This is a genomic window from Nonomuraea indica (assembly GCF_002850745.1).
GTDB classification, from domain to species: domain Bacteria; phylum Actinomycetota; class Actinomycetes; order Streptosporangiales; family Streptosporangiaceae; genus Nonomuraea; species Nonomuraea indica.
In genome coordinates, this window is the sequence record NZ_KZ559467.1 from 54,498 (window position 1) to 111,485 (window position 56,988).

The 56,988-nt window shown below is 72.8% G+C and carries 49 protein-coding genes (1 of these 49 cut by a window edge); 20 read left to right on the forward strand and 29 right to left on the reverse strand.

Annotated elements, in window-relative coordinates; translation table 11 throughout:
- Window positions 1-70: 70 nt before the first annotated feature.
- Entirely contained in the window at window positions 71-925 is an 855-nt protein-coding gene (sigJ, locus tag CXR44_RS04395) for an RNA polymerase sigma factor SigJ (RefSeq protein ID WP_219601672.1), read from the forward strand.
- Here the strand turns inward: sigJ and CXR44_RS04400 are convergent.
- Entirely contained in the window at window positions 922-2,670 is a 1,749-nt protein-coding gene (locus CXR44_RS04400; RefSeq protein WP_101783588.1) for a hypothetical protein, read from the reverse strand. The genes sigJ and CXR44_RS04400 overlap by 4 nt on opposite strands.
- A gap of 192 nt (window positions 2,671-2,862) precedes the next feature.
- Window positions 2,863-4,053, reverse strand: coding sequence for a class I SAM-dependent methyltransferase (locus CXR44_RS04405; protein WP_101783589.1), 1,191 nt, complete (start codon window positions 4,051-4,053; stop codon window positions 2,863-2,865).
- A gap of 307 nt (window positions 4,054-4,360) precedes the next feature.
- Here CXR44_RS04405 and groES point away from each other — a divergent pair, with 307 nt between their 5' ends.
- The 4 genes from groES to CXR44_RS04425 all read left to right on the forward strand — a co-directional run bounded on the left by groES (window position 4,361) and on the right by CXR44_RS04425 (window position 7,900).
- Window positions 4,361-4,672, forward strand: a complete 312-nt coding sequence (gene groES / locus CXR44_RS04410) for a co-chaperone GroES (RefSeq protein WP_043623565.1) — start codon at window positions 4,361-4,363, stop codon at window positions 4,670-4,672.
- Window positions 4,673-4,744: 72 nt separating this feature from the next.
- Window positions 4,745-6,364 carry a chaperonin GroEL gene (gene groL / locus CXR44_RS04415; RefSeq protein ID WP_101783590.1) on the forward strand — a complete coding sequence of 540 codons (1,620 nt, stop codon included), beginning with the start codon at window positions 4,745-4,747 and terminating at the stop codon, window positions 6,362-6,364.
- Between the two features lie 511 nt (window positions 6,365-6,875).
- Window positions 6,876-7,511, forward strand: coding sequence for a sigma-70 family RNA polymerase sigma factor (locus tag CXR44_RS04420; protein WP_101784175.1), 636 nt, complete (start codon window positions 6,876-6,878; stop codon window positions 7,509-7,511).
- Window positions 7,508-7,900, forward strand: coding sequence for a hypothetical protein (locus CXR44_RS04425; protein WP_101783591.1), 393 nt, complete (start codon window positions 7,508-7,510; stop codon window positions 7,898-7,900). The genes CXR44_RS04420 and CXR44_RS04425 overlap by 4 nt, the downstream gene beginning before the upstream one ends.
- Here CXR44_RS04425 and CXR44_RS04430 read toward each other — a convergent pair.
- Together CXR44_RS04430 and CXR44_RS04435 are read right to left on the reverse strand one after the other, a co-directional pair.
- Window positions 7,875-8,252: a DUF5319 domain-containing protein gene (locus tag CXR44_RS04430; protein ID WP_101783592.1), complete on the reverse strand. Its 378-nt coding sequence runs from the start codon at window positions 8,250-8,252 to the stop codon at window positions 7,875-7,877. The two genes, CXR44_RS04425 and CXR44_RS04430, sit on opposite strands and share 26 nt — an antisense overlap.
- Before the next feature lie 36 nt (window positions 8,253-8,288).
- Window positions 8,289-9,302, reverse strand: a complete 1,014-nt coding sequence (locus CXR44_RS04435) for a helix-turn-helix transcriptional regulator (protein ID WP_101783593.1) — start codon at window positions 9,300-9,302, stop codon at window positions 8,289-8,291.
- A 418-nt stretch (window positions 9,303-9,720) separates the two neighbouring features.
- Between CXR44_RS04435 and guaB the strand changes: the two genes are divergently transcribed.
- From guaB to CXR44_RS04450, 3 genes are all read left to right on the forward strand, one after another.
- The gene (gene guaB, locus CXR44_RS04440; protein WP_101783594.1) at window positions 9,721-11,202 is read left to right on the forward strand and encodes an IMP dehydrogenase; all 1,482 of its coding nucleotides are present in this window, start codon (window positions 9,721-9,723) and stop codon (window positions 11,200-11,202) included.
- A gap of 3 nt (window positions 11,203-11,205) precedes the next feature.
- A complete protein-coding gene (locus CXR44_RS04445; RefSeq protein WP_180903181.1) occupies window positions 11,206-12,327 on the forward strand; it encodes a GuaB3 family IMP dehydrogenase-related protein in 1,122 nt (373 codons plus the stop codon).
- 301 nt (window positions 12,328-12,628) lie between these two features.
- The gene (locus tag CXR44_RS04450) at window positions 12,629-12,991 is read left to right on the forward strand and encodes an arsenate reductase family protein (RefSeq protein ID WP_101783596.1); all 363 of its coding nucleotides are present in this window, start codon (window positions 12,629-12,631) and stop codon (window positions 12,989-12,991) included.
- Window positions 12,992-13,101: 110 nt separating this feature from the next.
- On the opposite strand, the gene CXR44_RS04455 is transcribed toward CXR44_RS04450, so the two are convergent.
- Window positions 13,102-14,046 (reverse strand): MerR family transcriptional regulator, encoded by a 945-nt coding sequence (locus tag CXR44_RS04455; protein WP_101783597.1) that lies wholly within the window; start codon window positions 14,044-14,046, stop codon window positions 13,102-13,104.
- Between the two features lie 122 nt (window positions 14,047-14,168).
- Between CXR44_RS04455 and CXR44_RS04460 the strand changes: the two genes are divergently transcribed.
- Complete coding sequence (locus CXR44_RS04460) at window positions 14,169-15,161, forward strand: quinone oxidoreductase family protein (RefSeq protein WP_101783598.1); 993 nt, start codon at window positions 14,169-14,171, stop codon at window positions 15,159-15,161.
- A gap of 49 nt (window positions 15,162-15,210) precedes the next feature.
- On the opposite strand, the gene CXR44_RS04465 is transcribed toward CXR44_RS04460, so the two are convergent.
- Genes CXR44_RS04465 through CXR44_RS04480 form a run of 4 tightly spaced genes read right to left on the reverse strand, consistent with a single transcriptional unit; the run spans window position 15,211 to window position 18,978 of the window.
- Complete coding sequence (locus CXR44_RS04465) at window positions 15,211-16,035, reverse strand: class II fructose-bisphosphate aldolase (RefSeq protein WP_101783599.1); 825 nt, start codon at window positions 16,033-16,035, stop codon at window positions 15,211-15,213.
- Window positions 16,036-16,067: 32 nt separating this feature from the next.
- Window positions 16,068-16,976, reverse strand: coding sequence for a 1-phosphofructokinase family hexose kinase (locus tag CXR44_RS04470; protein WP_101783600.1), 909 nt, complete (start codon window positions 16,974-16,976; stop codon window positions 16,068-16,070).
- Window positions 16,976-18,109, reverse strand: coding sequence for an N-acetylglucosamine-6-phosphate deacetylase (nagA, locus tag CXR44_RS04475; RefSeq protein ID WP_101783601.1), 1,134 nt, complete (start codon window positions 18,107-18,109; stop codon window positions 16,976-16,978). The genes CXR44_RS04470 and nagA overlap by 1 nt, the downstream gene beginning before the upstream one ends.
- Window positions 18,106-18,978 carry an SIS domain-containing protein gene (locus tag CXR44_RS04480; RefSeq protein WP_219601673.1) on the reverse strand — a complete coding sequence of 291 codons (873 nt, stop codon included), beginning with the start codon at window positions 18,976-18,978 and terminating at the stop codon, window positions 18,106-18,108. Before CXR44_RS04480 ends, nagA begins: the two co-directional genes overlap by 4 nt.
- A gap of 131 nt (window positions 18,979-19,109) precedes the next feature.
- Between CXR44_RS04480 and CXR44_RS04485 the strand changes: the two genes are divergently transcribed.
- Together CXR44_RS04485 and CXR44_RS04490 are read left to right on the forward strand one after the other, a co-directional pair.
- Entirely contained in the window at window positions 19,110-19,880 is a 771-nt protein-coding gene (locus tag CXR44_RS04485; protein ID WP_101784176.1) for a DeoR/GlpR family DNA-binding transcription regulator, read from the forward strand.
- 89 nt (window positions 19,881-19,969) lie between these two features.
- A complete protein-coding gene (locus CXR44_RS04490) occupies window positions 19,970-21,706 on the forward strand; it encodes a glycerol-3-phosphate dehydrogenase/oxidase (RefSeq protein ID WP_101783603.1) in 1,737 nt (578 codons plus the stop codon).
- A 68-nt stretch (window positions 21,707-21,774) separates the two neighbouring features.
- Here CXR44_RS04490 and CXR44_RS41570 read toward each other — a convergent pair whose 3' ends face one another.
- Window positions 21,775-23,559 (reverse strand): S8 family serine peptidase, encoded by a 1,785-nt coding sequence (locus tag CXR44_RS41570; RefSeq protein ID WP_101783604.1) that lies wholly within the window; start codon window positions 23,557-23,559, stop codon window positions 21,775-21,777.
- Between the two features lie 286 nt (window positions 23,560-23,845).
- On the opposite strand from CXR44_RS41570, the gene CXR44_RS04500 reads away from it, so the two are divergent.
- Window positions 23,846-24,487, forward strand: a complete 642-nt coding sequence (locus CXR44_RS04500; protein WP_144069857.1) for a TetR/AcrR family transcriptional regulator — start codon at window positions 23,846-23,848, stop codon at window positions 24,485-24,487.
- A gap of 170 nt (window positions 24,488-24,657) precedes the next feature.
- The gene (locus CXR44_RS04505; RefSeq protein WP_144069858.1) at window positions 24,658-25,053 is read left to right on the forward strand and encodes a hypothetical protein; all 396 of its coding nucleotides are present in this window, start codon (window positions 24,658-24,660) and stop codon (window positions 25,051-25,053) included.
- 93 nt (window positions 25,054-25,146) lie between these two features.
- Here the strand turns inward: CXR44_RS04505 and CXR44_RS04510 are convergent, their stop codons facing one another.
- From CXR44_RS04510 to CXR44_RS04520, 3 genes are all read right to left on the reverse strand, one after another.
- Entirely contained in the window at window positions 25,147-26,142 is a 996-nt protein-coding gene (locus tag CXR44_RS04510; RefSeq protein ID WP_144069859.1) for a hypothetical protein, read from the reverse strand.
- Complete coding sequence (locus CXR44_RS04515) at window positions 26,142-26,522, reverse strand: hypothetical protein (protein ID WP_101783608.1); 381 nt, start codon at window positions 26,520-26,522, stop codon at window positions 26,142-26,144. Before CXR44_RS04515 ends, CXR44_RS04510 begins: the two co-directional genes overlap by 1 nt.
- A 117-nt stretch (window positions 26,523-26,639) precedes the next feature.
- The gene (locus CXR44_RS04520; protein ID WP_101783609.1) at window positions 26,640-31,139 is read right to left on the reverse strand and encodes a cation-translocating P-type ATPase; all 4,500 of its coding nucleotides are present in this window, start codon (window positions 31,137-31,139) and stop codon (window positions 26,640-26,642) included.
- 110 nt (window positions 31,140-31,249) lie between these two features.
- On the opposite strand from CXR44_RS04520, the gene CXR44_RS04525 reads away from it, so the two are divergent.
- Window positions 31,250-31,945: a hypothetical protein gene (locus CXR44_RS04525; protein WP_101783610.1), complete on the forward strand. Its 696-nt coding sequence runs from the start codon at window positions 31,250-31,252 to the stop codon at window positions 31,943-31,945.
- A 10-nt stretch (window positions 31,946-31,955) separates the two neighbouring features.
- On the opposite strand, the gene CXR44_RS04530 is transcribed toward CXR44_RS04525, so the two are convergent.
- From CXR44_RS04530 to CXR44_RS04550, 5 genes are all read right to left on the reverse strand, one after another.
- Window positions 31,956-32,594 carry a DUF1579 family protein gene (locus CXR44_RS04530; protein WP_180903182.1) on the reverse strand — a complete coding sequence of 213 codons (639 nt, stop codon included), beginning with the start codon at window positions 32,592-32,594 and terminating at the stop codon, window positions 31,956-31,958.
- The gene (locus tag CXR44_RS04535; RefSeq protein ID WP_101783611.1) at window positions 32,591-33,472 is read right to left on the reverse strand and encodes an alpha/beta hydrolase; all 882 of its coding nucleotides are present in this window, start codon (window positions 33,470-33,472) and stop codon (window positions 32,591-32,593) included. The genes CXR44_RS04530 and CXR44_RS04535 overlap by 4 nt, the downstream gene beginning before the upstream one ends.
- Before the next feature lie 65 nt (window positions 33,473-33,537).
- Window positions 33,538-33,993 carry a nuclear transport factor 2 family protein gene (locus CXR44_RS04540; protein ID WP_101783612.1) on the reverse strand — a complete coding sequence of 152 codons (456 nt, stop codon included), beginning with the start codon at window positions 33,991-33,993 and terminating at the stop codon, window positions 33,538-33,540.
- A complete protein-coding gene (locus CXR44_RS04545) occupies window positions 33,990-34,445 on the reverse strand; it encodes a nuclear transport factor 2 family protein (RefSeq protein WP_101783613.1) in 456 nt (151 codons plus the stop codon). Before CXR44_RS04545 ends, CXR44_RS04540 begins: the two co-directional genes overlap by 4 nt.
- A 323-nt stretch (window positions 34,446-34,768) precedes the next feature.
- A complete protein-coding gene (locus CXR44_RS04550) occupies window positions 34,769-37,627 on the reverse strand; it encodes an AfsR/SARP family transcriptional regulator (RefSeq protein WP_101783614.1) in 2,859 nt (952 codons plus the stop codon).
- A 208-nt stretch (window positions 37,628-37,835) separates the two neighbouring features.
- Here CXR44_RS04550 and CXR44_RS04555 point away from each other — a divergent pair, with 208 nt between their 5' ends.
- Both CXR44_RS04555 and CXR44_RS41575 read left to right on the forward strand, forming a co-directional pair.
- Window positions 37,836-38,144, forward strand: coding sequence for a MiAMP1 family antimicrobial peptide (locus CXR44_RS04555; protein ID WP_180903183.1), 309 nt, complete (start codon window positions 37,836-37,838; stop codon window positions 38,142-38,144).
- A 129-nt stretch (window positions 38,145-38,273) separates the two neighbouring features.
- A complete protein-coding gene (locus CXR44_RS41575; protein ID WP_281260245.1) occupies window positions 38,274-38,399 on the forward strand; it encodes a hypothetical protein in 126 nt (41 codons plus the stop codon).
- Between the two features lie 139 nt (window positions 38,400-38,538).
- Here CXR44_RS41575 and CXR44_RS04560 read toward each other — a convergent pair whose 3' ends face one another.
- The 4 genes from CXR44_RS04560 to CXR44_RS04575 all read right to left on the reverse strand — a co-directional run bounded on the left by CXR44_RS04560 (window position 38,539) and on the right by CXR44_RS04575 (window position 44,778).
- Window positions 38,539-38,886, reverse strand: a complete 348-nt coding sequence (locus CXR44_RS04560; RefSeq protein ID WP_101783616.1) for a hypothetical protein — start codon at window positions 38,884-38,886, stop codon at window positions 38,539-38,541.
- Between the two features lie 455 nt (window positions 38,887-39,341).
- A complete protein-coding gene (locus CXR44_RS04565) occupies window positions 39,342-40,514 on the reverse strand; it encodes a helix-turn-helix transcriptional regulator (RefSeq protein ID WP_180903184.1) in 1,173 nt (390 codons plus the stop codon).
- Between the two features lie 98 nt (window positions 40,515-40,612).
- Window positions 40,613-42,568 carry a beta-propeller domain-containing protein gene (locus CXR44_RS04570; protein ID WP_101783618.1) on the reverse strand — a complete coding sequence of 652 codons (1,956 nt, stop codon included), beginning with the start codon at window positions 42,566-42,568 and terminating at the stop codon, window positions 40,613-40,615.
- A 32-nt stretch (window positions 42,569-42,600) separates the two neighbouring features.
- Window positions 42,601-44,778, reverse strand: a complete 2,178-nt coding sequence (locus tag CXR44_RS04575) for a serine/threonine-protein kinase (RefSeq protein WP_101783619.1) — start codon at window positions 44,776-44,778, stop codon at window positions 42,601-42,603.
- Between the two features lie 74 nt (window positions 44,779-44,852).
- Here CXR44_RS04575 and CXR44_RS04580 point away from each other — a divergent pair, with 74 nt between their 5' ends.
- Window positions 44,853-46,358: a succinic semialdehyde dehydrogenase gene (locus CXR44_RS04580; RefSeq protein ID WP_101783620.1), complete on the forward strand. Its 1,506-nt coding sequence runs from the start codon at window positions 44,853-44,855 to the stop codon at window positions 46,356-46,358.
- Between the two features lie 37 nt (window positions 46,359-46,395).
- Here CXR44_RS04580 and CXR44_RS04585 read toward each other — a convergent pair whose 3' ends face one another.
- The 4 genes from CXR44_RS04585 to CXR44_RS04600 form a co-directional block, all read right to left on the reverse strand.
- On the reverse strand, window positions 46,396-47,217 hold the full coding sequence (locus CXR44_RS04585) for a hypothetical protein (protein ID WP_101783621.1): 822 nt from the start codon (window positions 47,215-47,217) through the stop codon (window positions 46,396-46,398).
- 280 nt (window positions 47,218-47,497) lie between these two features.
- A complete protein-coding gene (locus tag CXR44_RS04590; protein ID WP_101783622.1) occupies window positions 47,498-48,361 on the reverse strand; it encodes an SDR family oxidoreductase in 864 nt (287 codons plus the stop codon).
- 36 nt (window positions 48,362-48,397) lie between these two features.
- Window positions 48,398-49,147 (reverse strand): N-acetyltransferase, encoded by a 750-nt coding sequence (locus CXR44_RS04595; protein ID WP_245898836.1) that lies wholly within the window; start codon window positions 49,145-49,147, stop codon window positions 48,398-48,400.
- Window positions 49,148-49,171: 24 nt separating this feature from the next.
- Window positions 49,172-49,648, reverse strand: a complete 477-nt coding sequence (locus tag CXR44_RS04600; RefSeq protein WP_101783624.1) for an Lrp/AsnC family transcriptional regulator — start codon at window positions 49,646-49,648, stop codon at window positions 49,172-49,174.
- Between the two features lie 59 nt (window positions 49,649-49,707).
- Here CXR44_RS04600 and CXR44_RS04605 point away from each other — a divergent pair, with 59 nt between their 5' ends.
- The 3 genes from CXR44_RS04605 (at window position 49,708) to guaA (ending at window position 53,636) form a co-directional block, all read left to right on the forward strand.
- Window positions 49,708-51,060: a pyridoxal phosphate-dependent decarboxylase family protein gene (locus tag CXR44_RS04605; protein WP_101783625.1), complete on the forward strand. Its 1,353-nt coding sequence runs from the start codon at window positions 49,708-49,710 to the stop codon at window positions 51,058-51,060.
- Window positions 51,061-51,169: 109 nt separating this feature from the next.
- The gene (locus CXR44_RS04610; RefSeq protein WP_101783626.1) at window positions 51,170-51,988 is read left to right on the forward strand and encodes an SDR family NAD(P)-dependent oxidoreductase; all 819 of its coding nucleotides are present in this window, start codon (window positions 51,170-51,172) and stop codon (window positions 51,986-51,988) included.
- 100 nt (window positions 51,989-52,088) lie between these two features.
- The gene (gene guaA / locus CXR44_RS04615) at window positions 52,089-53,636 is read left to right on the forward strand and encodes a glutamine-hydrolyzing GMP synthase (RefSeq protein WP_101783627.1); all 1,548 of its coding nucleotides are present in this window, start codon (window positions 52,089-52,091) and stop codon (window positions 53,634-53,636) included.
- An 89-nt stretch (window positions 53,637-53,725) separates the two neighbouring features.
- Here guaA and CXR44_RS04620 read toward each other — a convergent pair whose 3' ends face one another.
- The 3 genes from CXR44_RS04620 to CXR44_RS04630 form a co-directional block, all read right to left on the reverse strand.
- Complete coding sequence (locus tag CXR44_RS04620; protein WP_219601674.1) at window positions 53,726-55,111, reverse strand: hypothetical protein; 1,386 nt, start codon at window positions 55,109-55,111, stop codon at window positions 53,726-53,728.
- A 102-nt stretch (window positions 55,112-55,213) separates the two neighbouring features.
- A complete protein-coding gene (locus CXR44_RS04625) occupies window positions 55,214-55,804 on the reverse strand; it encodes a polysaccharide deacetylase family protein (RefSeq protein ID WP_180903185.1) in 591 nt (196 codons plus the stop codon).
- Window positions 55,805-55,954: 150 nt separating this feature from the next.
- Window positions 55,955-56,988: the 3' portion of an acyl-CoA reductase gene (locus CXR44_RS04630; protein ID WP_101783630.1), read on the reverse strand. Its footprint extends 316 nt past the window's final position; the window shows 1,034 of its 1,350 coding nt (coding positions 317-1,350); the start codon falls outside the window, past its right edge; it ends in the stop codon at window positions 55,955-55,957.

Genomic DNA, 56,988 nt, shown 5'->3' on the forward strand with positions numbered 1-56,988 from the left:
TGTCCCACATGCCACGTTCGCGGGGGTCGGCGGCATCGTTGGAGAGGAGAGATCGCGAAGGGGGACGACCGTGGACGACGCGCAGGCGGTGTTCGAGACGCACCGCAAGCTGCTGTTCACCCTGGCCTACGACATGCTCGGCAGCGTCGCCGACGCCGAGGACGTCGTGCAGGACACCTGGCTCCGCTGGGTCCGGGTGGACCTGGAACAGGTGCGCAGCCCCCGGTCCTACCTCGTGCGCATCGCCGTGCGATGCTCACTGGAACGGCTGCGCAGCCTGCGCGCCGCCCGGGAGGAGTACGTCGGGCCGTGGCTGCCCGAGCCGCCGGCCCCGGACGCCGGCGATCCGGTCGCGGACGCCGAGAGCGTCACCACGGGTCTGCTGGTGGTGCTGGAGACGCTGTCCCCGCTGGAGCGGGCGGCGTTCGTGCTGAGGGAGGCGTTCGGGTTCGAGCACGCGGAGATCGGGCGGATCCTCGACCGGTCGCCCGCCGCGGTGCGCCAGCTCACCCACCGGGCCCGCGAGCACGTCCACGCGCGCCGCCCCCGCTTCACCGCCGACCCGGCGCAGGCGCGGAAGGTGGCGGAGCGGTTCGTGGCGGCGGCCCTGGGCGGCAGCCTCGCCGAGCTGATCGAGGTGCTGGCGCCGGACGTCACACTCGTGAACGACGGGGGCGGGCGGGTGCGCGCCGCGCTGCGGCCCGTCTCGGGCGCGGCCAAGGTGGGCCGGCTGCTCGCCCGGGTGGGCCCGAGGTACGCGGACCTGCGGGTGCGGTGGCTGCCGGGGGACGTGCCGGCCTGCCTGCTGGTCGCGGGCGACGGTGTGCGGGCGGCGCTCACCCTGGAGCCGGACGCCTCAGGGACGCGGATCCAGCAGGTGTACGGGCTGGTGAACCCCGACAAGCTCGCCCATCTGGGTCGTTAGTCCTTGGGGCGGGTCGGGCGAAGGAGCGCCTCGGCCAGCGCGAGCATGGTCTCCTCCAGGGCGCCCAGGCGCTTGGTGAGGCCGTTCGTGGCCGGGTGGACGATGCCCGTCACGGCCTGGGTCAGCTCGTCGCGGTCGGGCCGGGCCTGGACGAGCTCCGTGAGCGCCGCGGCGGCGGCGCTCAGGCGCTGGGCCTGCTCGGCGGTCTGCGCGGCGAGCACCTCGTCGAGGCGCTCGCCGATGGCGAGCGTGGCGGGGAGCTGGCCGACGCGCTGGTTGACGGCCTCGACGCGGTCGTCGACGTTCTCCAGTTGCTCGCCGGCCTGCTCGGCGCGGGCGGCCAGGTCGGTCAGGCGCCCGTCGATCCCGTCGAAGCGGGCGCCGACCGTGTCGAACCGGCTGCGCAGGCTGCTGTCCACGGCGGTGAAGCGGGTCTCCAGGCCGCCGTCGATCGTGTCGAGGCGGGCCGTCACCGTGCCGTCGACGGCCTCGATGCGGCCGCTGACGGTCTCGAACCCGGCGGCCAGCCTGGTGTCGACCGTGTTGAAGCGGCCGTTGACGGTGCTGTCGACCTGGTCGAAGCGGGTCGTCAGGTGCTCCTCCAGCTCGCCGATGCGCTCGTCCAGGGACTCGAGGTTGTTGTCGAGGTGGTTGAAGCGGCCCTCGTTGCGGGTGGCCGCCTCGGACAGGTGCTGGTCGGTGGCGGCCACCCGCTCGTCCAGCGCGGTGAAGCGGCCGTCCATGCGGCCGTCGATCGCGCCGAGCCGGCCGTCGACGGCGACGACGCGCTGGTCCACGGCGCTCAGCCGGGAGTCCATCGCGGAGAGCCGGCCGTCGATGCCGTCGAGGCGGCCGTCCAGGTCGGCGAAGCCCTCACCGGTGGCCTCGATGCGGCCGTCGACGCCGTCGAGCCGTGACTCGATCGCCAGGAGCCCGCTGTCGAGCCGCCCGGTGAGCCGCTGCTCGGCCTCCTGGAGGTGGCCGGCCAGACGGTGACCGGCGTCGTCGAGTCGCGCGCCGAGGTGCTGCTGGGTGGCGGCCACCCGCTCGTCGAGCTGCGCGCCGACCAGCTCGGCGGTGGCCGCCAGGCGCCCGTCGAGGCCCGCCGACAGCTCGGCGAGCACGCCCTCGACGTGGTCGGTGCGCGAGGCCAGCTCGGCGATCGACTTGTCGAGCCGCGTGAACCGGCTCGCGGCCACCTCCATGCTGGAGTGGAGCTGGGACAGCGTGGCGGCGAAGTCGCCCATCCGCCGCGCGATGCCCTCGCTGCTGTCGAGCACGGTCTCCAGGCGCTTGAGCGTCTCCTCGACGCCGCCGCCGATGGTCGTCAGGTCGGCCCACATCGTGGACAGCTCGCCGAGCGGGGCGACCCGCTGGGTGACCGACTCGACGCGGGCGTCGACGGTGCCGACCTGCTCGCCGACGGCGTCGACGTGGTCGCGCACCGCTTCCACGTGCTGCGCCAGACCCTCGGCCCACATCGGCGGCTTGGCCGCGATGTCGTCGAGACGGCCGCTGACCGTCTCCAGCGTGCCGCTGAGCCCGCCCAGCTCGCGCTCGCGCACCTCGCGCAGCAGCCACTCCATCCCTTCGAGCCGCTGCCGGATCTCGTCGAGCACGGCGCCCTGCGTGCGCTGCTCGTAGACATGGTCCTGGGCGACGCGCGCCAGCAGCTCGCGCATCCGGTCGGGAACGTTGGTGTGCGCGCCTGCCTGGAGAAGGGTGGTGTGGCTGGAATGATCCACCGAAAGCTCCTTCGCTCGCCGACGGTCTGCCGCGCAGCGGTGGGGTAGGTCCGGTTTTCAGATGAAAAGAAGAACGCGGTGAGCCGCTGCAGGGGGAGAACTCACGCCCGCCACACCTTAGCCTTTGGATCAAGGTCCGTAAGGGGCGATGGAAAATACCGGGGTTATCGTGGTATCGCCCTGGTTTGTCATTTACGCAGGTAGGGCGGGGTGGCAAATGAGGGCCGACGGCTTGTCCATGACACGGGTGAGAATGACCACGCCTGATTTATCGCCAGAAAGTCGCAGATCTGCGCGGAGCCGGTCGACGTCGACGGCCGAGGCGCGTTTCTTGATGGTGACGTTCCCCACCTGCCGCTCGCGCAGGGCCGCGCGCAGCCGCTTCAACGAGAACGGCAGTGCCTCCACCACCTCGTAGCGCGCCGCCCACGGGGTGTCGACCGGTTCGTCGCCGGTGATGTAGGCGATCATCGGGTCGGCCAGGCGTCCGCCGACCAGCTCGGCCACCTCGCCGACCAGGTGCGCGCGGATCGCCGCCCCGTCGGGCTCGTAGACGTAGCGGCCCAGCGGGCCGACGGGCGCGATGGCGCCGGTGGCGGTCAGCGTGTGCCCGCCCGGCAGCAGCGTGGCCCGCCGCGCGGTCGCGGCGGACGCGCCGGGCGTCACCCACAGGGACGCCTCCTTGACCTCCCCCTTGAACGACACCCACTCGGCCTCGGCGCCCTCGGGGATGAACTCGTACGGGATGCCCGGGGCGACCTTCAGGCAGGCGCGCCGGGACCGGGCGACGAGGTCGAGCACGACCGGCCACGGCGGGGAGTAGGCGAGGGGGTCGAACGTGCGGCCGCGCGCCCCGCGCCGGGCCGGGTCGGCGAACAGCACGTCGTGCTCCTCCGGCCGCACGGTGGCGGCGTCGGCCACCCGCACCGTCACCCGGTCGGCCAGCCCGAGCGCCTCGGCGTTGGCCCTGGCCACGGCGACCGTCAGCGGGTCGGTGTCCACGGCCTCCACGACGCAGCCCGCCCGCGCCAATGCCAGGAAGTCGCCCCCGACCCCGCAGCAGACGTCCACCACCCGCGTCCCGCCGGCCTCCGGGGCGCCGGGACCGAGACGGCGGGCGCGGTGGGCGGCCACGTCGGCGCGGGTGGCCTGCTCCAGTCCGTGCGGCGTGAAGAACATCAGCTCGGCGTCCGCCCCGAACTTGGCCCGGGCCCGCTCCCGGAGCGCGGTCTGGGTGAGCGCGGCCGACACGAGCGCGGCGTCGTAGGACCGGCGCAGCCGGGTCGCCGCCGCCACCGGGTCGGCGCCGCGCAACTCCCGCGCCTCCTCCAGAGCGCGCCGGCCGCGCGGGGTCAGCAGCTCGGTGAAGGCGTCGAGGTCCACGTCGTACGACGTTAGCGCCTCCTCCGGGCACGGGCGCCGCCGGAGGGCGGACGGCCCGCGCCGGCGGGCAAGGTCAGGGCAGACCCGGCGAAAGTCCTTGTCCGCCCCGACGAAGGGGCATGTCTCGGTCCTGATCGCTCTCAGCAGACGCGTTCGTGTTGACTGTCAAGCCCCTCTTGCATATGTTTCCTGTTGGCACTCTCCCCTTGAGAGTGCCAACGTGCGACGAGGCAGGTCTGGCACCCGCGACGGCAGGCCCCGCTGGTCGCCTCTTCTGATCATTCACATCTGAAGGGGAGGTCCGATCGTGACGACCGCCACCAAGGTTCCCGTTAAGCCGCTCGGCGACCGCATTGTGGTGCAGCCGCTCGAGGCAGAGCAGACCACCGCTTCCGGCCTGGTCATTCCTGACACCGCCAAGGAGAAGCCGCAGGAGGGCAAGGTCCTCGCGGTGGGCCCGGGCAACTGGGACGAGGACGGCGACAAGCGCATCCCGCTCGACGTGAGCGAGGGCGACATCGTTCTCTACAGCAAGTACGGCGGCACCGAGGTCAAGTACGGCGGCGAGGAGTACCTCGTGCTCTCCGCCCGCGACGTTCTCGCGATCATCGAGAAGTAAGCCGGTCGTGTCGGGCCCCGGGCGCTCTCTTGCGGCCGGGGCCTTCGACACCAGGAGAGGACTTTCAGCAAAATGGCGAAGATCCTGGAGTTCGACGAGGACGCCCGGCGCGCGCTCGAGCGTGGCGTCAACGCCCTCGCGGATGCCGTGAAGGTTACCCTCGGCCCGCGTGGCCGCAACGTCGTCATCGACAAGAAGTTCGGTGCCCCGACGATTACGAACGACGGCGTGACCATCGCTCGTGAGATCGAGCTGGAGGAGCGCTACGAGAACCTCGGCGCCCAGCTCGCCAAGGAAGTGGCCACCAAGACCAACGACATCGCGGGTGACGGCACCACCACCGCGACCGTCCTGGCCCAGGCCATGGTCCGTGAGGGCCTGCGCAACGTGGCGGCCGGCGCCTCGCCGCTGTCGCTCAAGCGCGGCATCGACAAGGCGGCCAAGGAGATCAGCGACAAGCTGCTCGCCAGCGCCCGCCCGGTCGAGGACAAGAAGGAGATCGCGAACGTCGCGACCATCTCCGCCCAGGACGCCAAGATCGGCGACCTGATCGCCGAGGCGTTCGACAAGGTCGGCAAGGACGGCGTCCTGACGGTCGAAGAGTCCAACGCCATGGGCATGGAGCTCGAGTTCACCGAGGGCCTCCAGTTCGACAAGGGCTACCTGTCGGCCTACATGGTCACCGACCCCGAGCGCATGGAGTCCGTCCTCGAGGACGCCTACATCCTGCTCACCCAGGGCAAGATCTCCTCGATCGCCGACTTCCTGCCGCTGCTCGAGAAGGTCGCGCAGACCAAGAAGCCGCTGCTCGTGGTCGCCGAGGACGTCGAGGGCGAGGCCCTGGCCGTCCTGGTCACCAACAAGATCCGTGGCACGTTCACCTCCGTCGCCGTCAAGGCGCCCGGCTTCGGTGACCGACGCAAGGCGATGCTGCAGGACATGGCCATCCTCACCGGCGGCCAGGTCGTCAGCGAGGAGATCGGCCTCAAGCTGGAGAACGTCGGTCTCGAGGTGCTCGGCCAGGCCCGCCGCGTCGTCGTCACCAAGGACGCCACGACCATCGTCGACGGCGCCGGTGACGCGCAGGCCATCGAGGACCGCGTCAAGGAGATCAAGATTGCCATCGAGCAGTCCGACTCCGACTGGGACCGCGAGAAGCTGCAGGAGCGCCTGGCCAAGCTCGCCGGCGGCGTCTGCGTGCTGCGCGTCGGCGCCGCCACCGAGGTGGAGCTGAAGGAGAAGAAGCACCGCCTCGAGGACGCGATCTCCGCGACGCGCGCCGCGATCGAGGAGGGCATCGTCTCCGGCGGTGGCTCGGCCCTGATCCACGTCTCCAAGGAGCTCGACGACCTCGGCCTCACGGGTGACGAGGCGACCGGCGTCGGCGTCGTGCGCCGCGCGCTGGTGGAGCCGGCCCGCTGGATCGCCGAGAACGCCGGTCTCGAGGGCTACGTGGTCACCCACAAGGTCGCCGAGCTGCAGGCCGGTCACGGCCTCAACGCCGCGACCGGCGAGTACGGCGACCTCATCGGCCAGGGCGTCATCGACCCGGTCAAGGTCACCCGCTCCGCGGTGCAGAACGCCGCCTCGATCGCGGGCATGCTGCTCACGACCGAGGCCCTCGTGGTCGACAAGCCCGAGGAGGAGGCTCCGGCCGCCGGCCAGGGCCACGGCCACGGTCACGGCCACTGACCCAGCACCACCGCACAGCCCGTCCCGCTCCGGGGCGGGCTGTTCGCGTTTCCGCACCCGGCCGGCGCGTGAGGGCCTGCGGGGTCCGCCCCAGGGACCCGTTCCTCGTCGCGGCGGACCGGGCCGCGCTGCCGGGAGGCGGACGGGCACGTGCCCGGCCGCGGGTTGACCGGCCGCGGGTTGACCGGCCACGGGTTGACCGGCCGCGGGTTGACGCGCGTTCTCGCCCGCGCGCAAACTCGTGCCGCGCCGCCAATGTTGTGTGACGTGGCACCTATGCCTCTGGGCCCCGCAGAGGATATGGAATGGTGACTTATCCCGAGTAAACCCGCCCTGTAAGCAAAGCGTCGGCCCGGCTGACAAATGTCGTGCCATTTCGCCTAATGGGTGAAATATTGTGCCGTCATGAAAGGCTTAGTGTCGCCGCTCGATTACTCCGCGTTATCGTCGCGTCAATGTGACCAATCCGTAGCCGTTCGCGATGACGACAGGCACGACCAGTACGGGCATCATGCCTATCGTGAGCGAGGGAAGCGTCGCCGACGCCAAAATTGGGGTAAGGCTCGCGTCGAGACTTCCGGCACGAACGGATGACTCCGACCTTAGAGAACTGACGAGTCTCGCCGTACAGGGTGATCGCGGTGCGATCGAATCCCTGCTGGCCGAGTTGCGTCCGATGGTGGTGCGGTATTGCCGCGCCCGGCTGGGGAGGGTTTCCGGGCAATATCACATTGCCGATGACGTGGCCCAGGAGGTCTGCATCGCGGTGCTGTCCGCGCTGCCCCGTTACCGTGACATGGGCCGTCCGTTCGCCTCGTTCGTGTTCGGGATCGCCTCGCACAAGGTGGCCGACGCGCTGCGCAGCTCGGTCCGCTCGGCCGTGCCGACCCAGGACCTGCCCGACGGTCCCGACGACGGGCCGGGGCCCGAGGAGACCGTGGTCCGCTACATCGAGGTCGAGCACGCCCGCAGGCTGCTCGCCCGGCTCCCGGACAACCAGCGCGAGTTGCTGCTGTTGCGGGTGGTGTCGGGGCTTTCGGCGGAGGAGACCGGTAATGTACTCGGCATGTCACCAGGTGCGGTCCGGGTCGCCCAGCACCGGGCGCTCGCGAGGTTACGGCAGATGGCCGAGCTGGAGTCGGCTTGACGCCGGAGGCGGAGAGCGACGCACTCCTTGACGCGCTGTCCCGCGGCGAGCCGCCGCGCGACGCGGATCCCGCCGCCCGGCTGCTCGCCGCGCTGCTCGGCGACGTCTCCGCCGACGCCGGCGCTCCGATGGATCCCGCCGGGATTCCGGCCTACGCCGGGGCTTCGGGCGGCGCGGAAGTTCCGGACGGTGCCGAGATCATGGATGGTGCCGAGATCATGGACGGTGCCGAGATCCCGCGAGGCGCCGGGGCGCCGGACGGCGGCGCCGGGGTCGTGAGCGATGGTGAGGGCTTCGGCGGCGGCACGGACTCCGGTGGCGGCGCCCCGGCGGGCGGCTCCGGCACCGGCTCGACGGCGGCGGTCAGTGGCGTTCTTCGGTGTCGATGACACCGTCGACATAGCCCCTGGCGTACTCCCAGGTGACGTAGTCGGCGGGGTCCGGCCGGAAGGCCGGCTCGTGCACCTGCGGCTGACCCTTCTCGATCATCTGGCGGAGATTGCCGCGCAGCAGCTCCCAGTCGAAGAAGTGCTGCTCGCCGCATTCGGGGCAGTCGAGCACCAGGCCGAGCACCCCCTGCGGCTCCAGCAGGGAGCGGAAGACCTCGACGTCGGCGAGGTCGGTGATGGCCTCGTCACGCTCGGCCGCGGTGAGCGGCTCGGCGTCGTCGAGCGCCCCCATCGCCGCCGACGGGTCGTTCGGGTCGTCCGCGAACGGATCGCGGGGGACGTCTTCCAACACCTTCCCACCATATGACCGATGCGGCCTCAGCGGTGCTCAATGGCTGAGCCATCCGCGCCGGGCGGCCTCCACCCCGGCGTGGAAACGTGACTGGGCGCCCAGCCTGGCCATCGCGTCGGCGAACCGCGCGCGGACCGTGCGCACCGAGACCCCGAGGTGGCGGGCGATCGACTCGTCGCACATGCCCTGGGCCGCGAGCCGGAGCACCTGCACGACGCCGTCGCCCCGGCCCTCCCACGGCATGGGCACGGCCCGGCCCCACAGCTCCTCGAACAGCGAGCCGAGCATGCCGACCACGATCGGGGTGCGTACGAGATAGAAGTTGTAGGCGTGGTCGGGCAGGTTGCCGCCCCACAGCGCGGGCAGCCCGGCCGCCTCGTGCCCGGCGGTCATGAACCAGCTCGGCACCCGGTCGAGCGTCCGCACCCGCCCGCCCGTGTCCCGCAGGCGGGTGACCTGGTCGCGCACGCCGGGCAGCGGCAGGGTGTCCACCGGGATGATCGCGCGCACCTTCAGCAGCCCGCGCTGCTGCGCGTCGATCCACGGGTCGGCGAACTTCCGGACGAAGTCGGCCATGGTGCGCTCGTCGGGGATGGCCGTCAGCAGCGTCATCGGCGGCGCCTGCACGGCCATGCCGATCACGCTCTCGTACAGCACGTCGGCCCCGCTGGCCAGCTCCACCGGGAACGGCCCGCTCTGGTAGTCGCGTCCGGCGTCGTAGTCGCGGATCAGGCCCCGGATCGAGCCGAGCGCCGAGTCGATGCGCCGGCTCTCCTCGGCCAGCCGGTCGAGCCGCTCGGCGATCAGGCGGCCCAGCGCGCCGGCCGGGTGCCGGGCGAGATACTCGCCCGACTGCTCGTCCACCACGCCCAGCTTGACCAGGTCGTCGAGCTGTCTGCTCACCGTGTCGGCCGGGCCGCCCATGGCCTCGGCCACCTCCGCCAGCGTGGCCCGGTGCAGGCGCAGCACGGCGGTGTAGAGGGCCGACTGAGCCGGATCGAGGCCCAGCGTCTCGAAGGGTGACGACACGTGGGGTGACTCGTTGCGCATCTCGGGGGGCTCCGTACGGGGGACACGGGCGTGTCGCGAGGATAACGCGGCGATCGGCACCTGTCCGCACCTTACGCCGACTCGCGGACGGTCTCTGCAACTTCGTGCAGTTGCAGGTTTGCACATTGCCGTCCCGCGCGGAGGTCCTTCACGCTGGGTGGAGAGTCGGCAACACCGGGCTGCGGGCTGTGCGGAGCCATCAGGACGCGGAGGGGGGTTCGGTGGCGCCACGCGCTCGCGCGCCCGGATGCCGGTGGCCGGGGGACGGGACGGATCACCGACCGTCCCGTCCCCCGGCCCTTTCGATGCCGGGAGTACGACGGGCCGTGGGGGTCATCGTCCTCCCGGCATCGGTGCTGTTTGGAGCCAGGCCCTAGACTTGACTGCGATAAGCGCAACGGCAGGAGGGGGCCGCAGCATGTCCAAGTTCACCGAGACAGGTCTGACGTTCGACGACGTGCTGCTGGTGCCCGCGTATTCGGACCTGCAACCCGGTGAGGCGGACACGCGCACCAGGCTGTCGCGGGGCATCACGCTGTCCATCCCGCTGGTCTCGGCGGCCATGGACACCGTCACCGAGGCCCGCATGGCCGTCTCCATGGCGCGCCAGGGCGGCATCGGCATCCTGCACCGCAACCTGTCGATCGACGAGCAGGCCCAGCAGGTCGACCTGGTCAAGCGGTCCGAGGCCGGCATGGTCACCAACCCGGTGACCTGCAGCCCCGACGACACGCTGGCCGACGTCGAGCGGCTGTGCGCCACCTACCGGATCTCCGGGGTGCCGGTGACCGCCGTCGACGGCACCCTCGTCGGCATCGTGACCAACCGCGACATGCGCTTCGAGAACGACCACTCCCGCCCGGTGCGCGAGGTCATGACTCCCATGCCGCTGGTCACCGCGCCGGTGGGGGTCTCGCGCGACGAGGCGTTCACGCTGCTGCGCAAGAACAAGATCGAGAAGCTTCCGCTGGTGGACCCCGACGGTCGGCTGCGCGGCCTGATCACGGTCAAGGACTTCACCAAGAGCGAGCAGTACCCCCTCGCCACCAAGGACTCCGACGGCCGCCTGGTGGTCGGCGCGGCCGTCGGCGTCGGCGGGGACGCCGAGCTGCGCGCCAAGGCGCTGATCGAGGCGGGCGTCGACGTCGTCGTCGTAGACGTCGCCCACGGCCACTCCAAGGGCCTGGCCGACATGATCGCCAAGGTCAAGGCCAACAGCAAGGTCGACGTCATCGGCGGCAACATCGCGACCAGGGCGGGCGCCCAGATGCTGGTCGACGCGGGCGCCGACGCGGTCAAGGTCGGCGTGGGCCCCGGCTCCATCTGCACCACCCGCGTGGTGGCCGGGGTGGGCGCGCCGCAGGTGACGGCCATCCACGAGGCGTCGCTGGCCTGCGCGCCCGCCGGGGTGCCGGTCGTCGGTGACGGCGGCCTGCAGTACTCCGGCGACATCGTCAAGGCCATCGCCGCGGGCGCCGACACCGTCATGCTCGGGTCGCTGCTGGCGGGCTGCGAGGAGTCGCCCGGCGAGCTGATCTTCATCAACGGCAAGCAGTTCAAGTCCTACCGGGGCATGGGCTCGCTCGGGGCCGTGCGCAACCGCGAGCGCGGCGGCGCCTCGTTCAGCAAGGACCGCTACGCCCAGGCCGACGTCGGCGGCGAGGACAAGTACATCCCCGAGGGCATCGAGGGCCAGGTGCCCTACCGCGGTCCGGTCGCGGCCGTCGCGCACCAGCTCGTCGGCGGGCTGCGCCAGGGCATGTGGTACTCCGGCTGCCGCACCATCGAGCAGATGCACACCGACTGCCAGCTCATGCCGATCACGTCGGCGGGGCTGAAGGAGAGCCACCCCCACGACATCCAGATGACCGTGGAAGCCCCGAACTATCACAGAAGGTAATACATGACTCAGCAGGTGGAGATCGGCCGGGGGAAGACGGGTCGCCGGGCCTACGCGCTGGACGAGATCGGCCTCGTCCCCTCGCGGCGCACCCGTGACCCGGAGGAGGTCTCGATCGCCTGGCAGATCGACGCCTACCGGTTCGAGCTGCCCGTCGTCGTCGCGCCCATGGACAGCGTCGTCTCACCCGCCACCGCCATCGAGATCGGGCGGCTCGGCGGCCTCGCGCCGCTCGACCTCGAAGGTCTGTGGACGAGGTACGAAGACCCGCGGCCGCTGCTGGAGGAGTGCGCCGAGCTGGAGGCCGAGGCCGCCACCCGGCGCCTGCAGGAGATCTACACCGCGCCGATCAAGGAAGAGCTGATCGGCCGCCGCATCGAGGAGATCCGGGCCTCCGGCGTCACCACCGCGGTCCGCCTGTCGCCGCAGCGCACCGTCCAGTACCACAAGGCCGTGATCGACGCGGGCGTCGACATCTTCGTCATCCGCGGCACCACGGTCTCCGCCGAGCACGTCTCCAGCCGGGCCGAGCCGCTCAACCTCAAGCAGTTCATCTACGAGCTGGACGTGCCGGTCATCGTGGGCGGGTGCGCCACGTACACGGCGGCCCTGCACCTCATGCGCACCGGCGCGGCGGGCGTGCTGGTCGGCTTCGGCGGCGGCGCCTCCCACACCACCCGCAACGTCCTCGGCGTGGCCGTGCCCATGGCCACCGCGATCTCCGACGTGGCCGCGGCCCGCCGCGACTACCTCGACGAGTCGGGCGGCCGCTACGTCCACGTCATCGCCGACGGCGGCATGGGCACCTCGGGCGACATCGCCAAGGCCATCGCCTGCGGCGCCGACGCCGTCATGGTCGGCTCGCCGCTGGCCCGCGCGGTCGAGGCTCCCGGCCACGGTCACCACTGGGGCTCCGAGGCGCACCACCCCGACCTGCCGCGCGGTCGCCGGGTCAGGTTCGGCACGGTCGGCACGCTGGAGCAGATCCTGCACGGCCCGTCGAGCGTCGCCGACGGCTCGATGAACCTCATGGGCGCGCTGAAGCGCACCATGGCCTCCACCGGATACTCCGACATCAAGGAGTTCCAGCGCGTCGAGGTCGTGGTCGCGCCCATCCAGCGCTGACACCCGGCACCGGTCCGCCCGTCTGCCCGCCCCTGCCCGGTCGGCGGCGGGCCGGTCGCCGCCCGCCCCGATCCGCTTCCCCGTCGCGGGATCTCCTCCAGCCGCGGGGCCGCCTGGTGTACCGTCTCCCCGAACCGGACCGCCCTCCACCTGTGAGAGCTGCCGCACCGGCCATGAGTCGCCGGGGCCCGGACGCCCGGCGAACGCGCCATCACCCCGTGCACGACGGGTGAGGCTCCGCGACGGCGGCATCCCGTATCGTGCCGTTCCGGAATCCGTTCGAGTTCCCGAGGAATGCCGTATGGAGATCTGGATCAACCCTGACTGCTCCAAGTGCCGGTCGGCGCTGTCCGTGCTGGACGCCGAGAACGCCGACTACACCGTCCGCCGTTACCTCGACGACCCGCCCGGTGAGCAGGAGCTGCGGGACGTGCTGGCCCGGCTGGGGCTCGAACCGTGGGACATCACCCGTACGGGGGAGCCCGTCGCCGCCGAGCTGGGCCTGGCGGGCTGGCCGCGTACGGCCGAGGGTCGAGACCGCTGGATCGCGGCGCTGGCCGCCCACCCGGTCCTCATCCAGCGACCGATCATCACCGCCGACGACGGGCGGGCCGTCGTCGGGCGGAGCGAGGACGCGGTCCGGTCGGTGCTCCCGCCTGGGTAGACGCCAGGCGTGCGCATGGGCCGGAGGCGCTGCGGGAGTGTGACGCCGGGCGTGCACACGGCCCGGGAGGCGCGGCGGGAGCGTCACGCCTGCCTGCGCGCCGGGGTCGGCTAGGGCGAGAGGCGGGCGCGCAGGGCCTCGACGGCCCAGCCGAGGGCCGGGGCGAGGTTCTCCGGAGGCGGCCAGCCGTTGACGATCGCCAGGAGATGCAGGTAGCGCTCCCGGCGGGGGTCGTTCGCGGACTCCAGATGGTCGGCCAGGCGGCGGCGCAGAGCGTCGTCGTCGGGACGGCCGAGGGTGCGCGCGTACTGCGCGGTGAGCGCCGCGACGACCGCGTCGGCCTGCGGCGAGGCAGGTTCGACGCCCGCCGCCAGGGCGGGGGTCGCGTGGTCGCGGGCCAGGGCGGCGGCGTCACGCCGCGGAGGGGTGGCGGGCACCGCGCCGGCCGGGGGCCGGTCGGCCCGGTGCCGGGCGGCGAGGTCGCGGAGGGCGGACCGGAAGCCCGTGTCGCGGGTCAGCTCGGCCAGCTCGATCCAGGCTTCGACCTGGGCGGGCTCGGGGTCGTCGGGAAGTTCGGGGGTGAGCGACGGGGCGATGCCGCGCAGCGCCGGGTCGGTGCCGGTGTCGAGGGCGGCGTCGAGGAAGTCGCTGATCAGGCGGCGGCGTTCGTCCGCCGACAGGGTGGCCAGCTTGTGCATGAGCTCCGTCTCCTCAGGGGTGGATCCGCGTCCGGCCACGGTCGTCAGGACGGCGCGGCGCAGGCGCAGGGCGCGGATCTGCACGGCCAGGGCCTCGGCGTGCGCCGCGGCGACCTCGGCGAGGGAGACCTCCCGGTCCGCGATCCCGCGGATCGTCGGCAGGTCGAGGCCCAGCTCGCGCAGGGTCCGTACGAGGTCGAGGCGGGCGACCGCGTCGGGGCCGTACAGGCGGTGGCCGGCCGCGTTGCGGCAGGCGGGCGGCACGATCCCGCGGTCGGAGTAGAACCGGATGGTCTTGACCGTCAGCCCGGTGCGCCGGGCAAGGTCGCCGATCGTGTGAAGCGTGTCGCCGTGCATGGCCTCACTCTCGCGCCTCCCCTCGGTGGAGGCGCAAGGGCGTGTCCGCGGCAGGGAATCGTCGTGATTCGGTCCGCGTTGCAACGCAGCATGGCTGATCTTCGTGAAACAAGGGGGCGAGCATGATGCGCGCCGCCACCGTCAAGACGCCGGGCCCGGCGGAGTCCCTTGAGATCGCCGAGGTCCCTGATGCGGCCCCTGCCGAGGGTGAACTGTCGATCGAGGTGCAGTTCGCCGGTGTGGGCTTCGTCGACACCCTGTTCCGCGCCGGCGCATTCGGCTTGCCCACGCCGTTCGTCCCGGGGATCGAGGTCACCGGGCGCGTCCGCGAACTGGGTGCGGGGGTGACCGGATTCGCGGTGGGGCAACCGGTCGGCGCGCTGCTCAACGACTTCGGCCGAGGCGCCCGAGCCGGCGGCTACGCCGAGATCGCTGTCGCCCACGCCTCGATGGCGATCCCCCTTCCCGAGGACGCCGACCTCGCGCGGATTGCGGGTGTCCTGGTCAACGGCGTCACCGCCTGGATGGCCCTGCACGACCTCGCCCGCCTCCGGGTCGACGACGACGTCCTGGTGCTGGGGGCGAGCGGCGGACTCGGCGGTGTCCTCAGCCGCCTGGCCGCCGTGCATCCGGCCCGCCGCGTGATCGGTGTCGTGGGCAGTGAGGCCAAACGCGCATCCGCAGCCGACGCGTGCACCGACGTGATCGTCGGAGCCGACCTCATCCCGGCCCTCGACGCGTTGACCGACGGCCGCGGCGTGGATGTCGTCATCGACCCGGTCGGCGGCGAACTGCGCGCACAGGCGTTCGAACGGCTCGCCCCCTTCGGCCGCCTCCTCGTGCTCGGCAACGCCAGCGGCCAGGATCGCGCGCTGTCGGGCGACGCGGCCTTCTACGGCACTCGGCAGGTCATGGGGTTCAGCCTGGGCGGAGTCGCACACCTCGTGCCGCACCAGGTCCGGACGGCGCTGTCGGCCGTAGTCGGCCTGACGCACCGCGGTGTCCTTCGCGAGCCGGCCCCGTCGGTGGTCCCGCTGGACGACGTGGCCGAGGTTCATCGGGCCCTCGAGAACCGTTCCGCCCCGCCCAAGACGGTGCTGGCCGTCAGAGCCTGACGGCGGTGACGCTCCCCCGTCGCGGCGCCGGGCTCGACGTCGGCGTGGGTCAGCCGGCGAGCACGCGCAGCAGGTGGGTCACCTCGCGGGCGACCGCGTCGCGACCGGCCTTGAGGTACTTGCGCGAGTCCACCACCTTCGGGTCACGCTCCAGGTAGTCGCGGACCGCTCCGGTGAACGCCTTGTTCAGGTGCGTGGCGATGTTGATCTTCTTCATGCCCTGCCGTACGGCGTCGCGCAGCGTGTCGTCGGGCACGCCGGAGGAGCCGTGCAGCACCAGCGGCACCGGGACGGCCGCCCGCAGCTCCGCGATGAGCGCCAGGTCGAGCACGGCGTCCTTGGTGGTCATCGCGTGGGACGTGCCCACCGCCACGGCCAGCGCGTCCACGCCGGTGCGGGCCACGTACGCGGCGGCCTCGTGCGGCTTGGTGCGCGCGCCGGGCGCGTGCACGCCGTCCTTGCCGCCGACCTCGCCCAGCTCGGCCTCCACCCACACGCCGCGCTCGTGGCACCAGGCGGTGACGTCGGCCGTGGCGGCCACGTTCGCGTCGTCGGGCAGCGCCGAGGCGTCGAACATCACCGAGCCCAGCCCCAGCTCCACCGCCTCCTCCACGAGCGCCCGGTCGGTGGCGTGGTCGAGGTGCACGGCCACCGGCACCTCGGCCCGCCGGGCGACCGCGAGGGCGGCCAGCGCGACCGGCTCCAGCGCGCCGTGGTAGCGGACGCAGTTCTCGCTGATCTGCAGCACCACCGGCAGGCCGGCCGCCTCGGCGCCGGCGACGATCGCGGTGGCGTGTTCGAGCTGGATCACGTTGAACGCGCCGACGCCGGCGGGTGAGGCGCGGACGATCTCACTGATCGAGGCGAGGGGCATGTCGGGCTCCTTCTGCTGTCTTGGTCACGGGTTCAGCTGACGTCGATGCGCGGGTGCACGTGGGCGTAGACGCCGGCGTCGAAGTCGCCCGCGACGGGCGCGGCCACGGCCGCCGCGCCGAGCGCCGCCGCCCGCCGCAGTCGCTCCGGCCACGCCGTTCCCTCCACCAGGCCGAGCGCGAGGCCCGCGACCAGCGAGTCGCCCGCGCCCGTCGGGTTGCCCTCCACCCGGTACGGCATGCGTGCCCGGAACGTCCCCTCGGGCGTGACCGCCAGCAGCCCGTCGGCGCCGAGCGAGACGACCACGGACTCGGCGCCCCGGGCCCGCAGCTGCTCGGCCCCCTCGGCCGGGTCTCCGTGGGGCACGGCACGGGCCAGCTCGTCGGCGTTCGGCTTGACGATCGCGGGCCGGCCGGCCGGGGCGTGCAGCAGTGGTTCGCCGTCGGCGTCGACGACGGCGGGCACCCGCCGCTCGGCGGCGAGGGCGGCGAGGCGCGCGTAGGTGTCGGCCGGGACGCCCCGGGGCAGGCTGCCGGAGATGACGACAGCGTCGGCCCGGGCGAGCAGCCCCTCGTACACCCGGACGAAGTCGCGCAGCTCGGCCGGAGTGACCTCGGGGCCGGGCTCGTTGAACAGCGCCGTCGCGCCCTCGGCGCCGCCGGAGACGGCCAGCGTCGTGCGCGAGTCGCCGGCGATCCGCACCAGTGCGCCGGGCAGACCCGCGGCTTCGAGATCCTCCTCCACGGCCCGGCCGGTCGGCCCGCCGGCCAGGCCGGTGACCAGCACCTCCTGGCCGAGCCCGCGCAGGACGCGGGCCACGTTGACGCCCTTGCCGCCGGCCCGCCGGTGCACCGAGCGGACCCGGTTGACCCCGTCCCAGTCGACGACCGGCACCTCGTAGGTGACGTCGAGGGCGGCGTTGAGCGTCACGGTGAGGATCATCAGGGCTCCACGGTCCAGCGGCCGCGCTTCATCACGCCGGCGACCTCCAGGTCGCCGGAGAGCACGACGAGGTCGGCCGCCTTGCCCGCGGCGATCGAGCCGATCTCGCCGTCCAGGCCGAGCACCCGGGCGGGCGTGAGCGAGGCCGCCCGGACCGCCTCGGGCAGTGACAGGCCGACGTCGCGCACGGCACGGCGCACCGCGACGTCCATGGTCAGCGTGCTGCCCGCGATCGAGCCGCCCTCGGCCAGGCGGGCGACGCCGCCGGCCACGTCCACCCGCATCGTGCCGAGCACGTACGAGCCGTCGCCCATGCCGGTGGCGGCCATCGCGTCGGTGATCAGCGCCGTCCGGCCGGGGCCCGCGGCCCTGACGGCCAGGCGCAGCATCGCCGGGTGCACGTGCACCCCGTCGTTGACCAGCTCGACGGTGACCCGGTCGTCCTCCAGCAGCGCGGCGACCGGGCCGGGAGCACGGTGGCCGAGCGGCGGCATCGCGTTGAACAGGTGGGTGGCGACGCTGCCGCCCGCCTCGATGCCGGCCAGGGTCTGCTCGTAGCCGGCGTCGCTGTGGCCGAGGGCGGCGATCACGCCCTGCTCGCGGGCCGCGCGGACGGTGTCGAGCGCGCCCGGCAGCTCGGGCGCGATCGTCAGCATGCGCACGTGGCCGCGTCCGGCCTTGACCAGCCGCTCGAACTCGCGCGGCGACGGCTCGCGCAGCAGCGCGGGGTCGTGCGCGCCGCAGCGGGCCCTGGCGATGTACGGGCCCTCGAAGTGGAGGCCGGCGAGCAGGCCGTCGTCGCACAGGTCGGCGAGCGACGACGCGGCGGTCTCGAGGTCGTCGAGAGCCGCCGTGACCAGGCTGGCCACCATGGTGGTGGTGCCGTGGCGCTCGTGCAGCGCGATGGCGGAGCGCGCCCCGTCGTGGTCGCCGGCCGGGAACGAGCCGCCCGCCCCGCCGTGGTTGTGGATGTCGACGAACCCGGGCGCGACGTAGCGGCCGCCGAGGCTGTGGCCGTCGCGGGGGGCGGGGCCGTGGCCGACGTGCGTGATGCGGCCGTCTTCGATGGTCAGCCACCCGTCGTGCGTCCCCTCCGGGGTCACGATCCGGGCGTCGGAGAGAGTGAGGCTCATGAGGAGAGGATCACAGATCGCGTGAGGTGGAGGGGTTCGTCAGGGTTGAGGCCTCTGGCGAACGCCCGTGCCACCGAGACGCGCTGCGCCGTGACGAGCTCGGCCATCGGGTCGAGGCCGCTCTGGCGGAAGGCGCCGCCGGTCGCCTCGACCTGCTCGCGCAGCCCCTCCGGCGCCTGGCCGAACATCCAGGTGACGCGGCCGGGCCCGGCGATGCTGATGGGGCCGTGGCGGTACTCCATCGCCGGGTAGGCCTCGGTCCAGGAGCGGGACGCCTCGCGCATCTTCAGCGCGGCCTCGTGGGCGAGGCCGACCGACCAGCCGGAGCCGAGGAAGGTGATCTGCTCCGCCTCGACGAGGGCGGTGTCGAGCGGGTCGGCGACGGCGCGCTCGGCGTCGGCGACGGCCTGGCCTAGGTCCTCGCCGAGGCTGGCGCGCAGCAGCGCGAGCTGGGTGGTGGCGAACCTCGTCTGCACCACCGACCGCTCGTCGGCGTAGTCGAGCACGACGACCCGCCCGGCGGCCCGCATGACCGGCGTCTCGGGGTCGGCGGTGATGGCGGTGGTCCGGCCGCCGACCCGCTGGAGCAGGTCCAGCACCTCGGTGGTGGTGCCCGAGCGGGTCAGCGCCAGCACGTGGTCGTAGCGGCGGCCGGCCGGCATCTCGGAGGCGGCGAACGCGTCGGTCTCACCCTGCCCGGCGGCCTCGCGCAGCGCCGCGTACGCCATGGCGACGAACCAGGAGGTGCCGCAGCCGACGACCGCTACCCGCTCGCCCGGCTCGGGCAGCACGCCGGACGGGACGTCCTCGACCGCGCGGCGCCAGCAGTCCGGCTGGGAGGCGATCTCCGCCTCGGTGTGGGTGGTCACCGGTACCTCCTGCATCGTGATTGTTTCTGTATTTTTTATAGCAGAACAGAGCAGAATTGTGCAGAGGTGGCTACGCCGGTGCGTGTGTGCCACCCTTGCGGCCAACGGAGCGCACTCTCAGGGAGGCAGTGGTGTCCCGATACGAACGCTGGAACGGGATCCTGGAGCTGCTCTCCCAGGAGGGCCGTCTGACCGTCGAGGAAGCCGCGCAGGCGCTCGACGTCTCCACCGCGACGATCCGCCGCGACTTCGACCAGCTCGCCCAGCAGCAGATGCTCATGCGCACCCGCGGCGGCGCGGTCGCCCAGAGCGTCAGCTACGACCTGCCGCTGCGCTACAAGACGGCCCGGCACGCCGACGAGAAGCAGCGCATCGCCGCCGCCGCGGCCGAGCTCGTCGAGCCCGGCGCCGTGGTCGGCATGAACGGCGGCACCACCACCTCCGAGCTGGCCCGCGCCCTGGCCGCCAAGGCCACGCCGGAGTCCGGCCTCACGGTCGTCACCAACGCCCTCAACATCGCCGCCGAGCTCACGGTTCGGCGGCACGTCAAGATCGTGGTGACCGGGGGAGTGGCCCGGCCGCAGTCGTACGAGCTGATCGGCCCGCTGGCGACCGGCGTGCTGGAGCAGGTGACGCTGGACGTGGCGTTCCTCGGCGTCGACGGGATCGACGCCGACCTGGGCGCCTCCGCGCACCACGAGGGCGAGGCGGGCGTCAACCACCTGCTCATCAGCCGGGCCCGCACCGTGGTGGCGGTGGCCGACTCCTCCAAGGTGGGCAGGCGGGCCTTCTCCCGCATCTGTCCCATCGGCGAGATCGACACGCTGGTCACCGACGACCGGCTCACCGACGACCTGGCCGCCCGGCTCGCCGACGCGGGCGTCAAGGTCGTCCGGGCGTGACCCTCGCCACCGCGCCGGGCGTACATCGCCGCGCCCAGCGGGTAGGTATGGGAAGGCACACGGATGACGGCCGTACCCCAGGGGGACTCATGACGGCGGGAAGGGGCGTGGCCCGGCTCGGGCCGGCCGAGCGGGCGGCGGCGCTGGCGCGCATGGGCGCCGAGGAACTGGACGTGGTGGTCGTGGGAGGCGGGGTGGTGGGCGCCGGCACCGCCCTCGACGCCGCCACGCGCGGGCTGGAGGTCGGCGTGGTGGAGGCGCGCGACTTCGCCTCCGGCACCTCCTCCAGGTCGTCCAAGCTGATCCACGGCGGGCTGCGCTACCTGGAGCAGCTCAACTTCGACCTGGTCAAGGAGGCGCTGCGGGAGCGGTCGCTGCTGCTGCAGCGGATCGCGCCGCACCTGGTGCGGCCGGTGCCGTTCCTGTTCCCGATGACGCACCTCGGCTGGGAGCGGCCGTACGTGGGCGCCGGGGTGGCGCTGTACGACACGCTCGGCTACGCCACCGGGCTGTCCCGCGGCGTGCCGGGGCACCGGCACCTGTCGCGCAGGCGGGCGCTGCGCCTGGCGCCCGCGCTGCGCAGGACCGCCTTCACCGGCGCGGTCCAGTACTGGGACGCGCAGGTGGACGACGCCCGCTACGTGATGACCATGCTGCGCACCGCGGCCACCTACGGCGCGCACGTGGCGCCGCGCGCGCAGGCCGTCGGCTTCCTGCGCGAGGGCGAGCGGGTCACCGGCGTGCTGGTGCGCGACCTGGAGTCCGGCACCGAGATGGAGGTGCGCGCGCGACAGGTGGTCAACGCCACCGGCGTGTGGACCGACGACATCCAGGAACTCGTCGGCGGGCGGGGCCAGATCCACGTACGCGCCTCCAAGGGCATCCACCTCGTGGTGCCGCGCGACCGCATCCACTCCTACACCGGCATCATCCTGCGCACCGAGAAGTCGGTGCTGTTCGTCATCCCGTGGGGCCGGCACTGGATCATCGGCACCACCGACACCGAGTGGACGCTCGACAAGGCGCACCCGGCCGCCTCCCGGGTGGACATCGACTACCTGCTCGACCACGTCAACGCCGTGCTGTCGGTGCCGCTGACCCGCGACGACGTCGAAGGCGTCTACGCCGGGCTGCGGCCGCTGCTGTCGGGCGAGTCCGACGAGACCTCCAAGCTGTCACGCGAGCACGTCGTCGCCCACCCGGTGCCGGGGCTCGTGATGATCGCCGGAGGCAAGTACACGACCTACCGGGTGATGGCCAAGGACGCCGTCGACGCCGTCGCCCACGGGCTCGACCAGCGCGTTCCCCCCTCGTGCACCGACCGGATCCCGCTGGCCGGCGCCGAGGGCCACCAGGCCCTGTGGAACTCCCGGCACCGCCTCGCCCACACCTCCGGGCTGCACGTGGCGCGGATCGAGCACCTGCTGCAGAGGTACGGATCGCTGATCGACGAGGTGCTGCAGCTGATCGAGGCCGACCGCTCGCTCGCCCGGCCGCTCAGCGGGGCCGACGACTACCTCCGCGCCGAGATCGTCTACGCCGCGACGCACGAGGGCGCCAGGCACCTCAACGACGTGCTCACCCGCCGTACGCACATCTCGATCGAGACCTTCCACCGCGGCCTCGGCGTGGCGCAGGAGGCGGCCGAGCTGATGGCCGGCCCGCTCGGCTGGGACAGCGAGCAGACCAAGCACGAGGTCGAGTACTACACCAAGCGGGTGGAGGCCGAGCGGCTGTCCCAGCAGCAGGACAGCGACCAGGAGGCCGACGCGATCAGGCTCGGCGCCCCCGAGATCGTGCCGGTCGCCGCGCCCACGAACCGCTGACCGGGCCGGGCGGCGGTCGCCACCCGGCCCGGTGCGGTCCGGTGCGGTCCTGTCAAGGCACGGACGTGCTACGGCACCGTCACGGTCTTGGTCACCGTGCCGGTGGCGCCGCCGTTGTCGGTGACGGTGAGGGTGACGCTCTTGGCGCCGCCCGAGCTGTAGAAATGGGTCACCGTGGCGCCGGTGCCCGACGTGCCGTCGCCGAAGTTCCAGGCGTACGAGCTGATCGTGCCGTCCGGGTCGGACGACGACGAGCCGTTGAAGTCGCAGTAGCGCCAGATGAAGATCACCCGGCAGGTCTGCGTGAAGTTCGCGGTCGGCGGCTGGTTCGCCGGCGTGCCCGCGCTGACCTGCTTGGTGATGGACGCGGTCGCGCCGTCGTCGTCGGTCACGGTCAGCTTGACGGTGTAGGTGCCGGCCGTGCCGTACGTGTGGGTCGCCGTGGCGCCGGTGCCGGTCGAGCCGTCACCGAAGTCCCAGGCGTACGAGGCGATCGTGCCGTCGGAGTCGGTGGAGCCGGACCCGTTGAACGAGCAGGCCAGCTGGGTGCACGACGCGGTGAACGACGCCGTCGGCGGCCGGTTGCCGCCACCGCCGCCGGGCGGGTACCGGGTGGCGTCGTGCACGTCGAGCAGCGGCTCCTTGACGCCGTCGGACGAGTCGTCGGTCCAGCCGGAGTTGCCGGTGGAGACCAGGGCGGACCGGACGGCCAGCGCGCCCGCCCGGTCCGTCGGCTTGTGCGCGCCGGAGGTCAGCACGCCGGCGGCGCCCGCGACGTGCGGGCTGGCCATCGAGGTGCCGCTGATGGTGTTGTAGCCACCGTTCATCCACGTCGAGTAGATGCAGGTGCCGGGCGCGGCGATCTCGATCGTGCGGCCGAAGTTGGAGAAGAACGCCAGCGTGTCGTCCTGGTCGCGCTCGCTGCGGCACGACAGCGTGTTGCCGCCCTGACCACCGGGCAGGCCGTCGATGTCGGTCACCGCCGAGACGGTGACCACGTCGGCGTGGTTGGCCGGGAAGAACGTCGCGGCGTCCTTGCTGCTGTTGCCGGCGGCGACGACGATCACGACGCCGCGGTTCGTCGCGGTCGTGATGGCGTTGCTGATCGCGCTGCTGGAGCAGCCGTCGCAGCCGAGGCTGAGGTTCGCCACCTCGATCGTGGACGAGCGGGCCGCGACCCAGTCGATCCCGGCGGCGATGCCCGCCAGCGTGCCCGAGCCGGCCGAGTTGAGCACCTTCACCGCATGGATGCGCGCGCCGGGCGCCACGCCCACGGGCCCGATGGCGTTGTCGATCGCGCCGACGGTGCCCGCGACGTGCGTGCCGTGGCCGTTGTCGTCGTCACCGGAGTTGTCCGTGCACGAGCCGGACTGGCAGTTCGCCCGCGCGACGACGTTGAGGTCCGGGTGGTCGAAGTCCACGCCGGTGTCGATGACGGCCACGTCCACGTCGATCCGGACGTCGTCGGTGCCGTCGATGTCGAGGTTGGGGTTGTCCGGGCCGAAGATCCGCTTGACGCCGGTGGGGGTCGTCTGCGGGAACGCCACGACCTCGGCGTCCGGTTCCACGGACAGCACGCCCGGGTCCCGCTTGAGCGTCTCGGCGGCCGACGCGGTCAGCCGGGCCGTGTAGCCCTTGAAGGCGTGCTCGTACACGCCGACGAGCTCGCCGCCCAACCGCTTCACGTGCTCCTCGGCGGTCGCCTTGGGCGCGGCGCGCAGCTTGTCGTCGAGCTGGACGATGTAGGCGCTCTCCCGCAGGCTCTCCTGCGAGGCGGCCGAGGCCGGGGGCGGCGTCGCGAACAACGCCAGAGCGCCGACGGCCAATGCGAACAGGGGGGTGCGTGGTCGCATGTGAGCCCTTCCTGGGGTGGCGGACGGGGATCACTGAAAACATGAGCCCAAATCAGGCTCGCGACCATACGTATGGCCCACGTATTGCGACTACGTACTCCGTAGTAACGTGCTCCGGCTCAACCCCGGAACCCCGGTCGAGCTCACTGCGCCCTGGTCGGACCCCGGGAGGGGCGGCGGCGATGACATGGCAGCTCGGCCTCACTGAACGGGGACGGACCGGCGCTCCTGGCGCCTGCCCGGGTGCTCCGCGGACACGCACAGGCCATCACGTACAGTGACAGGGGTGTGGGGGGAGACGGAGAAGCGGCGGGTGCGGGGGGTCGCCACCCGGTTGTTCGCCGAGCTGGGTTTCGACGGCACGTCGGTCGAGCTGATCGCTCAGGCGGCCGGGGTCGACGCCGAGAGCATGATCGCGCGCATGGGTGACAAGGCCGAGCTGTACCGGCAGGTGATGCTGGAGGCGCATCGGGTCGAGCGGGAGGCGATGGAGGCCGCCGTCGCCCGTTTCACGCCCAGCACGCAAGGGGTGATCGAGCTGGTCGACGCCTACCTGGACTTCAACCTCGACCACCCGTACGTGATGGCTCTGTGGATGCATCGCTGGATGGGCGACGCCATGGACGTGGGCGGGCTGGAGGAGCTGTACGCCCGGCCGCTGATCACCATGGTGACGGGCGTGGCGGACGAGGTGCTCGCCGAGGACGTCGACGTGGACCATCTGACGTGGACCGTCATCTGGTGCGTGTACGGGTTCCTGACCGGCGGCATGCAGTACACCGGCCCCGGCCCGGCGACCGGCACGGGCCGGCGCCCCAGCCTCCCGACGGCGGACTCCGAGGCGCTGCGCCGGTTCCGCCGACACCTGCACACCCTGATCCGCCGGATGAGCGCCCCTCGGACGGGCCAGGGAGCCGCGCCCGGCTGACCCCCGGTGGCGGACAGGGTACGTGGCGCTCCGTGGCATGAGGTCACCTGATGATTACGATCGGTGCTGAACCGTAGTCGTCCTCCGACACCATGGCGGACGCCACGCCCGTGGGCGGCGGCGTCCCTCCCGAGGTCATGACCATCGGGGACGTGACCGAAGGAGATGTCATGTCCATCCAGCAACAGCCGGCCGCCGAGACCATGGACGGGCCGCAGCGCCAGCCGCAGTCACAGCTGCCGCCGACGCCGTCGGTCGCCCACGTGACCCAGCGGATCGCCTCCGGGCACACGCCGCCGGGCGAGGGGTGGCAGAACTACTACGGCACGGGCATCTGCATCGAGGTGGACACCAGCTCGGCCCGCTTCGACGGCACCCCCGTCTACACGACCTCCATCGGGGGTCTGGCCCACCACTGGCTGCTGACGGGCACCGACGCCATCTACAACTCCAGCCCGACCGGATTCACCCTGTACATCCGGCGCAGCGACGGCGCTCACCTGGAGCCCGCCGACGCGCAGAGCAACGGGTGGTACGTCAACTGGATCGGCGTCGACACCCCGTAGAAGCGGCCGTCACGAACGCGTGCGGGCGGGGACGCCGACCGCTCCCCGCCCGCACGCAGGCTTGGACGAGCCGCCGCCGGGCATGCCGCCCGCTCAGCGGCCGAACCGCCAGCCCGGCGGGAAGATCAGAGCCCGCAGGCCGTGGCCCTCCAGCTTGCCCGCCCACTCCTCGGGCGTCGTCATGATCTCCTCTTCGCCGTCGAGCGCCCCCTTGACCGGCGTGTAGCCGAACCCGGAGCCGAACAGCCGCGCCGCCAGCTCGCCGCCCCGGCTGGCGGGCCCGCGCAGCCCCAGCTTGGCCACGTCGTAGCCGAGGATGTAACCGGTGTTGGCGACCACCGTCTTGCCGAACTCCTCGGCGTTGTCCCGCGGGGAGCCGAGCGGCAGGCCGTAGGCGAGGTCCACCGACCTGTCGAGCGCGATGGATCCCGCCGCGTAGGCCGCGCCGTCGACGGCGGCGTAGTTCAGGGTGGTGAGCAGGTACCTGGGGAACGCCATCTGCATGACGCGGGCGGCGTTGGCCGCGAAGGCCGACTTCAGCGCCTGGGCGATCCGCACCAGCCGGGCGAGCTGCACGGCGGCCATCGCCTGCGCGACGCCGAACAGGCCGGTGGTCAGCGGCTGGAAGGCGACCAGCCACAGCAGCTGGACGATCGCCTTCTCCAGCTCGGCGAACCGCCGGTTCACGTCGTCCACCAGCGTGGCGTACGCGTCGCAGCCGGCCGCGACGACCCGGCAGTCCCGCGCCAGCGCCGCCGGCAGCGGCATGATCCGCAGGAGGTACAGCTGGGCGAACTCGTCGACGGCCTGGCCACTGCTGTGCTTCCACACCGAGGCGGCGGCGGCGTCCGCCTTGCCCGCCGCGCCGCCTCTGGGGCCGGGGCTGCCGGTCTCTCCGCCGTCCAGGGCGTCGGCGAGCCGCCGGAAGGCCGAGGCGGCCTTGCGCAGCTCGCCCGGCGGGATCTCCGGCGCGGTCACCCCGGCGTAGATCCGTAGGGCGACCAGGGTGCCGGTGCCGGAGGCCATCAGCACCATGAGGAGGTGGGCCGGAGAGAGCCTCCCCGCCAGCCCCGGCACAAGCGAGGGCATCAGCGAAACCCCTCGTCCGGCCTTCGATAGACGGGGATGTCCTCGACCGTCATGTCGTCGGCGAGGCCCCAGTCGATGACCTTCACGGTCCGCTCCATGCTGAGGATCCCGTCGGCGAGGTCCTCGCAGACCATGGCGTAGTCCTCGATCAGCCGGAACATCTCGTCGCGTTTGGGCGAGCACCAGGTGACGAACGCCCTGTCGACCTCCTCCCCGGTGGGCCAGCCGGCGATGGCGCCGAGGGACTCGCCGGCCAGCCTGATCGCCTCACGCACGCTGGAGGCCGTCGCGTCGAAGGCCGGGGCGGCCTGCTTCCGCAACTGGTCGTGATTGATGCCCAGCGGCGGCTGCCGGTGCGGGTCAGGGGGTGATACGGCCATGGGTCGCCTTCTCTCCGCGATCAGGCTTGGTCATGAGGCGATGGTCACAGCGTGACGTAACGCGCAAGGCCACCGGGACGTTACGTTCGGGTTGCGCACCGCCGATGCGGCGCGGGCTCAGGGGAGGTCGGCGGGCCGGATGGCCAGGCCCAGCCGCCGGAGCGGGACGATCTGCTCGGCCGCCACCGCGACGGCCACGGCGGACAGGGCGATGCCCCAGCCGAGCGGGTCGAGCGGCACGCAGCCGAAGAAGTGGCTGAGCCCCGGCACCTGGACGACGGCGGCCAGCACCGCGGCGGAGCCCAGCGAGCTCAGCACGACCGGCCTGCTCCGGCCGCCGACGAGCAGGGTCTGGGCCAGCTGGGTCCCGACGAGGGACACCAGCCCGACGGTGCGGGCGCGGGAGGCGGGGCCGGTGAGCCGGGCCAGCGTCCAGCCGAGGCCGGCGCCCAGCGTCGTGAAGATCGCCCGTTCGACGATGTCGTGGGTGAGCGCCGTGCCGAGGGAGGTCTCCGGTCCTTCGTCGAGCAGGGCCGCCGTCGCCTCGTCCGACGGGGCGCGCACCGCGATGGCGAGCGCGGGGGCGAGGTCGGTGAGCATGTTGACCAGCAGCAGTTGCCGGGCGGACAGGGGGGAACGGCCGGTGGCGAGCGACCCGATCAGGGTGAAGCCGATCTCGCCGAGGTTGCCGCCGACGAGGATCGCCAGGGCCTCCCGTACGGACGCCCACATGGCCCGCCCCTCGACCAGCGTGGAGATGATCGTCTCCAGGCTCTCGTCGGCGACGACGAGGTCGGCGGCGGCCCGGGCGGACGGGGTGGCACCCGGGCCGAGGGCGATGCCGATGTCGGCGAGCCGGATGCCGGCCGCGTCGTTGGAGCCGTCGCCGGCCATCGCGACGACCTTGCCGAGCCGCTGGAACGACCGGACCACCCGGACCTTGTGCGTGGGGGTGCACCGCGCGACCACGTCCACCGACGGCAGCGTCTCGTCGAGTGCGTCGTCGTCCATGTCGTCGATGTCGCTGCCGGTCAGGACGCGCAGATCGGTGTCGTCGGTCACGTCGGCGGCGATGGCGCCGGCCGTACCGGGATGGTCACCGGTGAGCATGACGATCTGCACCCCGGCGCGCCGCAGGCCCGCCACCGCGGACGCCGCCGTGTCGCGGACCACGTCGGCGAGGCCGAGCACACCGACGAAGGCGAGGTCGTGAACGTCGTCCTCGCCGAGCGCGTCGACGCCGGCCTGTCGTTCGGCCTGTCGTTCGGGCGGGCGTCCGGCCGGCCGTTCCGCCACGGCCAGGACGCGGTGGCCGGAGGAGGTGAGGTGCTCGATGCGGGCCTCGACGGCGCGCAGGCGCTCCGGGTCGAGCCCCGCGCATCTGGGCAGCACCGTTTCGGGCGCCCCCTTGACGCTGAGCAGCCGGCCGTCGCGCGTACATCCCAGCGTGGCGTGGAAGCCGCGCGAGGACTCGAACAGCAACGCGGTGATCTCCTCCCAGTCGCGGGCGCCCGTCCGGCGGGAGACACCGAGCTCGTACGCGCCCTCCGCCACCGCGGCGTCGGTGAGATGGCTGTAGTCGCCCTGGTCGGAGTGCGGCGTGGCGCGCAGCGCCGCGGCGACGACCGCGCGCAGCGGCTCGTCCAGGCCGGCGACGTCCCCCTCGTGGTCGGCGTCGCTCACCCGTGCCAGGCGGATGCGTCCTTCGGTCAACGTGCCGGTCTTGTCGAAGCACAGCACCTCGACACGTCCGAGCGCCTCGATCGTGCCGGGATTGCGGGCGTGCACCCCGCGGGCGGACAGGCGCCGGGTCGCCGCCAGCTGCGCCGCGCTGACGAGCAGCGGCAGCCCCTCGGGGACGGAGGCCACCGCCAGGCTGACGCCCTCGCCCAGGGTGTCGCGCAGCCGCCTGCCACGCAGCAGGCCGGACAGCGTCACCGTCAGCGCGGAGCCCACGGCGATCGGTGTGGTCGCCCTGGTGATGGCGGCCAGCCGTTCCTGGACGCCGCTCACGCGCTCGGCGGCGGCGCCGGCGGCCATGGCCCGCCCAGCCTCGGTGGCCTCCGCGACGGCCACCACCACGGCCGTGGCGCTGCCGGCGGCGACCGTCGTCCCCTCGTACAGCATGGAACGGCGCTCGGCCACGTGCCGGGCGAGCACCGGCGCGCCGTGCTTGGGGACGGGCAGCGACTCGCCGGTCAGCGACGACTCGTCCGTCTCCAGCCCGTCCGCCTGGAGGATGCGGCAGTCGGCGGGCACGACCTCTCCCGTGTCCAGCAGGACGACGTCTCCGGGGACCACCTCGGACGCGTCCACCTCGGCTTCCACGCCGTCGCGCAGCACCCGGGCACGCGCCCTCGACCGGGCGGACAACTCCTGGACGGCCTCCGCTCCGGCGGCCCGCTGGACGCCGCCCACCAGCGCGGACACGCCCATCACGCCGACGACGAGGGAGGCGTCGACCAGTGAGCCGAGGACGGCGGTGCCGGCCGCGCCCGCCGTCAGCACCGGGGTGAACGGATTGGCCAGCTCGGCGCCGACGGCACGGGCCAGCGTGCCGAGCCGCGACCCGGCCGGTGTGGCGGCCGTGCCTCGCCGGCGGGCCTCGGACGCGGTCAGTCCCGTCTCCCGGGTCTCCAGCTCGGCGAGCACCCGGCCGGCCGGCATGGAGTGCCACGGCGTCGTGGGCGGCGCCGGGGCGGCCGTACGCCGCATCGCCTGGTGCGCCTCCCAGGTGCCCTGCGCCAGCGACAGCGCGGCCACGCCGTTGACCGCGGACAGCACCTGGCCGGTGACGCGGCTGAGCGGGGCGGTCAGGCCGTACAGGGCGGCCACGCCGGTGCCGGCCTTGGCGAGCGTGACGCCGCGCTCGCTGACCCGGCGGGCCGTGGCCGCGGCCTCGACGAGGAGGGCGACCGTGGTCAGGTCGCCGCCCACGAGCAGGTCGGCGCCCCAGGGCGGAGGGGCGTCGGGGCGTACGGCGCCGATGCCGCAGTCGGCCGCCGCGAGCGCCGCGCGATCGCTGGACACCAGCAGGACGACGGCGCCCTGTCGCTGCAACCGGCGCACCGATGCCGCCAGCTCCGCTCCACCGGGCACCCGGTCGCCGGGCGCGCCGCCGCCCGGTGTGCCACTGCCGGACGCGTCGCCGCCGGGCGTGCTGCCGTCGGGTACGCGACCGTCGGCCCGGCCGGGCCGGTCGCCGTCTGGCGGTTTGCCCGCTCCCGCGAAGAGCAGCCGCAGCCGGGCCCGGCGCGCCGCCACGACCAGCGCGTGCGCCTCCGGGACCCGCTGCGGGACCACAGCGACGACGGCCTGCAGCCGTTGGCGGTCGGTCAGGGCCAGCACGTGCGCGGCGCCCTCGTCCCGGAGCCGGTCGCGATGGCCCGCCCCCGCCCATCCCTCGTGCGGCAGCTCGTCGTACGGGCCGAGCGCCCAGTCCCCGTCCTCGCGCACCGCCCGGGGCGCGGAGGCGGCGAACAGGCCGTGCACCCGGACGGCGACCGTCTCGTCGTCGGAGTCCGGGGCGGCGACGACGTCCGCGACCACCAGGTCCTTCGAGACCAGCACGTCGTCGTCCAGGACGACCGTGTCGACCCGGTCCAGGCGGCTCAGCGCCGCCCCGTCGGCGATGATCACGCCGCGCTGGGACAGCAGCGTGCCCAGCTCGGCGGAGAAGGCCTCCCGCCCCGCCGACGACGCCTTCGGCAGACCGGCCAGGGCCATCTCGAGACCACGCTGCACCTCTCCCGTCAGCATCCCGCCCGCGAGCGTGCCGAGCGCGCCGGCGGACAGGATCTGCTCGGCGTGCCGCTCGATCGGGCCGTTCGGCAGCTTCCGCGGCCGGTCCCACGGCCGCAACCGGGCTTCGGCGCGTTCGGGCGTGCCGGTCAGCTCCTCCTCCCGCCTGCCCCACACGCCCTTCTGGAGCCGCGCCTGGCGCACCTGAAGCATGCGCTGCGCGAGGTCGATCGCGAGGCCCGTCCCGCCGGGGGTGAGCGTCTGCACCGCGGTGTTGACCAGCGGCATCCACGACCGGCATACGGGGATCGCGTCGTCGAGCACCTTGCGGAGCTGGGGGACCGCGCTCAGGTAGCCGGCCACTCCCGCGGCCCCGGACGGCAGCGGGGTCCGGTGGACCAGTCGTTCCACCGCGCTCACGGCGAGACCCGCCATGTCGGCGACGGCCAGCAGCGCGGGGGGCGGCCCGCCGGCCGTGCCCTCCACGACGGCCGGGTCCTTCTCGACCACCGCCCGTTCGGCCTCGTCCAGGACGGCGACGAGCTCGTCCACCGGCGGCTGCTCCGCGACCGCGACGATCACGCGTCTGAGCGGGAGGTTGACCCGGGCCCATCGCACGGACGGATGCGCGCACAGGGCCGACTCGATGGCGTCGGAGTACTCCTCCAGGATCGGGCATCGCAGTTCGAGGTGTACGCGGCCCGGATAGGTCCAGGTGGAGCGGTGCAGGCCGGCCAGTCCGGCGAGCGTGGCGGCCGCCCGTCCGGGCACTTCCGAGGCCTTGCCGACGGCGCCCGCCGCCCACTTCAGGGGCGCGCTCACGAGGTCCCGCCCCGGCAGCCGGGGCAGGCTCGGGACGGACAGGCCCACGGGCATGCCGCCCCTGTACCCTGCCGGGCCTTTTCACGCCTGGCGAGAGAGGCTTTGCCGAATCATGGCCGGGACGCGGCGAACGCGTGCCCGGCGGCTCCTCGAGCATGGGAGCTATGGCACTGCCCACGGTCGCCCGGATCGGCGAGTTCATCCGCCGCCGGTGGACGCAGGCGGAGATCACCTCCCGCCGGTTCGCCGCCGAGGCGGATCACGCCGAGGGCGCCGCCGGCGACATGCCGGCCGCGATCGAGGCCGACACCACCATCACCCGGCCGCAGCGTCAGGTGATGATCGACATCTACGAGTCGTTCCAGAGGCAGAACCGCGGCGAGGCCGCCGGGCCGGCGCCGCGGGACCGTCTCGCCGAACGGACGGACTCCTCCGCAGGCGAGGGAGGCGGACCCATGACGTTCGCCGACGAGGTCAAGAAGATCACCAGATCCAAGCCGTTCTACGCCGTGGCGGGCGCCGGCGGCTACGCCGTCGAGCAGTGGCGCCGGCTGCGGCAGACGCAGACCCGCCACGGGGGCGTCCGCGGCACCACCAGGGACGTGCTGGGGCGCACGCGCGAGACCATGGCCAGGGATCTGCCCAGGCTCTACGACGACCTGGCCGTCCGGGGGCGCGAGCTGATGGGCCGCGCCGGGGGCGCGGCGGCGGACGACGCGTCCGCCGCCACACCCACGACGCCCCACGCTCCCGGCGGGCCCCCGGAACCGGTCGTGCAGCCGTCGCCCGCCGGAGCCCCCACCGGGAGCCGCGCCACCCGGACCCGGAAGGCGGAGCCCCGAGGGGGATCCGGCACGTGACCGGCGGCGGCTAGTCGATCCGGCGCGTGTAGACCACCTTGTCCACCAGGCGTTCCGGCTGTCCCGGCGGGGTGAAGTACAGGTCGAAGGTGTGCCGGCCCTTCGAGCTGATGGTGATCACCGTCCGCATCGGGATGGTGCGGCCGACGTACTCGGGTCCCAGCACGCCCGGGTCGGTGAACTCGCCCGGGATGGACAGCACCGATGGGCGGCCCTGCACCCGCTCACCCCGGTAGGTCATCGCCTGGGGGGTGACGTTGTCGAAGGTGGTCCACTCGTAACGCCGGTCGATGTTGGAGAAGCCGAGCACGCCGATGCGGTGGTACGGCCTGCCGCCCAGCGTTCCCTCGGTGGTCTCCTGCAGGTAGCGCCTGCCGGTCTTGGTCAGCCAGCGCACCGTGACCTTGATGTCACGGGAGACGAGCGGCTTGCCGTCCTTGCCCAGCAGGTAGTTGTGCTTGGTGGCCTTCCAGGTGCCGGCCAGGGGGTCCAGCAGGCGATGGTGGGGGCCGGGCTTCAGCACGTCCTCGTTCCGCGCGACCACCGTCGTGGCCGCGGTGGCCGTACCGGCGGCCTCGGCCGTACCGGCCGGCCCGGCGAGGGCGATCGCCGCCGCGACCGACAGCGCGATCCTCCCGGCGGCGATCACAGGGTCCTGCCGAAGTGGGCTGCCACGGTGTCGGCGGCGAGGGTGACCTGTGGCTCCTGGTCGTAGAAGTCGAACTGGGTGCCCTGGGTCCAGTAGATGTCCTTGGGGCCGGCCAGCCCGGCGTGGAAGCGGTGGGCGCCGTCGGGGATGGCGGCGTCCTGGCTGTGGACGAGCAGGGTGGGCTGGGTGATCTGCGGGGCCAGGGTGATGGAGTCGTAGGTGAGCCAGTCCTCCCAGGCCATCACGGCGAAGCGGTTGGGCCAGGCGGGGATGCCGCCGCGGGCCGGGTTGAGGTAGAAGTCGATGTCGTAGGGCATGGCGGCGTGCGGATCGGTGGTCGAGACGACCGGGACGTAGTCGACCTCGCCGGTTTCGGCGAACCGGGCACGGGCGTCGCGAGCCGTTTCGATCTTCTGGGTGACCGCGTCCGCGCCCCCGTAGGCGGCCTCGCAGATGGCGGCATCGTGCAGCCACGGTGCGACCAGGGCGAGAGAGCCGATCCGGGGGTCGTGGGCGGCGTTGTCGGCCATGTACATGGCGGCGGCGCAGATGCCCAGGGCGCCCAGCCGGTCGCCGTCGATCGCCGGGTGGGTGGTCAGGAACGTCACGGCGTGGTGGATGTCGCGCACCTTGCGGGTGGGGTCCTCCACGTCGCGTGGTTCGCCTCCGGACTCGCCGAAGCCGGTGAAGTCGAACGACAGGGCGGCGTAGCCGCGCTCGGCCAGCCGCTGCGCGTACCGGTCGGCCATCAGCTCCTTGACACTGGTCCAGGTCCCGGCCACCACGATCCCCGGGACCGGGGTCTCGGTGTCGGGCAGGAACAGGTTGCCGGTGAGCGTCACGCCGTCGCTGTCGAAAGTGACCTTCTGCTGTCTCATCGTTGAACTCCTTCTTTCAGGGAAATGTCGTGAAGGGCGGCTGGAGCCGCCGTGCGATCCGGGTGTCACGCGTACTGCAGCTCCGCCCTGGTGATCAGGCCGCCGGCGATGTCGAAGCTGTAGGAGGCGCGGAACCCGCCGACGCCGCCGGGCTGGAAGCGCACCAGGAGCGTGGTGCCGCCGGGGCGCGGGGTCTCGCCGAGCACGGTCAGCCGGCCGCCGATCACCTCCGTCTCGGCCCAGTGCCTGATGGCGTCGTGCCCGCGGATCTCCCGCGTGACGTCGACGATGAGCGCGTCCGGCGCGAACACCGCGACCAGCGCGTCGAGGTCCTTCGCGGCGACCGCGTCGACGTAGCGGCGTGCCGTGGGCTCGACGGCCGGCGGGGAGACCGCGTCAGGGGCGGGCGCCACCGCGTCCCGGGCGACCGCGCGGAGGTGGGGGCTGACGGCGAGTGTCCCGCCGACGCCCGCCGCGAGCACGACCGCGCCGAGGAGCGCCACGACGTGGACGCGTCTCATCGGGCGGCCGCCTTCGCGAGCAGGTCCTTGTTGCCGGTGGCCCAGGTGGCGGTCATCACCACGCCGCGGATGCGCCAGCCCGCGCCGGTGCGGACCAGGTCGAAGCGGTAGGTGCCGCCGAGCACCCACGCGGACGAGCCCAGCGGATCGGAGAGGTGGTGCGAGGCCTGGAACGCCGCGGTGCACACAGCCTCGTCGTCACCGCCGGTGACCAGGTAGTTGGTGAGCAGGTGCTGGGTGGCGTCGAAACCGCCGAGGGCGGCGGTCCACGCGGTGACGATGTCCGCGGGCGCCAGGACGGCCGGTTCGCCGCCGTTGAGGCTGGTGTAGTCGACAAGGACCTCATCGGCGAAGACGCCGGCGAGTTCGTCCCATTCGCGGCGGTCTGCGTGCCACGCCATGCGGGTGCAGGTGGCGACGATGTCCAGGTGGTCCCGGGTGGAGATGGCCATGTAGGTGTGTCCTTTCGCGGTATGGGCTCGTCGCGGGAGCGCGGTCCCGCGACGCGTCCGACTCTGCGCGAAAGGCGTTGCCGGAGGGCTGCCACGACGTTGCCGGGCAGGTCGTGGCGCTGACGGGTCGAGCAGCGCGCACGAATCGCGGCGCGGGCGGTCGACTGCGCGCACGATCGTGGCGCTGACGGTTGACGTGTGCGGCCACGATCGTGGCGCTGACGGTTGACGTGTGCGGCCACGACCGTGGCGCTGACGGCGGGCGTGTGCGGGCACGGTCGCGCTGACGGCGGGCGTGTGCGCGCACGGTCGTGGTCGTGGCTTCAGCGGTCGAGCAGTGCGCGCACGTCGGCGGCCTCGGGCGCGCCGAGGGTGGTGAACACGTCCAGGGCCTCGGTGAGGCAGGCGCGGCCGCGGTCGTGCTCACCGGAGGCGATGAGGACCTGGCCGAGGATCGTCCACGCCCGTGCCCTGCCCCATGCGTCGCCGGAGCCGCCCGCCAGCGCCTGCTCGGCCGAGGCGGCGGCCGCCTGGTGGCGATCGGCGTCCAGGTGCAGTTCGGCGATGCTGACCAGGATGCGGCCCCCGGTCAGCGGGTCGCCCGCGGCGGCGAAGAAGTCCAGCGCGTCGGTGAACGCCGCGAGCGCCTCATCGCTTCGGCCGAGACCGCGCAGGATGGTGGCGAGATCGTAGAGCCGGGCCCCGAGCCCTTCCGATCCTGCCGCGCGTGCCCGCTCCACGGCGTCCTCCGCGGTGGCGAGCGCCTCCTCGCCGGAGCCGAGAGCGAACAGGCAGCGGGCCAGCAGCCCGAGACTGTTGGTGACCCCCAGGTCGTCGGCGAGCGTCCGCTGCATCGCCAGCGCCTCGGTGAGATGCGCGGCGGCCTCCTCGAACCGGCGCTCCACGAGGCACAGCGCGCCGAGCAGGTGCGTGCAGTCGGCGGTGACGAGACGGTGGCCGCACCTCTCGGACAGGGCCAGCGCGGCCTCGCACTCCCGCCGGGCCTCGGCGAGCCGCCGGGCCAGGCCGAGCATGTGGGCGAGCGCCGAACGCGCCAGTGCCTCCCCACGGACCTCTCCGGTCCGGGAGGCCGCGCGGGCGATGGCCTCGGCGACCTCCAGCACTTCGGGGAAGCGGAGGTAGTGCAGCTCGGAGCGGACGAGGTAACTGGCCGCGAACACCAAGGGCCCGGCCGAGGGATCCGTGTCGCACTGGCGAAGCGTGTGGAAGATGTTCCGCGCCTCCGCGGTGATCCATCGCCGTACCTCGTCCATGTCGGCGAAGGCGGGTGCCTGCGTCCGGGCGAGGGATCGGACCGTGGCGTCGCCCGGCTCCTCGGTCAGCCGGGCGGCGACGGCGGTGTCGAGGTAGAAGCCGACCAGGCGGCTGAGCGCCTGCGCGCGTTCGGCTTCGGGCAGGCCGCGGCCGTAGAGGCGCAGCAGGTCGTGGAGGCGGTACCGGCCCGGCGCGACGGATTCGAGCAGGCTCACGTCGACGAGGGTCTCGCACAGGTCCTCGGCCGTGTACTCGTCCGTGCCGAGCAACGCCGCGGCGGCCCCGGTGCCGAAGTCGTCCGCGTCGGACGAGGCGAGCAGGCGGAAGGCCCGTGCCGGACCGGCATCGAGCTGCCGGTAGCCGAGAGCGAACGTGGACTCCAGAGCCAGGTCGCCGGCACGCAGCTCCGGGATGCGCCGACGCTCGTCGGCCAGCCGGGACGCGAGGAACGAGATCGTCCACGCCGGGCGGGCGGCCAGCCGGGCGCCGGCGATGCGGACGGCCAGGGGCACCCGCGCACAGGCCTCCACGACGGCCTCCGCCGCCGCCGGCTCGGCGGCGACACGCTCCGCGCCGGCCATCCGGGCGACGAGTTCGACCCCTTCGCCGGCGGTCAGCGCGTCCAGGTCGACGACCCGCCCCGTGCCGAACCCGGGAAGCCGCGACCTGGCGGTGACGATCACGCCGCAGGACGCCGTGCCCGGCAGCAACGGCCGGAGCTGCGCGGCGTCGGCGGCGTTGTCGAGCACCACGAGCACCCGCCGCCCGGCCAGCGAGCTGCGATAGAGGGCCGCGCACTCCTCGAGGTCCTCGGGGATGCGCGGGCCGGGGACACCGAGCGCTCGCAGGAACGCGCCGAGCACGGCTTCCGGGGAGAGCGGGTCGGGGCTGGAGCCGCGCAGGTTCACGTACAGCTGGCCGTCCGGGTACGACTCGCGGACCCGGTGCGCCAGGTGCACCGCCAGGGTGGTCTTCCCCATCCCGCCCATCCCGCAGATCACCGTGACCGGGACGGCCGCGGCGCCGGCCCGGAGCAGGCCCGCGAGCTCGCCGATCAGGTCGTCGCGGCCGACGAAGTCGGCGACGTCGGCGGGCAGCTGCGCCGGTGCGGGACCGGGCGCGGGTCCCTCGGCCGGTGCGGGCGCCGACAGGGAGGGGTCGCGGTCCAGGATCCGCTTGTACAACGTGGTCAGCGCGTCGTCGGGATCGACGCCGAGCTCGTCGGCGAGGCGTCGCCGGGTGTCGTCGAAGATGCCCAGCGCCTCCGCCTGGCGGCCTGACCGGTAGAGGGCGAGCATCAGCATCTCCCTGAGCCGCTCGCGGAGCGGATACCGGTCGCACAGCGTGGTCAGTTCGGCGATCACCTCCCGGTGGCGGCTCAGCACCAGGTCCAGGTCGAGACGCCGTTCGAGGGCGTCGAAGCGGCGCAGGTCGAGGGCCGCCCTCTCGGCCTCGGCGGCGGGGCCGGGCAGGCCCGCCAGGGGGTCGCCCTGCCACAACGCGAGGGCCGCGGTGAGCCGGGCGTGCGCGGCCGTCAGGTCGCCGCCCGCCTGCGCGGCCGCGGCTTCGGCGAGCAGCGCGTCGAACTCGTCGAGATCCGTCGTGCCGGGCCCGCAGCCGAGGACGTACCCGCCGGGGACCGTGGTCAGCACCTGCCACGGCGGACCGCCGGGCTCCAGCACCGCCCGCAGCCGCGACACGAGGATGCGCACCGACTGGGTCGCGCGGACCGGTGGAGCCTCGCCCCACAACGCCTCGATCGCGGCGCCGTCGGAGACCGCTCTGCCGCGGCGCAGCACCAGCATGGCCAGCAACGACCGCTGCTGCGGGCGGCCCAGGTCGAGCTCGCGGCCGTGCCGCCACGCGCGCAGCGGGCCCAGCAGGGCGAACCGGAGTCCGTGGGGCACCCGCCGCGCTCCTCTCCGTGGCCTGAAGTGCCGGAGATCCTATCGTGACCGGTGACGCCCCAGAACGGCGGGTCCCGGGCGAGGGGCGGCATTCCCGACCGCCGCGGGCCGCGAGAAGGGGCCATGAGGAAGCCGTGGCGTTTCATTTACTCAGAGTGACGGTATGCATACTGTCGGTAAAACACTGAGACGCCTCAGGAGGATCGTCGTGAAGAGACTCGCCCTCGTCCCCGTCATCTCGGCCGCCATGGTCGCCATCATGGGCACCGCCGCCTACGCCTCCCAGTACGTGGCCTACGAAGGGCCGGGCTTCACCGGCCGGTCCGTGGTCATCGACCGCTGCGGCCCGTCCAACATCCCCTTCCACGGGTCGTACAAGTGGTACGGCGACGGCCAGAGCGGCCGGATGTACAACCAGCGGGACACGCAGGGGGTGATGCACTTCGAGCTGCCGTCCGACCGCAACGCGGAGCAGCGGACGCCCGTCGGCTGGCAGAGCATCTTCATCGTGTGCTGACGCCGGGCCGGGGCGGACGGGCGGCGGCCCGTCCGTCCCGCGCCTTTGCCGAATGATGGCGGCGGGCAGGCGTCTGGCTGCCCCGCTTCTCCCGAAACACCATCAAGTGGACAAATCGGGAGGTGCGCCATGGGAATCTGGTTCTTCGTCATGCTGGCCATGGGCGTCATGATCGTCACGGGGATGGGCGTCACGCTGATGGGCGCCGTCCTCAGGCAGGTCAGGGAGGGCGAGCTGCGCATGCGGGCCCGCTGACCGGTTCGGCGCCGGCGACGCTGGGGCGAAGGCTCCGGCGTCCCTTGCGTTGCGCACTCGCGTGCCGTCGCTGAGCCGCCGTGGGCAATGCGGAGCGGACGGCCGGACCGCGGCCGCCCGTTCAGCTCACACGATCACCTCAACGGCACCAGCTCGCCTTGGTCCGGGAGATGAACATCGTCTTGATGTAGTTGTTCATGGGCCGCAGGTCGTAACCGTCGCAGAAGTAGAGCCTGCGACCCGTGTTGTCCTGGGCGTAGCCGGACCAGTTGCCCGCCGTCAGCCGGTCGGCGTAGATGTTGACGTCGTAGAAGATGCCCCAGGTGTTCCTTGACCACTTGACCTGACCGAGCTCGTAGAGCCGCACGGGAGTGGACTGGATCGAAGGGTCGTCCGCCGCGGTGGCCGCGGTGGCCGGAGAGAAGAACATACCGGCGGCCACGACCAGAGCCGCGATTCCACCGGACAGTTTCACGACGCGCTTCATAAGTATTCTCCTCTGGGGTCGGATGCCTGATTGTCGCGAAGAGATTCAACTCGCTGAAACAACAGCAGCAGGCCATCTGAAGTGGCTCCGCCGGCTGGTGACATGAACGTTCTTCACCCTGACGGCCGTCATCGGCCTCCTTTTCGGAAGCGGCGACGCGCCATCGGTGGCCACGAATGCGGCCGCAGCGGAAAGCGCGAGAAGAACGCACTTCCCGTCGCCCGTGCGATGACCTCCCTTTCTTTGTCTGGCCGGCCGTTCCTGTGTCAGGCTGCCCGCTCCCGATTCCGGTCGCAACGCCTTTCAGCCCTGACTGAAAGGCCTGACCATCCCGCGCGGCCGTCCAGCTCGGAGCGATCCGAACCAGCGGCGAAAATGACCGCCGTCTACGAGAAGGCCCTCAGCGGGCGAAGGGCGCTCCCGCCGCCCGGCGGGTGAAACGCTCGTTCAGGCCCTCACGCGCCTCGGAGCTGCCGGCGCGAGGTGAGGCCGAGCTTGCGCAGGGCGTTGGCCACGTGCACCTCCACGGTGCGCGGCGACAGGACGAGGCTCTCGGCGATCTCCCTGTTGGTCAGGCCGCCGGCGGCCAGCCGCACCACCTGCTCCTCCCTCGGGGACAGGGTGCCCAGGGGCCGGGCCGGGGCGTCGAGCCGGCGGTTCAGCCTGCGCCGCGCCACCGGGGTGATCGAGTCGCTGACGGCCTGGCGGGCGAGCGGCTGGCGCAGGGCGTACCAGCCGGGGGAGTCCTCCACGAGCAGGCCGCGCCGCACCGCCTCGGCGAGGGCGCGCTCGCCGCGCTCGGGCGGGACGCCGCCGAGGTCGGCGAGCGCGCGGGCGGTGGCGGGCGCGCCGAGCACGGCGGCGGCCTGGACCAGCCGGCGCGCCGCCAGCGAGACCGAGGCCAGCCTGAGCAGGACGGCGTCGCGCAGCGCCGGCGGGGTGCCCGGCGGCCTGCCCTCGGCGAGCATGCGGGCGAGCTGCTCCACCGCGGCCGGCACGCCCCGCGTGAGCGGCCACAGGTCGCCGGGGTGCGGCAGGAGCTGCTCGGCCAGCTGGGCGGTCTCCTCCGGGTCGAGCGGGGCCAGTGAGATCTCGGCGTGGTCGATGTGCGGCGGCAGGTGGGCGAGCGTCTCGGCCACGGGATGGCCCAGGTCCTCGGCCCGGTAGGTGAGCACCAGGTTGACGGCGGCGGGCAGGCAGCGAGCCAGGAACGCCAGCAGCTCCCGGGTGTCGGGATCGACCCAGTGCACGTCCTCGATCACCAGGGTGATCGGCCGCAGCGACCCCAGCAGCGACAGCACGGCCCGGAACAGCCGATGCCGCTCGACCTGCCGGTCCGGCAGCGGCGGCGGGGCGGGCGGCAGGAGGTGGGCGACCTCGGGGAGCAGCGGGCGTAACGCGCCGGTGATCGGGTTGAGGTCACGCGGCGGGCTGGCGTCGCGCAGCGCCTCGACCACCGGCCCGTACGGGAAGCGCATCGGATGGCAGCGACCGATGGTCAGGGGCGGCCAGTGGAGCTCGTGCAGCAGGCGGGTCTTGCCGACACCGGCCTCGCCCTCCAGCAGGACGACGACCGGCGGACGGCTGAGAGCCTCGGCAAGCTGATGGAGCTCCCGCTTCCGTCCCACGAAAGGCATGTCGCACCCGCCCGGTCCGACTACACCGTGTCAGTGGATTTTTCATTAATTGTGGGGGTGTGTCCATACAGCTTGCCGGAGAAAGCTCCTCACCGGGCGAACGGGATCCACGCCTGCTCGGCCAGCGACGTGGCGTCGTTCACCTGGACGCCGGCATCGGACAGGGTCCACAGGCCGTCACCGATCACCAGCGTGCGCTGGATGCCGGGCCGGTAGGCGGTGTCGCCCTGGCGGGTCTCCGGATGCGTGATCATGCCGAGCCGGGTCACCGCCGACGTGCCGATCCGCAACGCCAGCGCGCCGGCCTCGTACCGGCCCTCGCCGTAGGTGCTGAGCGGGACCACGGCCAGGCCCGTCTTCGGCCAGTAGAGGAACGCGTGCGGATCCCACTCCGCCTCCGAGCCCGAGTCCTTCTGGAACAGCTGCGACAGCCGCCGCGGGTTCGCCGGGTCGCCGACGTCGAACAGCGACACCTGGGTGCCGAGCGTCCTGCCCTTCTCGCTGGCCTCCTGCCCGATGCCGATCAGCCGCCCCTCGCCCGCCGGGTGGAGGTACGCGGAGTAGCCGGTGATCTTCAGCTCGCCGGTCACCTTCGGCGCGGCCGGGTCGCGCAGGTCGAGCGTGTAGAGCGGGTCGACCTGCTTGAACGTGACGACGTAGCCGACCGGACCGATGAACCGCACCGAGTAGATCCGCTCGCCCTTGCCCAGGCCGCCCACCTCGCCGGTCTTCGTCAGGTCCGACGCCCTGAGCACGTGGACGCCGCTGACGCTCTGCCCCCGCCCGTCCTCGCCGGTCGTGGTGGCGACGCGCAGGTGACCGTCGTGCTCCGACAGCGAGTACTGGTTGAGCAGCCGGCCCGGCACCTTGCCCGAGGCGGCGTAGACGGGCGCGCCGGGCCGGGTGACGTCGAACCGGTGCACCTCGGTCTCCTCCGGCGGCACCTTCGCCTTGGTCACGGCGGGCGTGGGCTCTCCCGGGGACGGCTCGACGGCCGGGGCCTGGTCCTCCAGGACGACCGGCTCGGGCCCCCACCAGCGGGGGTTGCTGGCCACGTACAGGCTCTGACCGGTGCCGTAGACGGTGTCGCCGTCGGCGGCCAGCCCGATCGGGTCGGTGCCGGCTTCCGTCAGGCCCTGGGCGAGGTCGATCGAGTGCACGGTCAGCAGGGACGTGCCGGTGTAGTCGGCGGGGTGGCTGACCCGCTCGCAGGGAACCGTCCGCTTGCTGACGGCGCCGGAGGCGTCGGTGATCTCCACCGTGGGCAGCCACGCCTCGACGGGCGCCTTCCGCACGGCCGCCCGGTTCAGCTTCGTCCGTTCGGCCTCCGGGGCGTCGGGCCGGGCCTCCGGGAAGGCGATCTCGGGCCGGCTGCGGGTGACGAGCCTGACGGTCGAGCCGACCATCCGCGCGTCGACATGCGCGCCCTGCGGCTTGACCGCGCCCAGCACCCTGGGCGTGCCGGCCAGGTCCACCAGCACGTACTTGGTCTCGCCCATGGGGGCGATGGACTTGACCATCATGTCGCCGCCGCCCCGCATGAGCACCAGCGCCCGGTCACCCGACACGAGCAGGTCGGCGGGCGCGTAGGTCTGCTCGTCGGTCAGCTTCAGCGTGGCGGTGACCTTCCGGGTGGCGACGTCGATGACGCGCAGGGTCCCGCCGCCGACCGTCACGACCCGCCTGCCGTCGGTCTTGACCAGGTCGGGCTCGTCCACCCCGGCCTCGTGCGTGTTCGTCGTCGAGTGCTCCGGGGTGCCCGTGCTCTTGGCCGCGGCGTCGGACTCCGTCGCCATCGCGGTGTCGCTGCGCATCTGGAGCACGTTATGGCCGCCGAAGCCCCATGGGCCGACGTTCTCGGCGGCGTGCTCGCGCAGCCCGGTGAGCATCTCGTCGCAGCCGCGGTAGGCGACCAGCCGCACGGCCACCGGCCGCTGCTCGGCGTCCGGGCCGGCCGGGTCGCTCCCACCCGCGGAGGAGGTGCACGCGGCGGTCGCCGTGGCCAGGAGGGCGGCGGCCACGGCCGTACGCATCAGCGTCTTCATGACCCTCTTCACGGATCGGCGCGCCGAGCGGTTCAGGAGCCGCCGGACGGGTTGACCGTGTAGGCGGGGCTGAAGTCGACGTTCCGCGGGCACTCCAGCAGCTTGCGCACCAGCCGCCCGTCGAAGCCCACGACCTGGATCTCGTCCTTGTCCGCGTTGTCCCGCTCCCAGCAGTAGAGGTGCTTCTCGTCGTACCAGCCGAGGACCTTGTCGCAGTCGGAGGAGAACGCGCGCACCTTCTTGCCGGTGCCGGTGTCCCAGAGGCAGTGGTCGCCGCCGCCGCCCGGCGGGCAGTCCGTCGCGAGCAGCTCGCCGGAGGGGGAGAAGACGTCCTGGGTGCCGGAGGGCAGCGTGCCGACGTTCGTCAGCGTGCGGGTGACCGTGCCGTCGGCGTCGAAGAAGCGCAGCCCGCGCTCGCCGTGCACGTTGACCACGCCCTCCTCGTCGGGGTCCCAGCCGAAGCCTGTCGTGCGGGTCGAACCGCCGGCCACGGTGCGCACCTCCGCCGTGGCCGTGGCGACGTCGACCACGACGAAGCCCGGGTAGATCCAGTCGTCCTCGCCGTTCTTGTCCTTGACCATCTTCTCGACGTTGAGCAGGATCTTCGAGCCGTCCCTGGACCAGGCGCGGATGCTGCTGATCAACGGCTCCCGCACGGTCTTCACCGACGAGGTGGAGCCCAGCTTGCGGTCGGTGATCACGATCGAGTCGTAGTCGTCGGAGGTGTACGTGCGGCCCCGGGTCGCGAGGTAGCGGCCGTCGGGGGAGAGCTTGGACTCCCAGGTGCGCGCGTTCTTGGCGAACGTGCCGCGCAGCGACCGCCTGGCGTAGTCCACCCACTCCTCGCTCTTGTCGTCGTAGATCTCGTACGAGGTGAGCGTGACGGGGTCGGACGGGTGCTCGAAGAGCGTGATCGCGCCGCCGGCCAGCCGTTTCCTGGACGGGGTCGGCGTGGCCGACGGGCCGGGCGAGACGGTCCGTACGGGGGTGAGCTTCGCGCGGGAGGCGGTGGCGGGCGGCCTGTCCTGGGCGACCACCAGCGTCACGCCGGTCAGGATGAGCAGGGCGGCCGCGATGCTCACGCCGATGACGACGGGGCCCTTCCTGCTCCGGCCCGGCCGCGTCGCGCCCGCCGGCGGGTAGGCGGGGGACCGGCCGTACCCGTCGGGCGGGGGGCCGTACCCGGGCGACGGCGGACCGTAGCCGGGTGCGTGCGAACCCGTGGGCGGACCCGTGTGTGAACCGGCGTGCGGGCCGGGGTGCGAACCGGCGTGCGGACCGGCGTGCGGGCCGGCGGGCGTGTGCGGGCCTGCGGGTGGACCGGCGTGCGGGCCGGGCGCGTGCGGGCCGGCGGCCGCGGCGGCCTCGGCGAGGATGGCGGAGCCGCCCGGGGGGCCGCTCACGGGGTGCTGCAGCAGCCGCATGATCACCTGCTCGGCCGTCGGCCGCTGCGTGGGGTCCTTGGCCAGGCAGGCGAGCACCACGTCACGCAGCGCGCCGTCGAGCACCCGCACGTCGGGCGGCTGGTTGAGCACCCGGTTGATCACCGCGGGCATGGTGTCGCTGCCGAAGGGCGCGTGCCCGGAGGCGGCGAAGACGATCGTGCCCGCCCACGAGAACAGGTCGGCCGGGGGCCCGACCTGGTGCCCCATGATCTGCTCCGGCGGCATGTACGCGGGCGTGCCCACCGGCATGCTGCTGATCGTCGAGGTCGCGTTCAGCGCGCGGGCGATGCCGAAGTCGATCACACGGGGCCCGTCGGCGCCCAGGATGACGTTGGCCGGCTTGAAGTCGCGGTGCACGATGCCGGCCTGGTGGATCGCGGCCAGGGCCGTGGCCGTGCCGATGGCCAGCCGGTGCAGGGCCGACCCGGTGCGCGGCCCGTCCTCCTGCACCACCCGCTGCAGCGACCGCCCCTCGATGAACTCGCTGACGATGTACGGCCGGTCCTGCTCGATGCCCGTGCCGAGGACGGCCGCGGTGCAGAACGGCGCCACCCGCTGGGCCACCTGCACCTCGCGCAGGAACCGCTCGACGCTGACCTGGTCGCCCGACAGGTCGGGGCGCAGCCACTTCACGGCGAGCCTGGCGCCGGTCGTGTCGCCGGCCAGGTAGACGACGCCCTGGCCGCCCTCGCCCAGCCGGCCGACCAGGTCCAGGCCCGCCAGCCGTCGCGGGTCGCCGGGTCTGAGCGGAGCAAAGGATGGCATGAGGGGATTGTGGCCCTTTGCCGAGAATCCGCAAAAACTACCGATGGGTAGCCAGGCCGGAATATCCTTCGGTCATGCATGTGACGTCCAGTGGCGCGACCCGGCGGATCACCGCCCCGTTCACCGGCGAGCCCCTCGCGGAGCTGCCCCTGTCCAGCGCCGACGACGTCAGCGCGGCCTACGCCAAGGCCCGCGCCGCGCAGGCGGAGTGGGCGGCGCGCCCGGTCGCCGAGCGGGTGCGGCCGTTCCTGCGACTGCACGACGCGCTGCTCGACCGCCGCGGCGAGATCCTCGACATCGTCCAGAACGAGACGGGCAAGGCGCGCAAGCACGCGCTGGAGGAGGTGCTGGACGTCGCGGGCTGCGCCCTCTACTACGCCCGCCGCGCCCCCCGCCTGCTCGCGCCGCGCCGCCGCCAGGGCGTCTTCCCCGTGGCGACGCGCGTGGCCGAGCTGCGCCGCCCCAAGGGCGTGGTGGCCCTGATCACGCCGTGGAACTACCCGCTGTCGCTCGGCGTCACCGACGCCGTGCCGGCCCTGCTCGCGGGCAACGCGGTCGTGCACAAGCCCGACACGCAGACCGCGCTGTCGGCGCTGTGGACCATCGACCTGCTGGCCGAGCTGGGCATGCCGCGCGAGATCTGGCAGGTCGTGCTGGGCGAGCCGGCCGACATCGGCGACGCGCTGCTCGACGGCGCCGACTACGTGGCCTTCACCGGCTCCACCCGCGGCGGCAGGAAGATCGCGGAGGAGGCGGCCAAGCGGCTCATCGGCTGCTCGCTGGAGCTCGGCGGCAAGAACCCGATGCTGGTGCTCGACGACGCCGACCTCGACCACGCCGTCCAGGGCGCGATCCGCGCCTGCTTCAGCAACGCGGGCCAGCTCTGCCTGTCGATCGAGCGGCTGTACGTGCACGCGAGCGTGTTCGGCGCCTTCGCCGAGCGCTTCGCGGCCCAGGTGCGCGCCATGAAGCTCGGCCCGGGCCACGACTGGTCGGTGCAGATGGGCTCGCTCACCTCGCGCCGCCAGCTCGACGCGGTCACCGCGCACGTGGACGACGCGCTGGCCAAGGGCGCCACGCTGCTGGCCGGCGGGAAGGCCCGGCCCGACCTCGGCCCGCTGTTCTACGAGCCCACGGTGCTCACCGGCGTCACCCAGGACATGGAGCTGTGCCGCAACGAGACCTTCGGGCCGGTGGTCGCCCTGCACCCGTTCACCTCCGACGAGGAGGCGGTGGAGCTGGCCAACGACACCATCTACGGGCTCAACGCCTCCGTCTGGACCACGAACCTCGCCCGCGGCCGTGCCCTGGCCGCCCGCATCAAGGCCGGCACGGTCAACATCAACGAGGGCTACGGCTCGGCGTGGGCCTCCTACGACGCCCCCATGGGCGGCATGAAGGCGTCCGGCCTGGGCCGCCGGCACGGCGCGGAGGGCCTGCTGCGCTACACCGAGGCCCAGACCGTGGCCTCGCAGGCGTCGTGGCTCGGCTTCGAGCCGCCGCCCGGCGTGCCGTACGACACGTGGGCCGGCGTCCTGAGCACCACGCTGAAGACGATGCGGCGGCTGCGCCTGAAGTGAGCGGGTGGGCCGCCGGCGACCGGCCCACCCGGGATGCCTAGCGGCTGATCTGCTCGCAGTCGGCGTTGACCGGGTCGAGCGCCGCGCGGTCGGCGACGGCGCGGTCGGCGCCCCCGTCGCCGCACTGCACGGAGTTCTCGGCCTCGTCGTCGCGGACGTCGATCAGGTCGTTGCCGTTGCCGCCGGACACGGTGTCGCGGCCCCTGCCGGGCGTGATCTCGTTGTCCAGCCGGTCGCCGGTCAGCCGGTCGCCGAACGAGGTGCCGACGATGTTCTCCGTCTGGATGTTGTCCTGGTCGGCCGGGCGGGTGCCCGAGGCGGGGCGGCCGTCGTTGTAGGCGAAGTCCAGCGTCACCGTCACCCCGGTCGTGGTGCCCTCGTAGGTGGTGGTGTCCTCGCCGAGGTGCCCGGCGTACATGATGCGGCTGGCGACGCCGCCCTCCGCCGCGCCGACGCTGAAGGTGTCGTTGCCGTTGTCGCCCTCCACGTACCCCTGGAACGGGACCAGCGTCCTGAACCGGTCGTCGCCGTCGCCCAGCCGGACCTGGAGCCGGGGGATGCCGGCCGAGCAGCGGACCGTGGTGGGGTCGCCGTCGACCGGGGAGCAGCCGGGCCCCGGCACGATGGTCACCGAGTCGGACACCCGGATCGCGCCACCCGCCTCCCTGGTGATCAGGACGTCGTTGGCGTCGGCCGAGCCGATGTAGTCGAGCTGTAACTGCCCGCCGTTGGTGCGGACCTGCGCGCTGGAGGTGCCCGCCGCGGCGGCGTGACCCGTCGCCGGGAGGGCCGCCAGGGCGCCGGCGACGGCGCCGCCCAGCAGGGCCAGGCTGAGGACCCGGTGGCGCAACGTGTTCATGGTCGTCTCCTTCAGAGATCTGGCGGGCGTGGTGCCGCCCGCTCGTTGACGCCGCCATCGTGTCCCAGACAGAAGTTCTGTTCTGTGCACAAGTCCACAGCGCGCAAAAGTACGCGTGGGAGGCTGGGCGGATGACGTGGGAGACGCGAGCGCTGGGCCTGTTGCGGGCGGGCCCCCGACCCCGCTGATCGAGAGCTGACGAGCGGGCGGCCCCGCCGGTGCGGCGGGACCGCCCGAGCGGTCGGCCCGAGCGGTCGGCCCTGGAAGTCGGCGCGAGAGGTCAGCCGGGGAGGGTCTCGCCGCCGATCGGGGCGAGGATCTCGCCTGTGTAGTACGACGACATCCGCTCGCTGGCGAAGAACACGTACGACGGCGCGATCTCGTCCGGGTCGGCCGCCCGCTGCATCGGCACCTGCTCGCCGAACGAGCCGACCTTCTCCTCGGGGAACGTCGCCGGGATCAGCGGCGTCCACACCGGCCCCGGTGCGACCGCGTTGACCCGGATGCCCCGTTCGACCAGGTTCTGGGCCATCGAGTAGGTGAAGGCGTTGATCGCCCCCTTGGTGGCCGAGTAGTCGAGCAGCGTCTTGTTGCCGCGCAACCCGTTGATCGACGACGTGTTGATGATCGCGGCGCCCTCGCGCAGGTGCGGCAGCGCGGCCTTGGTGACGCGGTAGTAGCTGTGGATGTTCACCGCGAAGGTGTGCTCCCACTGCTCGTCCGTCAGCGCCTCCAGCGAGTCGACCGGCGCCTGGTAGGCCACGTTGTTGACCACGATGTCCAGGCCGCCCAGCTCGTCCACGGCCTGCTGGACGACCGACGCGCAGTGGTCGCGGTCGCCCAGGTCGCCGGGCAGCAGCACGCAGCGCCGCCCGGCCTGCTCGACCAGCTTGCGGGTGTGGTTGGCGTCCTCGTGCTCGCTGAGGTAGGCGATGGCGACGTCGGCGCCCTCCTTGGCGAAGGCGACGGCGACGGCCCGGCCGATGCCGGAGTCGCCTCCGGTGATCAGGGCCCGCCGGCCGGCCAGCAGGTCGCGGCCCTGGTAGCCGCGCATCTCGTCGCGCGGCTCGGGGGTCATCTCGTCGGTCCTGCCGGGGTACGGCTGGGTCTGCTCCGGTGGTGTGCTGTCAGGTTCCTGTGGCATGTCGAGGCGCTTGCCCGCAGCCGGGTAAGGCTAACGTCAGCCCCGGGTCAGCGGGTGGCTCACCCAGACGTTCGGCTCCACGTACACGGCGTGGTCGTGGGTCAGGTCGCAGTGCACAGGGACGAGCGCGCCGGGCACCACGACGGGGCCGCTCCGGTCGAACGGCAGGCCGGTCCACCCGCGCCACTCGGCCGGCGTGCCGCTGATCACCATGGAGCGGGGCGCCACCTTGACGATCCGGCCGCCGGCGCGCACGTGCACGCGCAGCCAGGCGTCGTGCGGCAGGCCGTCGGGGCGCGTGCGCGCGGCGTACTCGGCCATCGGCGTGTGCGGCTCCAGGTGCTTCCCGTTGGGCCGGACCGGCGCCACCAGCTCGGCGAACCCCAGCCGGGCGGCCTGCTCGCGCAGCGCGGCCACCATGCGCGGAGAGACGCCCGTCCCGAGCAGGTCGCGCCGCACGGTGATCTCCAGGGCGGACACCCGGTCCGCCGTCTCCCCCCGTTCGCGCGCCAGCCAGCCGTGCCTGATCACCGTGTCCCAGCCGCCGTCGGGCAGCTCGGCGTCCTTCGACGTGTACGGGATCATGCACGCGCGCGCCACCAGCCGGCCGGGCTCCGCCTCGTCGTCGGCGACCAGGACGTAGTCGGCGTACGCCTGCTCGGCGACGGCGTAGAACAGGTCGGCGAGCGGGTCCTCCATCATGAACGCCGGCCACGCGTCGTCCATCTTCCACAGGGAGGCGGCGAACTCGGGGCGCTCGGCGAGCGTGGTGATCCGCAGCGACATGTCGATCATTGTGCCATTCGCGCCTCACATCTCGGCGGGCCGCTGCACCGGCTGGTGCTCGGTCCTGAACACCAGCGTGGTGTGCAGGTGCACGATCTCCGGCCGGATGAGGAACCTTTCGAGGACCAGCCGGTGCAGGTGGTCGGCGTCCGCCACCGCCACGTGGACGAGGAAGTCCTCGGCGCCCGCCACGTGGAAGAGGGTGATGGTCTCGGGCAGGTCCAGCACGAACGCCCGCAACGGGTCGACGAGCTGGCTGGTGTGCGGGCGCACCCGCAGGGCGAACAGCGCCTGCAACGGGCGGCCGAGGCGGGCCGTGTCGACCGCGGCGCGAAAGCCCGTGATGATGCCGCGGCGGCGCAGCGAGCGAACCCGCTCCAGAGCGGTGGACGGCGCGACGCCGAGCCGCTCGGCCAGGTCCTTGTTGGGCAGCCGTGCGTCGTTCTGCAGCTCGGCCAGGATGGCCAGATCCACCGCATCCAGTTCGGCGTTATGCGCCATCGTCGTCCTCCGATTCGGTCGCTGTAGCAATATACCGATGAATCAACCACCATTTCCGTATGTGGAACATTGAGGAGTTCACCGAGGCGGCGGGGATCACGGTGACGGCGCTGGCCGCGTACGTGGACGAGAGCCAGCGCGGCGCCGCCCCGGTGGTCAGGCGCCGGCCGCCCAGCGAACTGGCCGACCGGCTCGGGCTGCGCGGCCTGATCGAGAAGGGCGGCATGACGCCCGCCTCGTACGAGGACTTCCTGCGCGTCTTCCTCGCCGAGGGCACGCGGCTGCACCACCCCGCCTACCTCGCCCACCAGACCGCCTCGCCCGACTTCCCGGCGGCGCTGGCCGACTTCGTGCACGGCGCCACGAACAATCCCATGGCCGTCTACGAGATGGGCGCGGCGGCGGCCACGGTGGAGTTCGAGGTGCTGCGGTGGATGCTGGCCAAGGTGGGGTTCCCCGCCGGGGGCGGCGTGCTGACGCACGGCGGCTCGCTGGCCAACCTGACCGCGCTGCTCGCCGCGCGGGCGCGGGCCGTCCCCGACGCCTGGGAGCACGGCGTGCCCGGTGACCTGGTGATCCTCGCGCCGCCGGCGGCGCACTACTCCGTCTCGCGCGCCGCCTCCATCCTCGGGCTGGGGCAGCGGTCGCTGGTGCCGCTGGAGACCGACGCGCTGGGCCGGATCGACGTGACCCGGCTGCCCGACGTCTCGGGCAGGCGGGTGATGGCGCTGGTGGCGGGCGCGTGCGCCACCGGCACCGGCCTGCACGACGACCTGCGCGCGATCGGCGCGTGGTGCCGCGAACGCGGGATCTGGTTCCACGTGGACGGCGCCCACGGCGCCTCCGCCCTGCTCAGCGAGCGGCACGCGCACCTGCTCGACGGCGTCGACCTGGCCGACTCGGTCATCTGGGACGCCCACAAGATGCTGCGCACCTCGTCCCTCGCCGCCGCGGTCCTCGTCCGCCGGGAGGGCGACCTCGACGCCGCCTTCAGGCAGGAGGCCAGCTACCTCTTCTACGGCGACCAGGGCTTCGACCTGATCAACCGCACCGTCGAGTGCACCAAGGCCGAGCTGGGGCTGAAGATCTTCATGAACCTCGCCTGGCGCGGCGAGCGCGGCATCGGCGAGTACGTGGCCGGCCGCTACGACACGGCCCACCGGTTCTGGGAGCTGGCCCGCCGGCGGCCCGGCTTCGACCTGCCGTACGAGCCGGAGAGCAACATCGTCTGCTTCCGGTACGGCGAGGCGGACCAGGCCGCCCTGCGGGAGCGGATGATGCGGGACGGCTCGTTCCACCTCTCCTCGACCGAGCTGAACGGCGTGCGCCACCTGCGCCTCACGGTCATGGCCCCGGCCACGGACGACCGGACCCTGGAGGCCCTGCTCGACGAGATCGTCGCCATCGCCTGACCGGACGCCCGGCGGCCCCCGCGAAGAGACGCCGACGAGATTCCCCGAAGCACCCTGGACTCGTCGGCCCGATCCTGTAGCGTCGAAACGAGCGCTAGGGAGGCTTCGGGTGCGAGAACTCTCCGGCAAGGTCGCGGTGGTCACGGGCGCGGCGAGCGGCATCGGCAGGGCACTGGCCGTCCGCTTCGCGGCGGAGGGCATGTCACTGATGCTGGCCGACGTCGATCCCGGCGGCCTCGCGGAGACGGCGCGGCTGGCGGGCGACACCAAGGTGCTCACCCAGATCGCCGACGTGTCCGACGAGGAGTCGGTGCGCCATCTCGCCGACCGCGCGTTCGGCGAGCTGGGAGCCGTCCACCTGCTGTGCAACAACGCCGGCGTCTACCAGGGCGGCCACCTGTGGACGCGCACCGCCGAAGACTTCACCTGGCTGCTCGGCGTCAACCTGTGGGGCGTGCTGCACGGCGTCGCCGCGTTCGTCCCGCGCATGATCGAGCAGGACACCGAGGGCCACATCGTCAACACCGTGTCGGTGGCCGGCCTGCTGGCCGGGCCGAGGGCCGGCGGTTACGCCGTCAGCAAGTACGCCGCGCTCGCCGCCTCGCAGGCGCTCGCCCACGACCTGATCGCCACCGGCTCCAAGCTGCGCGTCACCGCTCTGTGCCCCGGCGCGGTCCGCACCCGGATCAACCGCTCCGCGCGGGTGCGCCCGTTCCACCTGGCCGTCGCGCCCACCCTCGACGACCTCGACCAGCAGGGCCGCGTCGACGCCGCCGTGGACAAGGGAATCGAGCCGTCACGGGTGGCCGACATGGTCGTCGACGCCGTCCACGAGGAGCGCTTCCTGCTGCTCACCCACCCCGAGCACGAGACCGACCTGCGCAGGCAGACCGAGATCCTGCTCGCGGGCGGGCTGCCCGCGCTCTAGCCGGGGCCGGGTTAGGGGGCTTGCACCGGCCCCGTCCAGGTCGAATGCGCACTGCCGATACACTGAGAGGCACCGCATTCGCCTTTGGGGGGTTGTCTCGGTGTCTGAGTTCGACACAGTGCTGGTGGTCGACTTCGGCGCGCAGTACGCGCAGCTGATCGCCAGGCGTGTGCGCGAGTGCCACGTCTACTCCGAGATCGTCCCCTCGACGATGCCGGTCGAGGAGATGCTGGCCAAGAATCCCAAGGCGATCATCCTGTCCGGCGGGCCCTCTTCCGTCTACGCCGACAACGCCCCCGCCGTGCCGCACGGGCTGTTCGAGACGGGGGTGCCGACGTTCGGCATCTGCTACGGCTTCCAGGCGATGGCGCAGGCGCTGGGCGGCGAGGTGGCACGCACCGGTGTCGCCGAGTACGGCGGCACCCAGCTCGACGTGCACCGCGAGGGCGTGATCTTCGCCGGGCTGCCCGCCGTTCAGAAGGTGTGGATGTCCCACGGCGACAGCGTCGCCGCCGCGCCCGACGGCTTCACGGTGACCGCCTCGACGCGCGAGACGCCGGTCGCCGCCTTCGAGCACCCCGGGCGCGGCCTGTACGGCGTGCAGTTCCACCCCGAGGTGCTGCACAGCGAGCACGGCCAGGCCGTGCTCAGACACTTCCTCGACGCGGCCGGCTGCCGCCCGACGTGGACCATGCTCAACATCGTGGAGGAGTCCGTCGAGGCGGTCCGCCGGCAGGTGGGCGACGGTCGGGCCATCTGCGCGCTGTCCGGCGGCGTCGACTCCGCGGTGGCCGCCGCGATCGTCCAGCGGGCCATCGGAGACCGGCTCACCTGCGTGTTCGTCGACCACGGGTTGCTGCGCAAGGGCGAGGCCGAGCAGGTCGAGCGCGACTTCGTGGCCGCCACGGGCGTCAAGCTGCGCGTCGTCGACGCCGCCGACCGCTTCCTCAAGGCGCTGGAGGGCGTCAGCGATCCGGAGGAGAAGCGCAAGATCATCGGGCGTGAGTTCATCCGCGTCTTCGAGGACGAGCAGCGTGCGATCATGGCCGACGGCCCGGTCGACTTCCTCGTGCAGGGCACCCTCTATCCCGACGTGGTCGAGTCGGGCGGCGGCACCGGCACCGCCAACATCAAGTCCCACCACAATGTCGGCGGCCTGCCCGAGGACCTCCAGTTCGAGCTGGTCGAGCCGCTGCGCGCGCTGTTCAAGGACGAGGTGCGCCGGGCCGGCGAGGAGCTGGGCCTGCCGGCCGCCATGGTGTGGCGGCAGCCGTTCCCCGGCCCCGGCCTCGGCATCCGCATCGTCGGCGAGGTCACCCGCGAGCGGCTCGACCTGCTGCGCGAGGCAGACGCGATCGCCCGCGAGGAGCTGTCCCGCGCCGGTCTCGACCGGGACATCTGGCAGTGCCCGGTGGTGCTGCTCGCCGACGTGCGCTCGGTGGGCGTCCAGGGCGACGGCCGCACCTACGGCCACCCGGTGGTGCTGCGCCCGGTGACCTCCGAGGACGCGATGACGGCCGACTGGGCGCGGGTGCCGTACGACGTGCTGGCGCGCATCTCCACCCGCATCACCAACGAGGTGCGCGAGGTCAACCGGGTGGTGCTCGACGTGACGAGCAAGCCGCCGGGCACCATCGAGTGGGAGTGACCGCCGGCGACGGGCACGCCTGACGGGCCACGCCTGACGGGCACGTCTGACGGGCACGCCTGACGGGCGCCGCCCCGGCGGGAGCGCGATCACGAAAGGCGCGTGACCGGCGACTCCCGCTCGGCGTCCGTCTCGCGGCGTCCGCGCGGCAGGCGCGCCATCCTCGCCACGCTCGCCACCAGCAGCGGGAGGAGCAGCATCCCGATGTGGACGGGGGCGGCCATGTAGCGGAAGTCCTGGGCCGAGATGTTGGCCAGGATGACGAGCTGCTGTCCCGCGACCACCGCCGCCACGGCTGGCACGTACCTGTTGCGCAGCGCCCACGCGGCCAGCCCCACCGCCAGGTACGACACGTACGACCACAGCGCCCCCCGCCACAGGAGCCAGTCGTAGCGCGGAGCCGCCGTGCTCACCAGCCACGCGTCGGCGGCCTGGTGGAGGGGCTCCGAGATCGGCCGCAACGAGAACAGGTGCCGCTCGGGGAAGTCCGGCACCTTGTCCGGGCCTACGTAGCTCTCGGCGGTCGGCCTGCGGGAGAAGTGGTAGGTCTCGCCGCCGACGGCCCACTCGTCCTGAGTGATCTTCCAGGCGATGGCGCCGCGGCACAGCCGGGCGTCCACGACGAGTCCGGGCCGCTCCAGCAGCAGGCGCTTCCAGAGATCCAGCAGCTCGCCCGCCCGCGCGTCGGCCTGCTGCCAGCTGAAGTCGTCGCGCCAGATCAACGGGTTGATCGTGTGGCAGGTGCCGCCGGACGTCCACCGCGACAGCGGCGCCACGGCCGCCATGACGGCCCTGTCCCGGTGGTCGAACAGCTCCGGATGGCCGCGGTACAGCACCGCGATGTCGCCGAAGGCCGTGTGGTACACGTACGTCTTCGACGGGGCGGCGATGCCGGCCAGCGGGAACACCAGGTTGGTGAGCAGGACCGGGAGGGCCGCCGCGGCCGTGCCGACGAGCGCCAGCCGTACCTTCATGACGCGGACCACGAGCACCAGCACCACGACGGTGACCGCCACGATCAGGAAGCCGTTCGCCCTGAACAGGCCCAGCGCCGTCATGAGCGCGCCGAGACCGGCCAGCCGCCCGGGGGTGACAATCCGCGCCGCCGCCATGCCCGCGCACGACGCCGCGATGGCCACCACGCACAGGGTGAACGGCACGTCCTTCCACAGGGTGACCGCGAACGCGCCGACCGGCGGCAGGAACGGCATCAGCACGGCGACCGCCGTCGTGGAGCGTGGCGGCGCGCCGAGCGCGCGCAGGGCGGTCGCCAGGTAGGTGAGCGTGGCCGCCATGGCCGTCGTCTGCAGCAGTGTGACCAGGCCGAGGTCACCGCTCACCCGCACGCTCAGCCACAGCAGAGCGTCGTAGACGACGGAATGGTCGCTCACCCAGGGGCCGGCCATGGTGTGACTCAGGTAGAGCACCGAGTCCCGGCTGAACAGGCCGGGATGGTAGGCAAGCCACCAGCACACGAGCACGGCCTGAATGGCGAGGAAAGTCGCGAACGTCCCCCGTCGCGATGCCTTCGCGTTGTGCATGACTCCCATCCCGGCCGGCGGGACTCCTCCCGCGGCCTAGGGGTAGCTGACTCCGGCTTCGAGCCGCTTGCCGCCGAGCAGCGTGGGCACGGTGACGAGGTGGTACCCGCGCTTCTTCAGCGCTCTGACGATCGCCGGCATGGCCTTGACGGTCTGCGGGACCACGTCGTGCATGAGGATCACCGCGTCACGCCTCGCCAGCCGGAGGACGGCCGCCCTGATCCGCTCGGCGTCCCGCACCTTCCAGTCGAGCGTCGTGCCCGTCCACATGACCTGCGCGAGCCCCTGCTCGCCGGCCAGGCGCAGCACCCGCTCGTCGGTGTGCCCGTAGGGCGGGCGGAACATCGTCACCCGCCGGCCCGTGGCGTCCTCGATGACCGTCTGGGCGAGCCGGAGCTCGTCGAGGATCTCGTGGTCGCTCGACGACGTCAGGGACGGGTGACCGTAGGTGTGGTTGCCCACCGCGTGACCCTCGGCGGCGACCTTCCGCGCGATGTCCGGGAACTGCTCGACGTGCTTGCCCATGAGGAAGAAGGTGGCCTTGGCCTTCTCCTTCCGCAGCACGTCCAGCAGGGCAGGGGTCCGCTTGCCCGGCCCGTCGTCGAACGTCAGGGCGATGCACTTCACCCGCGCGCAGTCGACCTTCGCCTGGGCCCCTGACGTCGGAGCGCCACCCAACACCAGCGAGACCGCAAGTAACCCCTGAATCACCACAGGTGCCACTTTATGGTGAATGCGCACCCTGTGCGTCCCGAGGACGCGGCCGCGCCCGCGACATCAACGGATCGTGAGCAGGCGGGTGAACTCGGCCGGCAGGTCGACGCCGTCCCACACCCGGTGGAAGCTGAGCGCCTCCCCGATCGGCACCATCCGGTCGACGCCCCGCCCCGCCAGCGTCGCCGCCAGCTCGGCCAGCTCGGCGCGTGCGAAGCCGAAGTAGGTCATCGTCTGGTCCGCGCGCCGCACCAGGCCCGCGAGCTCGGCCGGCGAGGCGATCCGGGCGTGCGCGAACGTGCCCGTGCCCAGCCAGCGACGCGGCGCCAGCTCCGGCGCGGTCAGGACCACGTCGGCCACCGCGTTGCCGTGGAAGCCGATCGCCCGCGCCGCGCCGTCGGCGGCGAGGCCGTAGGTGGCGACCCGCTTCTCGACCGCCATCGCGGCGTCCACCGTCCAGCCCCGTCGCGCCACCGCCCGTGCCAGGCACGTGGTGAAGTCGTCACGGGCCGTGTCGCACTCGGCGGGCGCGCCGACCCAGAAGACGGTACGCGGCGACGAGCAGGCGGCCTGGTCGAACCAGTAGGCGTCGGCGGCGAACCCGTCGGCCAGCGCCTCCCGCGTGCCGGGCGACGCGGCCAGCCACGCCGAGGCCAGGACCAGCGCGAAGGACGACCGGTCGGGGAAGGCGAGATCGCGCGCGTGCGGTGCGAGCGGATGCCGCCGCACCTCGTCCACGGTGCGGTCGCCGCCCCACACCACCCGCAGGTCGCAGGCCGCGGACAGGGCGGCCGTGACGGCGTCGGAGCGGCCGTAGGAGACGATCCGCTGGGTCGCGGCCACGGCCTCGGCCACCTCCCGGTCGGCCTCGTCGAGCGTCTCCAGCAGGGTGTCCACGAGCAGCGCGGCCACCGCGCCCGCCCGGGAGGAGAGCCGGACCACGTTGCGGTTGCCCATCAGGGCCGACAGGGCCCATGAGTAGACGAAGACGGTGTCGACGTTGGCGGGCGGGATGTGGAACACCAGACCGCGCGGCACTCGTACGTGCTCGCCGCCGCGCGTCTCCTCGACGGTCCGCGCCAGCTCCCGCGGCCGCA

Excerpts from the sequence above, each read along its gene's own strand:
- CXR44_RS04580 (WP_101783620.1), top strand. The coding sequence starts at position 44,853 with ATGCATGTGACGTCCAGTGGCGCGACCCGGCGGATCACCGCCCCGTTC.
- CXR44_RS04520 (WP_101783609.1), bottom strand. The coding sequence starts at position 31,139 with ATGCCCGTGGGCCTGTCCGTCCCGAGCCTGCCCCGGCTGCCGGGGCGG.
- CXR44_RS04595 (WP_245898836.1), bottom strand. The coding sequence starts at position 49,147 with ATGTCGCTGCGGATCACCACGCTCGCCGAGCGCCCCGAGTTCGCCGCC.
- CXR44_RS04535 (WP_101783611.1), bottom strand. The coding sequence starts at position 33,472 with ATGAGACAGCAGAAGGTCACTTTCGACAGCGACGGCGTGACGCTCACC.
- CXR44_RS04600 (WP_101783624.1), bottom strand. The coding sequence starts at position 49,648 with ATGGCGCATAACGCCGAACTGGATGCGGTGGATCTGGCCATCCTGGCC.
- CXR44_RS04545 (WP_101783613.1), bottom strand. The coding sequence starts at position 34,445 with ATGGCCATCTCCACCCGGGACCACCTGGACATCGTCGCCACCTGCACC.
- CXR44_RS04470 (WP_101783600.1), bottom strand. The coding sequence starts at position 16,976 with ATGATCCTCACCGTGACGCTCAACGCCGCCCTCGACGTCACCTACGAG.
- CXR44_RS04605 (WP_101783625.1), top strand. The coding sequence starts at position 49,708 with ATGTGGAACATTGAGGAGTTCACCGAGGCGGCGGGGATCACGGTGACG.
- CXR44_RS04540 (WP_101783612.1), bottom strand. The coding sequence starts at position 33,993 with ATGAGACGCGTCCACGTCGTGGCGCTCCTCGGCGCGGTCGTGCTCGCG.
- CXR44_RS04585 (WP_101783621.1), bottom strand. The coding sequence starts at position 47,217 with ATGAACACGTTGCGCCACCGGGTCCTCAGCCTGGCCCTGCTGGGCGGC.
- CXR44_RS04450 (WP_101783596.1), top strand. The coding sequence starts at position 12,629 with ATGGAGATCTGGATCAACCCTGACTGCTCCAAGTGCCGGTCGGCGCTG.
- nagA (WP_101783601.1), bottom strand. The coding sequence starts at position 18,109 with ATGAGCCTCACTCTCTCCGACGCCCGGATCGTGACCCCGGAGGGGACG.
- CXR44_RS04490 (WP_101783603.1), top strand. The coding sequence starts at position 19,970 with ATGACGGCGGGAAGGGGCGTGGCCCGGCTCGGGCCGGCCGAGCGGGCG.
- CXR44_RS04525 (WP_101783610.1), top strand. The coding sequence starts at position 31,250 with ATGGCACTGCCCACGGTCGCCCGGATCGGCGAGTTCATCCGCCGCCGG.
- CXR44_RS04515 (WP_101783608.1), bottom strand. The coding sequence starts at position 26,522 with ATGGCCGTATCACCCCCTGACCCGCACCGGCAGCCGCCGCTGGGCATC.
- CXR44_RS04465 (WP_101783599.1), bottom strand. The coding sequence starts at position 16,035 with ATGCCCCTCGCCTCGATCAGTGAGATCGTCCGCGCCTCACCCGCCGGC.
- CXR44_RS04460 (WP_101783598.1), top strand. The coding sequence starts at position 14,169 with ATGATGCGCGCCGCCACCGTCAAGACGCCGGGCCCGGCGGAGTCCCTT.
- CXR44_RS04560 (WP_101783616.1), bottom strand. The coding sequence starts at position 38,886 with ATGAAGCGCGTCGTGAAACTGTCCGGTGGAATCGCGGCTCTGGTCGTG.
- CXR44_RS04575 (WP_101783619.1), bottom strand. The coding sequence starts at position 44,778 with ATGCCATCCTTTGCTCCGCTCAGACCCGGCGACCCGCGACGGCTGGCG.
- CXR44_RS04445 (WP_180903181.1), top strand. The coding sequence starts at position 11,206 with ATGACTCAGCAGGTGGAGATCGGCCGGGGGAAGACGGGTCGCCGGGCC.
- CXR44_RS04420 (WP_101784175.1), top strand. The coding sequence starts at position 6,876 with ATGCCTATCGTGAGCGAGGGAAGCGTCGCCGACGCCAAAATTGGGGTA.
- CXR44_RS04455 (WP_101783597.1), bottom strand. The coding sequence starts at position 14,046 with ATGCACGGCGACACGCTTCACACGATCGGCGACCTTGCCCGGCGCACC.
- guaB (WP_101783594.1), top strand. The coding sequence starts at position 9,721 with ATGTCCAAGTTCACCGAGACAGGTCTGACGTTCGACGACGTGCTGCTG.
- CXR44_RS04510 (WP_144069859.1), bottom strand. The coding sequence starts at position 26,142 with ATGCCCTCGCTTGTGCCGGGGCTGGCGGGGAGGCTCTCTCCGGCCCAC.
- CXR44_RS04505 (WP_144069858.1), top strand. The coding sequence starts at position 24,658 with ATGTCCATCCAGCAACAGCCGGCCGCCGAGACCATGGACGGGCCGCAG.
- CXR44_RS04590 (WP_101783622.1), bottom strand. The coding sequence starts at position 48,361 with ATGCCACAGGAACCTGACAGCACACCACCGGAGCAGACCCAGCCGTAC.
- CXR44_RS41575 (WP_281260245.1), top strand. The coding sequence starts at position 38,274 with ATGGGAATCTGGTTCTTCGTCATGCTGGCCATGGGCGTCATGATCGTC.
- groL (WP_101783590.1), top strand. The coding sequence starts at position 4,745 with ATGGCGAAGATCCTGGAGTTCGACGAGGACGCCCGGCGCGCGCTCGAG.
- CXR44_RS04435 (WP_101783593.1), bottom strand. The coding sequence starts at position 9,302 with ATGCGCAACGAGTCACCCCACGTGTCGTCACCCTTCGAGACGCTGGGC.
- CXR44_RS04570 (WP_101783618.1), bottom strand. The coding sequence starts at position 42,568 with ATGAAGACGCTGATGCGTACGGCCGTGGCCGCCGCCCTCCTGGCCACG.
- CXR44_RS41570 (WP_101783604.1), bottom strand. The coding sequence starts at position 23,559 with ATGCGACCACGCACCCCCCTGTTCGCATTGGCCGTCGGCGCTCTGGCG.